This window comes from Stenotrophomonas sp. GD03819 (genome assembly GCF_029841665.1).
Lineage (GTDB): Bacteria > Pseudomonadota > Gammaproteobacteria > Xanthomonadales > Xanthomonadaceae > Stenotrophomonas > Stenotrophomonas geniculata.
Genome location: NZ_JAOCEW010000039.1, coordinates 1 through 41,917, shown reverse-complemented (window position 1 = coordinate 41,917; position 41,917 = coordinate 1). Strand labels below are relative to the sequence as shown.

Here is a 41,917-nt window from a genome sequence, read left to right as displayed (position 1 = left end):
TCGCCTGCGTTTCATCCCTGCGCCTGCAGCCATTCGCGGAATCGCTTCGCCGGTTCACGCTCGGCGCGCGAGCGCAATCGCGTCAGCCAGTAGCGCCCCAGCTCCAGCGTGGTGCTGAACGGCTGCAGCAGGCGACCTTCGGCCAGCTCCTGCTCGAACATGCGCAGCGGCAGCAGCGCCACGCCGGCGCCGCCGACCGCGGCCATCGCCACTGTCAATGACGAATCAAACACCGGCCCGCGGGCTTCCACGCCACTCACTCCTGCCGCCTGCAACCAGCGCGGCCATTCGTCGCTGCGGTAGGAGCGCAGCAGCGGCAGCGTGCCCAGGTCGCGCGGCTGTTTCAGCCGCCGCGCCAGTGCCGGCGCGCACAGCGGCGCGAACGGCGCGTCGAGGATCGCCGTGCAGGCCTGGCCCTGCCAATCGCCATCACCAAACCGGATGGCCAGGTCCAGGCCTTCGCCGGCCAGGTCGATGCGGTTGTTGTGGGTCTGCAGGCGCAGCTCGATGTCCGGGTGCGCGGCCTCGAATGCGGCCAGCCGTGGCAGCAGCCAGCCGGTGGCGAAGGTGCCGACCACGCCCAGCGTCAGCACTTCACGGGCCGGCCCGCCGGTATAGCGCGCAATGCTGGCGGAGATGCGCTCGAACGATTCGTTGAGCACCGGATACAGCGCCGCGCCTTCGTCGGTGAGCGCCACGCCGCGAGGCAGTCGGTGGAACAGGCGGATGCCGAGCCGGTCCTCCAGCCCACGGATCTGGTGGCTCAGCGCGGCCTGGCTGACACACAGCTCCAGCGCGGCACGGGTGAAGTTCTGGTGGCGGGCGGCGGCCTCGAAGGCGCGCAGCGCGTTCAGTGGCAGGGTGGGATGCAGCATCGTCGAGTCGTGAGCCTGGATGATGGCTGATCCTAACGCCTGGGCAGGGAAGGCCGCTAATCGCAGGAATTGATGCAATAGACATCAATAAATCTAATGGCTTGTGCTGAATTTTCGCGCTGGTCGTCCTGGCCGTGGGTTCCAATAATCGAACGGTCCCCAGGAGAACCCCCGCATGCTCGCCCGTCGCCGATTCCTGCAGTTCAGTGGTGCCGCTGTTGCTTCTTCGCTTGCCCTGCCGTTGCTGGCACGTGCAGCGGGCAAGGCCGCCGCCAACGCACCCACAGATGCCGCCATCAACGCCGCCGGTGATTTCGCCGCGCTGGAAAAGGCCTGCGCAGGACGCTTGGGCGTGACCCTGCTCGATACCGCAAGCAGTCGCCGCGTCGGCCATCGCCAGGACGAGCGCTTCCCGATGTGCAGCACCTTCAAGAGCATGCTGGCCGCGACCGTGCTCAGCCAGGCCGAGCGCGCACCCGCGCTGCTCGACCGGCGCGTACCGGTGCGCGAGGCCGACCTGCTCTCGCACGCACCGGTCACCCGCCGTCATGCCGGCAAGGATATGACCGTGCGCGACCTGTGCCGGGCCACGATCATCACCAGCGACAACACCGCCGCCAACCTGTTGTTCGGCGTGGTCGGTGGCCCGCCGGCGGTGACCGCGTTCCTGCGCGCCAGCGGTGATGCGGTCAGCCGCAGCGACCGGCTGGAGCCGGAAATGAACAGCTTCGCCGAAGGCGACCCGCGCGACACCACCACACCGGCGGCGATGGCTGGTTCGCTGCAGCGTGTGGTGCTGGGGAAAGCGCTGCAGCCGGCATCGCGGCAGCAGCTGGCCGACTGGCTGATCGACAACGAGACCGGCGACGCCTGCCTGCGCGCGGGCCTCGGCAAGCGCTGGCGCGTTGGCGACAAGACCGGCAGCAATGGCGAGGACGCGCGCAACGACATCGCCGTGTTGTGGCCGCGCGCGGGCGGCGCACCGTGGGTGCTGACCGCCTATCTGCAGGCCGGCGCGATCAGCAATGAGCAGCGCGCCCTGGTGCTGGCCCAGGTGGGCCGGATCGCCGATCGACTGATTGGATGAGGTAACCGGGGTCATTCAAACGTGGCTTGCCGGATCGGTTCGGCGCGCGCATCCTGCGCGCGTTCGAACCCCACGGAAGACCCCGATGAGCCATGAGTTGATCTACCTGCTGCTGATCTTCGCGCTGCTGGTGATCCCGCGCGCGCTGCAGCGCTTCAGCCTGCCCGCACCACTGACCTGCCTGCTGTTCGGCATCATCGGCATGCTCTGGCTGGGCGACCAGGCCCACGATGCGGTGATCGGCCTGCTGGCCACGCTGGGGATTTCCTCGCTGTTCCTGTTCGCCGGCCTGGAAGTGGACCTGCAGGCGCTGCGCCGTGGCATGTGGCCGCTGCTGGCGCATCTGGTGATCCGTACCGGCACGCTGTTCGGCGTAGGCTGGCTGGCCTGGCGCTACGCGGGATTGCCCTGGCAGGCTGCCGGCCTGCTGGCCCTGGCGCTGCTGACGCCCTCCACCGGTTTCATCATGGATTCGCTGTCGCGGCTGGGCCTGAGCGAGGACGAGCGGTTCTGGGTGACCAGCAAGGCCATCGCCGGCGAACTGCTGGCGCTGGCGGCGTTGTTCATCGTGCTGCAGGCGGGCGATCCGGGGCATATGGCGCTGTCCAGCCTGGCCCTGCTGGCGATGATGGTCGGCCTGCCGCTGCTGTTCATCGGCCTGGGCCGTTGGGTGGCGCCGCACGCGCCGGGCTCGGAATTCTCGCTGCTGGTGATGGTGGGCATGGTCGCGGCCTATATCACCTACCTGCTGGGCGTGTACTACCTGGTCGGCGCGTTCATCGCCGGGCTGGTCGCGCGCCTGCTGCACCAGCGCATGCCGTTGCTGGCCTCGCACGAGAACCTGCATGCGCTGCGCCTGTTCGCCTCGTTCTTCGTGCCGTTCTACTTCTTCAACGCCGGCACCAAGGTGCCCGCCGAAGCGCTCAGCTTCGAGGCCCTGGGGCTGGGCATCGTGATCACCCTGGTGGTGCTGCCGCTGCGCATCGGCGTGGTCTGGCTGCAGCGCCGGGTCATGTTCGGCGAGAGCTTCCGCAGCAGCCTGCGGGTCTCGCTGGCGTTGGCTCCGACCCTCATCTTCACCCTGGTGCTGGCGGCGATCATGCGCGAGCGCTTCCAGATTCCGGCGGTGCTGTTCGGCGCGCTGTTGCTGTATGCGGCGTTGACCACGCTGCTGCCGTCGCTGGTGTTCCGTACCCCGTTCGATGTCGATCCGGTCGAGCAGGAACCTGCGGGTGAAGGCGAAGCCGCGCCGGTGGCAGCCACAGAAACACTGCCGGCGGCATCTGCCCTCGATCGCTGAGCGGATGCTGCGCGTGCGGTTTGCGCACTTCGGCCATGGCCGTTAGGGTTGGGGTATGAAACTGCCTGCCGCCGTCACCGCTTCCGTCCTCCTGCTCAGCCTTGCTGCCTGTACGCAGCGCTCCGACACGGTCGCCCATGATCTGGCGACCGCACCGGCCGATGCCTTCATGGCCGCCATCGCCGCGCATTGCGGCCAGGCTTACGCCGGCAAGGTGGTGGAGGACACGCCGGCGCCGACAGGGAAGGACCCGTTCGCCGGGCAGCGCCTGGTGATGCATGTGCGCGGCTGCGCCGATCCGGCGCATGAGCTGCGCATCCCGTTCCACGTGGGGGATGACCACTCGCGTACGTGGGTGCTGATCCGCACGCCGAACGGGCTGCGCCTGAAGCACGACCATCGCCACGAAGACGGCAGCCCCGACGCGATCACCCTGTACGGTGGCGACAGCACGCCGCCGGGCACTGCCGAGCGCCAGCAGTTCCCGGCCGATGCCGATTCGGTGGCGATGTTCCGCCGCGCCGACATGCTGGCCTCCACGCACAACACCTGGGCGATGGAAATCGACCCCGACCAGACGTTCGTCTACGAGCTGACGCGCCCGGACGGCCGCCGCTTCCGCGTGCAGTTCGATCTGAGCAAGCCGGTCGACCTGCCGCCGCCGCCTTGGGGTGATGAGGCCGCGCAGCCAGCCCGGTAGCGCCGGGCCGTGCCCGGCGGGTTTTCTGCAGTTGACCGCGCCACTGCGCTCGCCGGGCATGGCCCGGCGCTACCCCTCACCGCGTGCCGAAACGTGCCCGGCAGCCGTTGCTCACCCACACCTGGCCACGCGAGTAGCCCCAGCTGCGGCCTTCCTGGCAGGCACTGCCGGACAGCTGCTGCTGCAGCACCGGACGGCCCTGGCGCTCATCCCAGTCGCAGGTCTGCGAGCGGTTGTTGTTGCTGCTGCAGGTCACCGTGTAATTGCTGTTTCCGCCGCCCCAGCCACCGCCGCCACCGCCCCAGCCACGGGCTTCGGCGAATTCGGCACGGCAACCGCCACTGACCCAGACTGCGCCATTGCGCACGCCCCAGGTACGCCCTTCGTTGCAGGGGCTGCCAGACAGCTGGCGGACCAGGCGGGCATTGCGCCAGCCGACCGGGCAGCTGCGCTCACGGTTGTTCTGGCTCTCGCAGCGGATGGTCTCGCCGGGCCGGCCGTTGTTGCCGCCCCAGCCACCGCCATTGCCGCCGCCCCAGCCACCGCGGGCCTCGACGAACTCCGCTCGGCAGCCGTTGGTGACCCAGATGCTGCCGTTACGGCTGCCCCAGGTTCGTCCTTCATCACAGTCCGAGCCGGACAGCTGGCGCACCAGCTGCGCATTGCGCCAGCCGGTGTTGCAGACCCGTTCGCGGTTGTTCTGGCTTTCGCAGCGGACCACGCCGCTCTGCGCATGCGCGGAAGGGGCGGGCAGGGCAAGGGTACCCAGGGCACCCAGGCTGAGGGTTGCGGCCAGGCTGGCCAGGGACAGCGGTTTCATGGCGGCATCCCATACGGTGGCAGGTGCCCGACTATAGGGAGGGGGGCGATCAAGCCGGTGTGACTGGCCGGATTTGCCCCGGCCGGGGCCTCGGCCGCAGAATACGAGGCTTTCCGGCCCCCATCCGGTGCCGGCGTTCTCCAGCGGAGCTTCCCCCATGCGTACCCACTTCTGCGGCCTGGTCGATGAGACCCTGATTGGCCAGACTGTCACCCTCGCCGGCTGGACCGACGTGGCCCGTAACCAGGGCGGCGTCTGCTTCATCGATCTTCGAGATCATGAAGGCATCGTGCAGGTGACCGTGGAAGTCGACAACGCCGACGTGTTTGCCGTGGCCGCGTCGCTGGGCTATGAGGACGTGCTGCAGGTGGAAGGCGTGGTGCGTGCCCGCCACGCGGTGAACGACAAGATGCGCACCGGCAAGGTGGAAGTGATCGCCACTGCCATCACCGTGCTGAACAAGGCCGCGCCGCTGCCGTTCCACGCCCACGAGAACCCGGGCGAAGAAACCCGCCTGAAGTACCGCTACCTGGACCTGCGCCGCCCGGAAATGCAGCGCATGCAGCGCACCCGCATCAAGCTGGTGCAGGCCCTGCGCCGCCACCTGGACGAGAAGGGCTTCCAGGACATCGAGACCCCGATCCTGACCAAGGCCACCCCGGAAGGCGCCCGCGACTTCCTGGTGCCGGCGCGCATGCACCCGGGCGAGTTCTACGCCCTGCCGCAGAGCCCGCAGCTGTTCAAGCAGATCCTGATGGTGGCCGGCTTCGACCGTTACTACCAGATCGCGCGCTGCTTCCGCGACGAAGCCCTGCGTGCCGACCGCCAGCTGGAATTCACCCAGCTGGACATGGAATTCGCCTTCGTCCGCGAGCGCGACGTGCAGGACTTCGTCGAAGACATGATCCGCGCCATCTTCAAGGAAGTGGTGGACGTGCAGCTGGACGCCAGCTTCCCGCGCATGACCTGGGCCGAGGCGATGCGTCGCTACGGTTCGGACAAGCCGGACCTGCGCATCGCGCTGGAACTGGTGGACGTGGCCGAGCTGGTCAAGGACAGCGAATTTGCCGTGTTCACCGGCCCGGCCAACGATGCCGAAGGCCGCGTTGCCGCGCTGCGCATCCCGGGCGGTGCGGCGCTCAGCCGCAAGCAGATCGACGAGTACGCCGCGCATGCCGCCAAGTACGGTGCCAAGGGTCTGGCCTACATCAAGATCGCCGACAACGGCGAAGTCAGCTCGCCGATCCAGAAGTTCTTCAGCGAGGAATCCTTCGCTGCGCTGGTCGCGCACGTCGGCGCAGGCAACGGCGACATCGTGTTCTTCGGTGCCGGTGGCTACAACAAGGTCTCCGACTTCATGGGCGCGCTGCGCCTGAAGGCCGGCAAGGACTTCGGCCTGGTCGCCGACGGCTGGGCACCGCTGTGGGTCACCGACTTCCCGATGTTCGAGTGGGACGAGGAAGAACAGCGCTACGTCGCGCTGCATCACCCCTTCACCGCACCGGCCGTGGACGATATCGCCGACCTGCGCGCCAACGCCCGTACCGCCGTCTCGCGCGGCTACGACATGGTGCTCAACGGCAATGAGATCGGCGGTGGTTCGATCCGTATCCACCGTCCGGACATGCAGAGCGCGGTGTTCGAGCTGCTCGGCATCGGTGCCGAAGAAGCCCGCGCCAAGTTCGGCTTCCTGCTCGACGCGCTGAACTACGGCGCGCCGCCGCACGGTGGCATCGCCTTCGGCATCGACCGCATCGCCGCGCTGATGGCCGGCACCGAGTCGATCCGCGACGTCATCCCGTTCCCGAAGACCACCGGTGCACAGGATCTGATGACCGACGCGCCGTCGCCGATCGTCGACGCGCAGCTGGCCGAAGTGCACATCCAGGTTCGCCCCAAGACCAACTGATCAGGAGATCCAGGCAATGACCGAGTTCGCGTTTTCGCTGGAGTGGGAAAAGCTGGGCAATGAAGGCGCTGAGGCCAATCTGGTCACCGAGCGTGCACGCGTGTTCGGCGGTTGGTTGGTTCGTGTGGGTACCAACCCGGCGGCGATGGCCCTGACCTTCGTCGCCGACGGCGAAGGCCGTTGGGACGGTGAAGACTTCGGCGTCGAGGATTACGAGGACGACGAAGAGGAAGAGTACGACGAGGACGAGGACGAGGAAGGCGAGGAAGAAGAGGACGAGGACGAAGAGGAATACGAGGAAGAGGACGAGGAAGAGGACGAGGAAGAAGAAGCGGAGTCGCCTGAAAAGGCTTGACCCGCCCTTCGCCCTGACGTCAACTTCCTGCATGTATTCGATCCGCCGCGCCACTGTGGACGACGCGCCGACCCTGTCGGCGCTGGCTGCCCGCACGTTCACCGAAACCTTCGGCCATCTGTATCCGCCGCAGGACCTGCAGGCCTTCCTTGAGGAGGCCTACACGGTCGAGCGCCAGCGCGTGATCCTGGCCCACCCGGATTACGCGGTGTGGCTGCTGGAGCTGGACGGGAAGGCGGTCGGTCATGCCGCCGCCGGCCCCTGCGGCCTGCCGCATCCCGAGGTGAAACCCGGTGACGGCGAACTCAAGCGCCTGTACCTGATCAAGGCCCAGCAGAACTGTGGCTGGGGCAGCCGCCTGCTGGAAACCGCGCTGGCCTGGCTGGAGCACGAAGGCCCGCGCACGCTGTGGCTGGGCGTGTGGTCGGAGAACTTCGGCGCACAGCGCTTCTACGCCCGCTATGGATTCGAGAAGGCGGGCGAATATCTGTTCCCGGTCGGCGACACCCACGATCTTGAATTCATCCTGCGCCGCACACCGCGCGCAGCCTGACGTTCACCGCCGCTTGCTGCGCGCGCGTGTTCAATCACCGTACGTTCCCGCCCCGCTGACCGCCAGGCTGTTTGCATGACTCCCCCCGTATTGCTGCTGCATGGCATCTGGAACGCCCGTGCCTGGGTCGGGCCGCTGGCCTGGCGCCTGCGCGCACGTGGTTTCCAGGTGCACGCGTTCGGCTATTCCTCGGTATTCGGTGGTCCCGACGTGGCCGTGCCGCAGCTGCTGGAGCGGCTGACCGATGCCGGCCCGTTGTCGCTGGTCGGACACAGCCTGGGGGGATTGCTGGCGCTGGAGGCCTTGCGCCGCCAGCCGCAGCTGGATGTGCAGCGCGTGGTCTGCCTGGGCTCGCCGCTGCGCGGCAGTGGCACTGCGCGTTCGTTGTCCGAGCACGGCTGGGGCCTCGCGTTGGGGCGCAGCAGCGACCTGCTGCTGGATGGCCTGCCGGACTGGCAGGGCAGGGCCGAGGTTGGCCTGATCGCCGGTTCGGTGCCGCATGGGCTGGGCAGCTTGCTGGGGGCCATCGACGATGCCTCGGACGGCACCGTGGCCCTGGCTGAGACGCGCCTGCCGGGTCTGGCCGACCATTGCGTGGTCCGCACCAGCCACAGTGGCCTGGTGGTGTCGCCCGACGCCGCACGGCAGACCGCCCATTTCCTGCGCCACGGCCAGTTCGACCACAGCCGCGACGCGGCGGCAGCATAGGGGCAGGGGAGGCAGGGCCGCCCTGTGGAGCCGAGCCCATGCTCGGCTGCATTCCGTCGGGCCCATTGAGCCGAGCATGGGCTCGGCTCTACAACAATACGGGCCTAGACACGGTTGCAGCGCCCGATCAGGTAGAATCCGCGCCTTGATCCTGAAGCAGCCAGACGGTAGCACCCATGGGTAGAGGCCCCTCCATCGAAGCCCGCAAGAACGCGTCCGACGCGAAGCGCGGCAAGATTTTCACCAAGATCATCCGTGAGATCGGCGTTGCCGCGCGCGGCGGTGGAGGCGACCCCAACAACAACCCGCGCCTGCGCGTGGCGATGGACAAGGGCCTGGCCGTGAACATGTCCAAGGACGTGATCGAGCGCGCCATCAAGAAGGCCACCGGTGAACTGGAAGGCGTCGATTACGAGGAAATCCGCTACGAGGGCTATGCCCCGGGCGGCGTGGCCGTGATCGTCGACTGCCTGACCGACAACCGCGTGCGCACCGTGGCCGATGTCCGCCATGCGTTCAGCAAGTGCGGCGGCAACATGGGCACCGAAGGCTCGGTGGCCTTCATGTTCAAGCGCCTGGGCGTGCTCAGCTTCGCCCCGGGCGTCGACGAGGAAGCCATCACCGAGGCGGCCATCGAGGCCGGCGCCGATGACATCGTGGTCTACCCGGACGACGGCTCGATCGACGTGGTCACCAGCCCTGACGCGTTCAACGCGGTGAAGGATGCGATGGTCGCCGCCGGCCATGTCGCCGACCACGCCGAAATCACCTTCCGCGCGGACAATGACATCAAGGTGGAAGGCGACGTCGCCCTGCAGGTCAAGAAGCTGCTGGACATGCTGGAAGACCTGGACGACGTGCAGGACGTGTACTCCAACGCCGAACTCGGCGCCGACGCCTACGCCTGAGCCGTCTTCGACGGCCTGGGCGCGGGCCGTTGAACGGTCACCGCGGACAGTCATGAGCCCATACGCCTGCCAGCGCCTCCCGTTCCGCCCCGCCAGGAGTGCCGCATGACCCGCATCCTCGGCATCGACCCCGGTTCGCAGCGGACCGGGGTCGGCATCATTGATGTCGACGCCACCGGAAAGGTCAGCCACGTGCATCACCAGCCGCTGGTGCTGCTGGGCGCCGACGATTTCCCGCAGCGCATGAAGCTGCTGGTGCTGGGCCTGGCCGACCTGTGCCGCGAGTACCAGCCGCAGGAAGTGGCCATCGAACGCGTGTTCATGGCCCGCAACCCCGATTCAGCACTGAAGCTGGGCCAGGCCCGTGGCGCGGCGATCTCCGCCGTGGTGCTGCGCGACCTGCCGGTGCATGAATATGCCGCCAGCGAGATCAAGCTGGCGGTGGTCGGTCGTGGTGGCGCCGAAAAGCAACAGGTTCAACACATGGTCGGGCTCATGCTCAACCTGAAAACCAAGCTGCAGGCCGACGCGGCCGACGCGTTGGCGGTGGCGATCACCCATGCCCACGTAAGGGCAACGGCAAACCGCCTGGGGCTCAGTGCCCGCCAGGCGTGGGGCCGCAAATGAGGAGCTGCACGCAATGATCGGTCGACTGCGCGGCATCGTCGCCTACAAGGCGCCGCCGTGGCTGGTGGTGGACGTGAACGGAGTGGGCTACGAGCTGGAGGCGCCGATGAGCACCTTCTATGACCTGCCCGAGCTCGGCCGCGAGGTCACCCTGTACACCCATTACGCGCAGAAGGAAGACAGCGTCTCGCTGTACGGCTTCCTGCGCGAGGGCGAGCGGCGCCTGTTCCGCGACGTGCAGAAGGTCAGTGGTATCGGCGCGAAGATCGCGCTGGCCGTGCTGTCCGGCGTCACCGTCGAGGAGTTCGCGCGCATGGTCCAGGCCGGTGACATCACCGCGCTGACCCGCATTCCGGGCATCGGCAAGAAGACCGCCGAGCGCATGGTGCTGGAGCTGCGTGACCGCGCCGCCCAGTTCGGCGCCGGCGGCGCACTGCCCACCGGCAGTGGCCCGGCCCCGGCCGACCCGCTGTCCGATGCCACCGTGGCGCTGCAGCAGCTGGGCTACAAGCCGGCCGAAGCCGCCCGCATGGCCCGCGACGCTTTCAACGAAGGCGATGAAGTGGCCACCGTGATCCGCAAGGCGCTGCAGTCGGCGCTGCGCTGACCTGCCTTTCTTTCCCCCAACCCACCGCCTGAGCTTCGCCAGGAGTCCCATGTCCAGCAGTCAAACCCCGCACGCCGCCGCCCCAGGCGGCCACGGTCACGCTCCTCCAGCCGGAGGCATGGCGCTGATCATCGGTGCGATCGGCGTGGTCTTCGGCGATATCGGTACCAGCCCGCTGTACACCCTGAAGGAGGCGTTCTCGCCGCACTACGGGCTCAACAGCGACCACGACACCGTGCTGGGCGTGCTGTCGCTGGCCTTCTGGGCACTGAACATCGTGGTCACGCTGAAGTACGTGACCATCATCATGCGCGCCGACAACGACGGCGAGGGCGGCATCATGGCGCTGATGGCGCTGACCCAGCGCACGCTGCGCAACGGTTCGCGCTCGGCTTATGTGGTGGGCATCCTCGGCATTTTCGGTGCCTCGCTGTTCTTCGGCGACGGCGTGATCACGCCGGCGATTTCGGTGCTGGGCGCCGTCGAAGGCCTGGAGGTGGCCGCGCCCGGCCTGCATGCCTTCATCGTGCCGATCACGGTGGTGGTGCTGCTGATGGTGTTTGCGGCGCAGCGCTTCGGTACCGAGAAGATTGGCAAGGCCTTCGGCCCCATCACGTCGGTCTGGTTCATTTCGCTGGCCGCGATCGGTATCTACAACATCGTCGACGCGCCGGAAGTGCTGAAGGCCTTCAACCCCTGGTGGGCGATCCGCTTCTTCATGGAGCACAGCTGGCACGGCATCTTCATCCTCGGCGCGGTGGTGCTGGCAGTGACTGGTGGCGAGGCGCTGTACGCCGACATGGGCCACTTCGGTGCCAAGCCGATCCGCCACGCCTGGTATTTCTTCGTCCTGCCGTGCCTGGTGCTGAACTACCTGGGGCAGGGCGCACTGGTGCTCAACCATCCAGAGGCGCTGAAGAACCCCTTCTTCGAGGCGGTGCCGCCGTGGGCGCTGTATCCGATGATCATCCTGGCCACCATGGCCGCGGTGATCGCCTCGCAGTCGGTCATCACCGGTGCGTTCTCGGTCTCGCGCCAGGCCATGCAGCTGGGCTACATCCCGCGCATGCGCATCAAGCACACCTCGCACGACACCATCGGCCAGATCTACATCCCGGGCATCAACTGGGGCATCGCGGTAATGGTGATCGGCCTGGTGCTGGCCTTCCGCAGCTCGTCCAACCTGGCGGTGGCCTACGGCATCTCGGTGTCGGCCACCATGCTGATCGACACTCTGCTGCTGGCCCTGGTCGCCCGCTCGCTGTGGCCGAAGGCACGCAAGTGGATCCTGCCGCTGTGCGTGGTGTTCTTCATCATCGACCTCGGCTTCGTCATCGCCAACGGTGCCAAGCTGCTGCAGGGCGCTTGGTTCCCGGTGGTGCTGGGCATCTTCCTGTTCACCATGATGCGCACCTGGCGCCGTGGCCGCGAGCTGCTGCGCGATGAGATCCGCAAGGACGGCATCCGCCTGGATACCTTCCTGCCGGGCCTGATGCTGGCACCGCCGGTACGCGTGCCGGGCACTGCGGTATTCCTCACCGCCGACCCGACCGTGGCTCCGCATGCGCTGATGCACAACCTCAAGCACAACAAGGTGCTGCACGAGCGCAACGTGTTCCTGCACGTGGAAACCCTGCCGATTCCGTATGCGATGGAAGGGCAGCGGCTGAAGATCGAATCGGTAGGCGACGAGTTCTATCGCGTCTACGTGCGCTTCGGCTTCATGGAGACCCCGGACGTGCCGCTGGCGCTGATGCGCTCGTGCGACCACGGCGGGATCTACTTCGACCCGATGGACACCACCTTCTTCGCCAGCCGCGAGACCATCGTGGCCACCGCCAATCGCGGCATGCCGATCTGGCGCGACAAGCTGTTCGCGTTGATGCACAGGAATGCTGCTCCTGCGACCGGCTTCTTCCGGATTCCGGGTAACCGGCTGGTGGAACTCGGCGCGCAGGTGGAGATTTAATCTCCACCGTCGATCCATCCAACCTACCGTGTCGACCAAGGTCGACACCCGCCAGGAGCAGGCAGAGCAGGCCACGCCATCCAGACAGACTGCGGCGATCTGTCGAAGGCGGGGGTGGGTCCGGTTGAGGGGGTGTGAGTCGCATGGGCCCGAGGCATGCCTCGGGCGGGTTGGGCAGGACGTCCAACCCCGGTCTTGCCGTGCGCGCAGGATTGCGCACACGAGCAAGCGGCGACCAAGCCCCCATGGATGGGTTTACGGCGTCCCCCGCAACCGGACCCACCCCGCCAATCCCCAGGAAGACCGCTTCGGCTGTTGCTCTGGATGTTGACGTTGCCTCTGCGGGTGCCGGGCGCAGCCCGGCCGAAACCCGTACTTTTGCCGCATAATCAGCACATGACCGACGACCGCATCATCGGCGCCGGCGCCACCCGCGAGGATGACGCCGCCGACGCCAGCATCCGCCCCAAGCGCCTTGCCGACTACCTCGGCCAGGTGCCGGTGCGCGAGCAGATGGAGATCTACATCCAGGCGGCCAAGGGGCGTGGCGACGCGCTCGACCACGTACTGATCTTCGGGCCGCCGGGCCTGGGCAAGACCACCCTCAGCCACGTCATCGCCAACGAACTGGGCGTGGCCCTGCGCGTGACCTCCGGCCCGGTGATCGAGAAGGCCGGCGACCTCGCCGCGCTGCTGACCAACCTGCAGCCGCACGATGTGCTTTTCATCGACGAGATCCATCGCCTGTCGCCGGTGGTCGAGGAAGTGCTGTACCCGGCGATGGAAGATTTCCAGATCGACATCATGATCGGCGAAGGCCCCGCCGCCCGCTCGATCAAGATCGACCTGCCGCCGTTCACCCTGATCGGTGCCACCACCCGTGCCGGCCTGCTGACCGCGCCGCTGCGCGACCGCTTCGGCATCGTCCAGCGCCTGGAGTTCTACAGCGTCGAGGAGCTGACCCGCATCGTCCGCCGTTCGGCGGCCATCCTGGCCATCGACTGCACCGCGGATGGGGCAGGGGAGATCGCGCGCCGCGCGCGTGGTACCCCGCGTATCGCCAACCGCCTGCTGCGCCGCGTGCGCGACTACGCGCAGGTGAAGGCCGGCGGCCACATCGACGAGGCCGTGGCCCAGGCTGCGATGAAGATGCTCAAGGTCGACCCGGAGGGCTTCGACGAGCTTGACCGGCGCCTGCTGAAGACCATGGTCGACTACTTCGATGGCGGCCCGGTCGGCATCGAATCGCTGGCGGCAGCGCTGTCCGAAGAGCGCGGCACGCTGGAAGACGTGGTAGAACCGTACCTCATCCAGCAGGGCTTCCTGGTGCGTACCGCGCGCGGCCGCATGGCCACCCACAAGGCCTACCGGCACATGGGCCTGAAGCCGAAGAACCCGCCGCAGGACCTGTTCGCGGAGGTTCCCGATGTCGGTTGAGCCCCGATTCAGTTGGCCGACACGCATTTACTGGGAAGATACCGACGCAGGTGGCGTGGTTTACCACGCCCGCTACGTGGCCTTCATGGAACGGGCCCGGACCGAATGGATGCGTGCGCTGGGCTACGGCCAGGAGCGCATGCGCGCCGAGCATGGGATGGTCTTCGCGGTGCGCTCGATGCAGATGGATTTCATCAGGCCGGCACGGCTGGATGACACCCTGCAGGTGAGTGCCCGCCTGGTCCAGCTGAAGAAGGCCAGCATGGTCTTCGACCAGCAGATCCTGCGCGACGGCGAACTGCTGCTGTCGGCGCAGGTCCGCATCGCCGCACTGGAAGCGGCCAGTTTCCGCCCGCGTGGCATGGACGAGGCCGTCCTTGCCGTGCTGCAACCCCACCTCCACCCCGAATCCGAACACTGAGGAACAACGGATGATCGCAACGCTCCTGGCCCTGCAGGCCACGGTCACCGAGGCACTGCCGGCCGACGTCAGCAACGCCGCGACACAGACCCTTGCCCAGGCCACCACCGGCGGCGGCATCAACTACCTCGAACTGATGGCCAAGGCCAGCCTGCCGGTGAAGATCATCGTGCTGCTGCTGCTGGTCGGCTCGTTCGTCAGCTGGGTGATCATTTTCCGCAAGGCCCGCGTGTTCAAGCAGGCCACCCGCGAAGCCGACGAGTTCGAGAACCGCTTCTGGTCCGGTGCGGACCTGGGCAAGCTGTACAGCTCGGCCACCGATCGCAGCCGCAATGTCGGCGGCCTGGAAGCCATCTTCGAAGCCGGTTTCCGCGAGTACACCCGCCTGCGCGACAAGCGTCGCCTGGATGGCCGCGCGCAGCTGGAAGGCGCGCAGCGTGCCATGCGCACCACCTACACCCGCGAAGTGGACCAGCTCGAGCGCAACCTGGAGCTGCTGGCCAACATCGGCTCGACCGCGCCGTACGTGGGCCTGGTCGGCACCGTGTTCGGCATCATGGTGACCATGCACGACATGATCAGCAGCGGTGCGCAGGCCGGCATCGCCGCCGTCGCGCCAGGCATCTCCGAAGCCCTGTTCGCCACCGCGATCGGCCTGTTCGTGGCGATTCCGGCAGTGTGGGCCTACAACCGCTTCACCACCCGCGTAGAGCGCATGTCGGTGCGGTTCGAGACCTTTGCCGAAGAGTTCAGCTCCATCCTGCAGCGCCAGAGCGCTGGCGACGAGTAAGCGCCTGACCCGGGAGTCCAAGCCATGTCCGCTGCCATCGGTCGCCGCAAGCGCCGCAAGCTGAAATCGGAAATCAACGTCGTTCCCTACATCGACGTCATGCTGGTGCTGCTGATCATCTTCATGGTCACCGCGCCGCTGCTCACGCTGAGCTTCGACGTCGACCTGCCGCAATCCAACGCCAAGGCGCTGGAGAGCAAGCAGGACCCGGTGATCGTCTCGGTGCGCCAGGACGGCCAGCTCAGCCTGAAGCTGCCCGACGCCAAGGAACCGACCGCTGTGTCGGCCGAGGAACTGGAAGGCCGCCTGGCCGGCATCGCCGCCCAGGACAAGGGCGTGCGCGTGATCGTCGCCGCCGACCGTGCCGTGGCCTATGAAAAGGTCATCGCTGCGATGGATGTGATCAAGCGCGCCAAGGTAGACAAGGTAGGCCTGGCCACCGATGCACGCTGACGCCCTGCCACCTCCACAGCAGCGCGAACCCGGCTGGGGCCTGCCCCTGGCGCTGGCGTTGCTGGTGCACCTGCTGGTCGCGCTGGTCTTCATCGTGGCCTGGTTCTGGTCGCCCGAGCGCAACACCGACGCCGCCGCAGGCGATCCCTCGGTCGAGGCCAGCCTGGCGCTGTCCGCGTCCGAGGCCTCCGCCGCACGCCAGGCCCTGCGCCAGTCGGAGAAGCTGGAGGACCTGCCGCCGCCGGTGGCCGAACCGATCCCCGTACCGGAAGACACCATTCCGCCGCCGCAGCCGATTCCCGAACCGCGCCCGCAGGACGCTCCCACGCCCCAGCAGCAACAGGCGCAGGAGCGCGTCGCACAGCCGGACACCAAGGACCAGGAAGCAGTGAGCGCGCTGGCCATCTCGCAGGAGAAGGCCAAGCAGGAGCAGGAAGCCAAGCGCCGCCAGGAGCAGATCGACCTGACCGAACGCAAGCGCCAGGAAGAAGCGGAGCAGAAGCTGCGCCTGGCCAAGCAGCAGGAAGAAGACGCGAAGAAGAAGCTGGCCGAGCAGGAACGCGTGGCCGCTGACAAGGCCGAGGCCGAGAAGCAGAAGAAGATCGCCGAGATCCGTGCCCGCCGCGAGCAGGCCGAGAAGGAAGCCAAGCTGGCCGAGCAGAAGCTGCGCCAGGTGGCCGCCGCGCGCAACGCGGCCGGCAGTGCCGCCGCCGGTGCCAGCGGTGCGTCCCAGCCGGCCGCCGGCGGGGGTGGCAACAGCGACGATCTTTCGGCCAAGTACGCCGCCGCGATCCAGGCCAAGGTGCTGTCGCAGTGGGTGCGCCCGGATACGGTGCCGCTGGGCCAGCGCTGCCAGATCACCATCACCCAGATTCCGGGTGGCACGGTGATGCAGGCGAAGGTCAGCCCGAACTGCCCGTACGACGAGGCCGGCAAGCGTTCGATCGAGGCCGCCGTGCTCAATGCGCAGCCGCTGCCGTACCGCGGCTTCGAGTCGGTATTCGCGCGCACGCTCAACTTCACCTTTACCGCCCAGGATCGCTGAGGCGGGCAGGGCAGGGTGGCTTCCGGGCCACCTGCGCCCACGGATGTCGCGCTCGCCTCTGGCAGGTCTGGTTTCGGCCGGGCAGAGTGTGGGCTGCTGTCGAACACCGCCCCACAGGGCGGCGTTACCGGGGCAGGCGAGTGCGATGTTAGCCACGACGTTAACGGTGCGTGAGAGGACGGGCTGGAACTGACCCGGAATTCACGTACCCTTGGTTCATGATTGCGAAGCGGTTCACTCCCGCTTTGCTATCCCTCGTTCCGGTTTCCCCCTATTGAGCGCTCCATGAAAAAGATGCCTCGCTGGCTTGCCGTGTTTGCGGCCCTGTTGCTGCCCTTTGCTGCCGTCGCGCAGCAGAAGGGGCTGGATATCGACATCATCGGCGGCAATGCCTCCGCGCTGCCGATCACCATCGTGCCGATGCCCTACCAGGGTTCGGCGGCTGCACCGCAGACCGACGTCGCTGGCGTGGTCCGTGCCGACCTGGAGCGTTCGGGCCAGTTCCGCACGCTGCCGGAAGCGCAGATCGTCGAGAAGCCGGTGCGCGGCGGCGACATCCAGTTCGCCACCTGGCGCGCGCTGAAGCAGAACTACATCGTGGTCGGCCGCGTGCTCGACGCCGGTGCCGGTGCCTACCGCGTCGAGTACGAACTGTTCGACGTGCCCAAGGGCGAGCGCCTGCTGGGCCTGGCGATGACCGCCCGTGGCAATGCCATGCGCGACGTCGCCCACCAGATGGCCGACGCCATCTACGAGAAGATCACCGGTGTGCGCGGCGCCTTCTGGACCCGCATCGCCTACGTGACCGCCAGCGGCAAGGGTGATGCCATGCGCTACGCGCTGATGGTGGCCGATTCCGACGGCTTCAACCCGCAGACCATCGTGCGCTCGGCCGAGCCGCTGCTGTCGCCGTCGTGGAGCCCGGATGGCAGCAAGCTGGCCTACGTCAGCTTCGAGCGTGGCAATTCGGCCATCTACATCCAGAACATCGGCACCGGTGCGCGCGAGCTGGTCACCAGCTTCCGTGGCATCAACAGCGCTCCGGCGTTCTCGCCGGACGGCCGCAAGCTGGCCCTGACCCTGTCGCGTTCGGGCAACCCGGAAATCTACGTGATGGACCTGGGCAGCAAGCAGCTGACCCAGCTGACCAACCACTTCGCCATCGATACCGAGCCGACCTGGGCGCCGGACGGCAGCGCGGTGTACTTCACCTCCGACCGCGGCGGCCGTCCGCAGGTCTACAAGGTCGGTGCGGGCGGCGGCAGCGCCGAGCGCGTGACCTTCCAGGGCAACTACAACGCCAAGCCCTCGGTGTCCTACGATGGCAAGAAGATCGCCGTCGCCCAGGGCTCGGGCAACAGCTACAAGATCGCGATGATGGACAGCTCGCTGGGTTCGCCCCGCTGGAGCACGCTGTCCCCGGGTTCGCTGGATGAATCGCCCAGCTTTGCGCCCAACGCAAGCATGGTGCTGTACGCCGCCCGCGAAGGTGGCCGTGGTGTGTTGTATGCCGTTTCGGCCGATGCGCGGGTTCGCCAGCGCCTGGTCCTGGCCGATGGTGATGTGCGCGAGCCGGCATGGTCCCCATACCGTACCCAGCGCTAAAAGAGTGTTAATATTTTCGCTGTCTTGAACCCCTCATCGGCCTAGGAGCCACAAAGGTATCGCCATGAACAAGTCCACCCGCGTTCTGCTTGTTTCCCTGCTGTCTGTGGCCGTCCTGGCCGGTTGCTCGAAGAAGGTGAAGGAAGAGCCGGCAGCCCCGGTTGACACCGGCACCTCGACCACCACCCCGACCGGTCCGTCGACCTCCGGCCTGTACGGCCCGGGCGACCTGGACACCGACGCTTGCCTGCGCCAGCGCGTTGTCTACTTCGACCTGGACAAGGAAGACGTGAAGCCGGAATTCCAGGCCATCATGGCTTGCCACGCCAAGTACCTGCGTGACCGTCCGTCCTCGCGCATCACCCTGCAGGGCCACACCGACGAGCGCGGTTCGCGCGCGTACAACCAGGCCCTGGGTGAGCGTCGTGGCAACGGCGTCAACTCGGCCCTGCAGGCCAACGGTGGCTCGGCTTCGCAGCTGACCGTCGTGTCCTACGGTGAAGAGCGTCCGGTCTGCACCGAGTCGAACGAGTCCTGCTGGTCGCAGAACCGTCGCGTCGAAATCGTCTACACCGCGCAGTAATCCATGCGCATTGGCATCAAACTGATGCTGGTCGTTGCGGCAGCCCTCGTGGCTGCCGCACCGGCGCATGCACAGCGACAGAGCCTGGCCGACCGCGTTGGCGCGATCGAGCAGCAGATGTACAACAACAGTGCCAACCAGGACCTGTTGAACCAGATCAATCAGCTGCGGCAGCAGGTCACCAGCCTGCAGGCCTCGATCGAGCAGTTGCAGCACGACAACGCCCAGCTCAAGCAGTCCGCCCAGGACCAGTACCTGGATCTGGACAGCCGCCTGAACCGGTTGGAAGGGGGCAATGCCGCCCCGGCCCTGCCGCCCGTTCCGGCGAGCGCGCCGAAGGCCGCACCGGCTCCGGCAAAACCCGCAGCGGCGGCCACTTCCGAGCGGCCGCCTTCCGTCCATGGTGATGCCGGCAGCCTTGCCGCCACCGGCGACGAGCGCACCTCCTACAACGTCGCCTTCGATTCGCTGAAGGCCGGCAAGTACGATGACTCGGCGCAGCTGTTCCTGAGCTTCCTGCAGTTGTATCCGAACGGCGTCTACGCGCCGAACGCGCTGTACTGGCTGGGCGAGAGCTACTACGCCACCCGCAATTTCCCGATGGCCGAGACCCAGTTCCGCGAACTGCTCTCGCGCTATCCGACCCACGACAAGGCCGCTGGCGGCCTGCTCAAGGTCGGCCTCTCGCAATACGGCGAGGGCAAGGTCGACCAGGCCCAGCAGACGCTGGAGACCGTCGTGGCGCAGTACCCTGGCTCGGACGCCGCGCGCACCGCGCAGGACCGTCTGCAGTCCATCCGCCTCGGCAAGCAGATCCGCTGATCCGCTGACCGGGCGTACAATGGGTGCCCTGTAGAGCCGAGCCCATGCTCGGCTGCTTTCGTTTCCGGACCGGCAAACCCGTCCGGTTGCTGTTGTAGAGCCGAGCCATGCTCGGCTGCTTTCGTTACCGGCCACGGTAGCCCACCCGCCACGTGTCCCACCAAGAACTCCCCGCCATGACCGCCGTTACCCCGTCCAGCGCCGCCGCCATGCCCAGTGAGATCGTGCAGTCGCCCCTGCCACGCCTGAAGATCACCGAGATCTTCACCTCGCTGCAGGGCGAAGCCGATACCGCCGGCTGGCCGACCGTGTTCGTGCGCCTGACCGGCTGCCCGCTGCGCTGCCAGTACTGCGATACGGCCTATGCCTTCCATGGCGGCACCTGGTGGGACATCGACGACATCGTGGCCGAGGTGCTGGCCCAGGGCGTGCGCCACGTCTGCGTGACGGGCGGCGAGCCGCTGGCGCAGAAGCGCTGCCTGGTGCTGCTGCAGAAGCTCTGCGATGCCGGCATGGACGTTTCCCTGGAAACCTCCGGCGCGCTGGACGTCAGCGCAGTGGACCCGCGCGTATCGCGCGTGGTCGACATCAAGACCCCGGGCTCGGCCGAAGTGGCGCGCAACCGGTGGGAAAACCTGCCGCTGCTGACCGCCCGCGACCAGATCAAGTTCGTCATCTGCAGCCGCGAGGATTACGACTGGGCCAAGTCCCTGCTGGCCGAGCACGATCTGGTCAAGCGCTGCACGGTGTTCTTCTCGCCCAGCAAGGGCGAGATCACCGCGCGGCAGCTGGCCGACTGGATCGTTGAAGACCGGTTGCCGGTGCGCTTCCAGATGCAGTTGCATAAAATCCTGTGGAACGACGAGCCGGGCCGATGAGCCTGCGCAGCGTTCCCTGATGTAGCTCCGGCGCGGGACAGCGTGCTGGCTTTCCCCTCCCAACCGGATGTTTTTCCCATGAAGAAGGCAGTCGTGCTTCTCTCCGGCGGCATGGATTCAGCCGCCGTCATCGCCATGGCCCAGGAACAGGGCTTCGCCGTGCATGCCCTGAGCGTGCGCTATGGCCAGCGCCACACCTCCGAACTGGATGCCGCCGCCCGCGTGGCCAAGGCCCAGGGCGTGGTCGCGCACAAGACCGTGGACGTGGACCTGCGCAGCATCGGCGGCTCGGCACTGACCGACGACATCGACGTACCCGAGGCCGGTGGCGCCGGCATCCCGGTCACCTACGTGCCGGCGCGCAACACCATCATGCTGTCGCTGGCGCTGGGCTGGGCCGAAGTGCTCGGTGCCAATGACATCTTCTGCGGCGTCAACGCCGTGGACTACTCCGGCTACCCGGACTGCCGCCCCGAGTTCGTGGCTGCATTCCAGGCACTGGCCAACCTGGCCACCAAGTCGGGCGTGGAAGGTGCGGGCATCAAGGTGCACGCGCCGCTGCAGTTCCTCAGCAAGGGCCAGATCGTCAGCGAAGGCGTGCGCCTGGGCGTGGACTTCGGCCTGACCGTGTCCTGCTACAACGCCGACGCCAACGGCGCCGCCTGCGGCCACTGCGACGCCTGCCGCCTGCGCGCGCAGGGCTTCACCGAGGCCGGCGTGGCCGACCCCACGCTGTACGCCTGATCGCTCGGTAGAGCCGGCCGCTGGCCGGCTTCCCTGTGGGTGCGAACCCGATGGACCTGGTGTGTGCCAACCGCTCCCTCGGTGGGTGCGAACCTTGGTTCGCACACCCTGGCCCGCAAGGCATGGCCAGGCGCTACCGCTGCTGCAACCATCCCGACGCGTCAATAAACGCCCGCACTGCCTTCGGATCGGCATAGTCCAACTCAATCATCCGCGCGATACCGGCCTTCTCGTCGGCCTGCTGGCGCATGTACTCCTGCGCGATACGGTACCCAGCGTAGTACCCCACATCACTCACCCCGAATGGATTGCGGGCGCTGTTGTAGAGCCAGTTGTCGAGGTTACCCCCGTCCATCTCGGCAATGAAACGCGTGCGGATGTCCGCCTCATGCGCGGGCCCGTAGCTGTACAGCGGAAGCGCCGGCCGACGCCCACTCAGCCGTTCGGCCACGTACTCGGCAACACCCTCGCGCACCGCGTACTGGGCCAGGCTGCCGGTGGTCTCGCGCTGCTGCGTGTGCACGTACTCGTGCAGGTTGTTCTGCGCGTTGTTCGCGCCCGGCCGGCTGTCGTAGAAGATCCGCAGGCGGTCGCGCATCTTCTCCGGCAGTTCGCTCACGTCCACGCGCTCATCGCCCAGCGCCATCTCGGCACCGATCAGCACCTTGTCACCCAGCGTGGTGCCGCCGGTGCGCAGCACACCGACTGCGTAGGTGATGGTGGCCGGACGCAAAGCCGGGTAGAGCGCCCGGAATTTGGAAAGATCCCGTTCCAGTGTGGCGCTGGCCTGCTGCGCGTTGGCGGTCAACGGCCGAACCGACGTCCAGAAGCGCGGCCACGCGCGCATGGCCTCGGCGTATTCGCGGGCGTTATAGTTGCGGACCTGCATCAGCGCATGCAGGCCGGGGCTGCCTGGATCGATGTAGCGCTCCTGCACGAGTGCGGCCTGGCGTTCAACGTCGGGCTCGGCGCGCACCGCGTCATAGGTGGCCCAGAAGCGGCCGATGTCGTCGGTGACGACCTGGGGCGGGGCGGCCAGTGCCGCGCAGGGCAGCAGCAGGGCGGCAACGAGGCAGAGGGGCAGGCGCATCCGTGGCTCCGGGGAAGGATCACAGATGGGATGCGACGGCGGCCCGGAAGGTTTAAGCCGGCGGTCCAGATCGGGTAGTGCCGGCCGCTGGCTGGCAACCTCGACGCACCAGGGTTTCACCCGGCCCGGCAAAGTAGGGTAGAATGCCCACCCCGCCGAAAGGCTGGGGCAGTGCAATGGGCCGTTAGCTCAGTCGGTAGAGCAGAAGACTTTTAATCTTTTGGTCGAAGGTTCGAATCCTTCACGGCCCACCATTGCGATACAAGGGTTTCGGATCAATCCGGAACCCTTTTTCTTTTCCGCAATCGCCGATCGTTTCCGCAAGATCACTTCGTCGGGGCGAATGTCCGCCGCCGCGTCTGCCTTGTCAGTGCCGGCCTCAGCCCGCAGATCCCGGAACTGGGATGCCGCCTTGGCAACGCCTGCAAGTGCGTGCGCTGCATCGAATCGTCTTCGCAGCTGGCCCTTGCTCAGCAGCTGGCCGCACTCATCCAGCAGCGCCGTGTGAACGATCACCGCACCCTTCTGCTTGCCGTGCCGTTTGAACGTCAGCGGCCGGTTCGCCAGCGGCTTCAACCCGCTGAGTCCCAAGTCACGCAGCAGGGGCAGAATTGGAGGTTCTCCGGACATGCTCGGCAATGCGCTGATGACCAGCATGGACGGCTGGGACTCGCGGTGGTCACCGGATAACGTGGGCGTAGGAATCCGCGAGGTTCGTAGCTGGCAGGTTCGTGCTTATTCATGTGACCGGACACTAAGCTACGGTCTCACGGCGGCTGAACGAGGCGACGTGTCAGATTGCGCCCATGTGCCACTCCGCCCTGATCACGGTCACATGCCAGAAGCTGTGCACTGGCATGCGCGACGGAATGTTGATGCATGAAAAGTAAGTTTGAAACGTGATACGGCGCTGGATGTTCGGATGCGCGATCAATTCATTCGATGTAGCATCGGTTTGTCACTTTAGAGAGAAGTAGGCTTGGTGGTCTACTTCGGAAGTGACAGAGATCGCATTTTTGCCAAGGAGAAGGTCGTGTTGAAGGGCTGTTTTGCTGGGTTTCTTGCGCTGGTGGGGTTCATTTCTTTTGCTCCCGCTGTCGAGGCGAAAGCTGTTCGGTGCGATACGTGCACCAAGGACCTTGATTTCCGCAATGAAGCAGTAAGGCTGGGTGCGGGAACACACCTTGTGTACAACGTTTCCGCCAATTTGATCCAGCAGTACTACATCGGATATGACAGCACTGGTGGTGGTGGTGGTGGCGTTGTTCCCCGTGCTGCAGGTCCTGTAGTGCAGCGTCAGACGCCACCCTCTGGAGCTGTCGAGGAGGTTAGGCGTGGGCATCAGGTGATGGTTGAGGGCGGCGGTACTCTGCGGCCGACTTATATCGTCCCAGTTGATGTCTTGGGTCTTAATCCAAGTGCGTCTGCCAAGACCGCCTACGATTACGTCGGCGATCACAACTTGCGTGCGATGGTGGAGTCGGCAGCTGGAAGTACCGGCGTGATCACAAAAATAGTTGGTGCCAACGTTTTGACAGCGATGTCTGATCTTCTCCAACACGTGACCAACTACACGGGACTTCGCGACCAAGCCCGACTGTTGATGCGGATCGTGTTCAAAGATGGATCCTACGTTACGGTTATTGTGAATCTTGAGTATCAGAACGGCCAGAGCGAAGTCGGTAGTGAGCGTACTGCTGCAGGTCAGTTGATTCCTTCTGACATCCAGCAGGTGCAAGGGGAGTGGACGGATTACAATGGAGAGAACCTGGGGCAGATGGTCACGTACCTGCACGGCCTTGGTGCAACGATGACTTCGTCTGGTCCATCATCTGGCTCCGTGCAAGCTATTACTTGTAGCGGTGCCGGCGCTGCCAAGACCTGTCATGTCCAGTATATGATTCGCTGAAATTCTCGTTAGCGCTGTAGTTTCTCTTGGTCACTGGAATAGCCCCTGCACAGCGGGGCTATTCCATTACGAGGTGAGCATTGGTCATTCCGGGGCGATGGCGGTTTTGCCCTTCTGCGCCTGAGCAGCGGCGTGCCGGCCCAGAGTCGACCCTGGTATCTGGGCAAATCGACGATTTCGTCAGATCGCCGATGCAGCCCTTAACAATTCCTTCGCCTGGCGGCACAGGCAGGTCGGCGACGTGATCGCGGTCTTCGCGACGATCGGCCGTATGCTGCCGGCCATGACGCTTCTCCCAACTTCCACTGGACGATCAGGTTCGCCAGCCGGCCGGATGGCCCGCTGAACGTGATCGACTCCCAAAGCGTGCGGGTCGTGGCTATGGCCCCGTGGGTAAACAACGAAACCTGGATTGCCGCGCTGGACCGGCACAGGCATGGCCCGGGCGGACCGTTCCGCTGGCGCAGCAGCTATGAGCGGGGACGGGCCGGCGTCGAACTATGGGTGGCTATGCGCGAGGATAGACTGCGGGAGGACGTGGCCAGGATCCAAGCCTGGCGGGAGAAGGTCAGGGGAAACCGGCTGGCCAAGACCGACCTTGATCCGCCTTTCGGGCAGATGGAGTGGGCCTTGTTGAGGTCGCTGGAGGGGTTGGAAATCCGTTCCGCAAATTCCCTCGCCCTATGTGGCTCAAGGAATTCAAATGTCAGTTTCGAAGATTGAGGCGGAACGACATAGCGCATTGAAGGTAATGCGATTGTCCAATGGCTTCTAATCTTTTGGTCGAAGGTTCGAATCCTTCACGGCCCACCATTGCATCCAATGACCCAGGTCATTCAGAAAGGCATCGCAATGCGGTGCCTTTTTTGTTGCCTGGTCCAGGGCCTCTACTTCGTCCGCATTCCCTTGGCTTTCGCGGCCGCCGCGTCGGCAGCTTCTTGTGCGGCCGTCGCTGCCGCGTTCGCGGAACGCACGGCTTCCGCTTGAGCCGCGTCAAAGTCAGCCCGGCGCTGCGCGCTGATCCGGCGTTCCAGTTCTGAATATGCGACGTAGCTCTCCGGATGCTTCGCGACGCAGGCCTGCTGCAGCAGCGGGATCGCGTGGTCGGACAATCCCGGTTGGAGGTGGGCGAGCAGGCAGTCCGCATACGCTGCGGATGCTGCCGGAGTGCTGCTGGCCTGAGGCGAGGCGGCGGCAAGGGCGGTGGCGATCAATACGCTCAACATGGGAACCTCCTTGTGGATATGAGCGTGGCGGTGACCAGTCCGTGAGCCATGGTGCGCGTTGCATGACCATCACCGACTCCATGGTGCTCCAGTTCCGGTCGATCGGCAAAGTGCCGCGAACGACAGTGCCTCCGGCGGTCTATGCTCAGCGCTTTCCCAATATGGACCGCCCCATGCGTCTGATCGTGCTGTCGCTGTTGTTGTCCGCTGTCTCCGCCGCGCCGCTGATGGCCGCCGAAACCGCGCCGCCCGCTGCCGCCTTGCCTCTGGTCATCGGCGAGACCTTCACCATCGAATCGAAGGCGCTGGGCGAAACCCGCCGCATCAACGTCTACCGCCCGCAGCCATGGGGTCTGGACCCGAAAACGCCGCTGCCGATGCTCTACATGCCCGACGGCGGCATCGGCGAGGACTTCCTGCATGTGGCTGGGCTGGTGCAGGTGCTGACCGGCAACGGCAGCATGCGCCCGTTCCTGCTGGTCGGCATCGAGAACACCGAGCGCCGCCGCGACATGACCGGCCCCAGCAAGGACCCGCAGGACCAGAAGATCGCGCCACGCATTGGTGGCTCGGCGGCCTACCGCACGTTCCTGCGCGATGAACTGATGCCGCAGGTGCGCCAGCGCTACCCGACCACCGACGAACGCGCGTTGATCGGCGAGTCGCTGGCTGGCCTGTTCGTGGTCGAAACGCTGCTGCAGGAGCCGACGCTGTTCAACAGCTACATCGCGCTGGACCCCAGCCTGTGGTGGAACCGTGGCGCAATGCTGGCCGGCGCGGCCAAACAACTGCCGGCGGAGACGCGTGCGCTGCCGCGCGTATTCCTGGCCAGCAGTGGGCAGCCGGAGCTGGCCGCATCCACTGCACGACTGGCCGAGTTGCTGCAGCAGGCTTCACCGTCGCCGCTGGTGAAGTACCTGCCGTTGCCGGAAGAAACCCACGCTACGATCTATCATCCGGCCGCATTGCAGGCGCTGCGCACACTGTTCCCGGCGCCGCCGGCCTCGCCCTGACCGCACTGGCAGCGGGTTGCGCACCATGCAAGGATGCGGCAGCGGCGCCATCCGGTGCGCCGCCCGCAATGGGAGCGTGTGGATGCAGCGTGTGCGTGGATGGAGTGTGGCGGCCTGCCTGGCCGTGAGCGGCTGTGCGATGTCGGTGGCGCCGCCGGCAGCGCAGAGTGAAGCGAAGGAGAGCCCGGCCGCCGCTGTGTCGGGCGTGGTGCTGCCGGATACCGAAGCGCTGCGCGTGCACGATCCGATCGGCCGCGATTATCCGGTCTGGGTGGCGTTGCCGGCCGACTACGCCGCACATCCGGAAAAGCACTATCCGGTGCTGTACGTGACCGACGCGCTGTACAGCTTCCCGCTGGTGCGCAGCGTGCGCAACCTGGTGGGCCAGAAGGGTGTCAACCTGGAGGATTTCATCCTGGTCGGGCTACCGCCGCAGGAAGGGCTGACCTCCAAGCAGAGCCGCTCGCGCGACTACACGCCCAGCGACCCGGCGCGTACCGATCCGCGTGATTACAGCGATGACGTGAGCTACGGCGGCGCGGCGCACTATCGCGATTTCCTCGCCGAGCGGGTGCTGCCGATGATCGATGCGCGCTACCGCACTGATCCGGCGCGGCGCGCCTATGCGGGTCATTCCTATGGTGGCCTGTTCGGCGCCTATGTGCTGACCACGCGCCCGGACATGTTCCGCACCTACATCCTCTCCAGCCCATCACTGTGGTTCGACGACCACCGGGTGCCGCGCATGCAGGCCGAGGCCAAGGCGCCGGCGCAGCCGACCTCGGTGGTGCTGTCGGTGGGCAGCTTTGAAACGGTCAAGCCCGAACCGCGTTATTTCACCCGCAACGACATGCTGCGCCACAACGCAGAATTCGCCGAGCAGCTGCGCAGCAGCGGGCGATCGTTGAAGGTGGAGAACATGGTGATCGATGACGAGGATCACTTCACGGTCTACCCGGACATGATCACCCGAGCGCTGCTGAAGGTGTTCCCGGGTAGCGGGCCGTACAGCAGCGGTTGATCGCAGGTTCAATCCACGCATGGCGTGGATCTACCGGGGTTGTTGACGTGGGTCCACGCCGACGAGAAACGGAATCAGTAGATCCACGCCATGCGTGGATGATCCCCTCAGGCCGCGCTGGCCCGCGGCGGCGGCATCAGTGCGGCATCCGCTGCGTGGCGGAAGCACAGGCGGATGGCATCGAGCAGCTCGCTCATGCTGTATGGCTTGGGCAGGAAGTGGATGCCGGCGCGCAGCTGCGGCAGCACGCGATGCTGATCCATGCCGGAGGTGACCAGGATCGGCAGCTGCGGCAGGTGCTCGCGCACGCGGTTGGCGGTTTCGATGCCGCTGATGCCGCCCAGGCAGACGTCGGTGAACAGCAGGTCGAACGGTTCACCGGCGTTGAGCAGGCCCAGCGCGGCCTCGGCGCTGCTGACAGCGGTGACCTGGCAGGCCTGGCTTTCCAGGGCGAGACGGCTCAGTTCCTGGGTTTCCTCGGCGTCCTCGATGAGCAGGACGCGCGGTTCCACAAAGCGCTTGGACAGCAACATGACGCGGCAACTCCGGACAACAGGGGGAGCGAAAGGCGCGCAAGTATGCGCAAGCCGGTAGTGATCCCGGCGTGCACGGCAAGCTAAGTGGGCGTTACAACCGCGTCTGGCGCCGGCGATGCACGTGCCAGGCCAGGATCGCGACCGCGAACAGGGCGGTGCCGATGCGCAGGCCGGTGGCCTGCCAGCCCAGTGCAACGGCGTCATCAAGGCTGAACACGTTCCAGGCCAGGTTCATCGACACGTGCAGGACCAAGCCGCACCACAAGGTGTCACCGTCGAGGTGGTCGAGCCAGGCGAAGATGAAGCCGCCCAGGGCGATCACCGCCCCGACGAACAGCGCGAGGCCGCCGCCGTCGAACCCGCCGAAGCCCAGCCAGTGCACCATGCCGAACAACAGCGCCTGCGGCAGTGCGAGCCATGGCCAAGGGGCGCGCACGATCTTCACCAGCAGCACGAAGCCGAGGCCGCGGAACAGCACTTCCTCGGCCAGTGGGAACAGCGCTGCCAGCATGGTGGCATCCAGTACGGTCAGTGCCTTGTTCGGTGTACCAAGCAGCGCCAGGCCCAGCCAGCAGGGCAGGCTGGCCAGCAGTACCCACATCGGGCCGCTCCAGCCGTTGCCGCGCAGCCCCAGGCTGGCCATCAGGCCCATCCCGCGTGGCCGCAGCAGCGCGGCCAGCAGGAGTGCCACGAGCACGGCCAGCGCGTTGTCGAGCAGGCTGCCGCCGTAAGCAATGGGCAAGGCGGGAATCGGCGTGCCTGCGGCGGCTGCGATGTCGCGCAGATTCAGGCCAACGCCAACGCCGAGCAGCACCAGCAGCAGGCGCGCGGCGCTGGGCAGGCGGGACAGGACGGTCATGCTCGCACTCCCTGCGGAACCAGCATGCAGTGTGGAAGGGACCGGGCACGCTGGCACGCGCCGGAAGTCCCTGTGCCTTCGGTCATGTGTTGCCGCACAGTCATCACAGGGCAGGTAGAGTCGAAACCAGACCGAGAGGAGCAATGCCGATGCTGTGCCCCGTGTGCAAGACCCAGACCCTGCAGATGGCCGAACGCCATGGCATCGAAATCGACTATTGCCCTGGCTGCCGCGGTGTCTGGCTGGATCGTGGCGAGCTGGACAAGATCATCGAGCGCGCGGGTGCGGGTAGTGCGGTACCGCCGCCCGCCCCGGCGCAGTCGCAGCCGGCCGCCGCGCCGCCGCCGGTGATGCACCGTGACACCCGCCATCTGGGCCAGCGCTACGAGGACAACCGTGGCCAGCAGTACGGTCGCGGCTACAAGAAAAAGAAGAAGGACAGCTTCCTGTCGGAGCTGTTCGACTTCTAGCCGCTTCGCTCTTTGTAGCGTCTAGCCATGCTCGACGCTACAGGGGCCGCATGATCACGGCCGGCGCAGGATGAACTCGCGGTCGTGGGTATCGCCGACGATGAAGTCGTACTCGCCCACTTTGCTGCAGCCATAGCGCGCGTAGAAACGCTGCGCGCCGAAGTTTTCTTCCCATACGCCCACCCACAGGGTGCGGCGCTGCGGCTGGTCCAGCCAGGCCATGAACGCGTCCATCATGCGTGCACCATGGCCGCCGTTCTGGTGTGCAGCCAGAATGTAGAACCGCTTCAGTTCGATGTCGCCCTCGCATGCATCCGTGTGCGGCAGGGTGTTGGCACCGGCGGCCAGATAGCCGACCACGGCGTCACCGTCCGTCAGCAGCCAGATGGCACTGCGTGGGTCAGACAGTTCGATGCGCTGCGGTTCGCTGCTGTAGTGATCCTGCAGGAAATCGTGCAGGTCCTGCGGCGGATACGAGTCGCCCCAGGTCTCGGTGTAGGTGGCGATGGCGATTGCCGAAAGCGTGTCGACGTCGGCGAGGGTGGCGCGGCGGATCTGCAACGACATGGCGGTGCCTGCATTGGAACGTGGCGCAGTGTAGCCGGCCCCGGCGGCTGCCGGGGCTGGCCACTGCTCACGTAACGCTGCTCAGAACCACATGCGCACGCCAGCGACCCAACGTGTGTCGCGCGCGTGGTCACCGGCATAGTCGGCGGTGTCGCCGAAACTGCGTTCGTGGCTGATGCCGATGTACGGCGCGAAGCGGCGGCTGAACTCATAGCGCAGTCGCAGCCCGGCTTCGACCTTGTTCAGCCCACGGCCGATGCCGTACTCCGGTTCATCCTTGGCTGCCACCGTGGCTTCCAGCAGCGGCTGCAGGATCAAGCGGTTGGTCAGCAGCACGTCGTACTCGACTTCGGCCTTGGCCAGCACCTGGCCGCCGGAGCCCATGTACAGCGTGGCCGAGCTCTCGAACTTGTAGGGCGCAAGGCCCTGGATGCCGATCGCCGCCCACGTGCGGGAGTCGGCCGGTCGGAAGTCCTGGCGCACACCGACCAGCACGTCCCACCACGGCGACACGCTGCGGCCATACAGTGCTTCAAGCGACGATGATTCGGTGCGGCCACGGCTGCGTTCGCCATCGGTGCGCAGCCACAGGCGGTTGATGTTGCCGCCGATCCAGCCGGTGGCTTCCCAGGCCTGGCCGTTGCTGCTCTTGCCGTCCCAGTGTTCGAGGCGGTCAATCAGCAGCAGGCTGTTGATCTCCGGCGCGTGTTCCATCGCGCCATGCGCGATCGGTGGGAAGGCGGCAGCGCGGTCGGCGTCGGTCGGAACCGGGATCGGCTCGCGCGGTTCGGTGGGTGCGGGCGTGCCGTGACCCATCGCCGCGTGATCCATGCTGGAGTGCTCCATCGTGGAATGATCCATCGCGGAATGGTCCATCGTCGCCGGCTGCATCGCGGCGTGGTTCATCTTCGAGTGATCCATGGTCGAGTGGTCCATCTTCGAATGATCGACCGGTTCGGCAGGCGTCTTCGCGGACTTCGTGGCCTTCGCAGGCGCGTTCATCGCGCCCATGTCATGGCCCGCGTGCGACTGCGCGAACACCGGCAATGCGGCGGCCAGGCCCAAGGCCAGCAGGCTGGGGGAAAGCAGTGAGCGGCTCATTCTTCGATCCTCACTTCGCGCATCATGCCCGCTTCCATGTGGTACAGCAGATGGCAGTGATAGGCCCAGCGGCCGAGCGCGTCGGCGCGCACGCGGTAGCTGCGGCGTGTACCGGGTGGCATGTCGATGGTGTGCTTGCGCACCTGGAATTCGCCTTGTGCGTTTTCCAGATCGCTCCACACGCCGTGCAGATGGATCGGGTGCTGCATCATGGTGTCGTTGACCAGCACGATGCGCATGCGTTCGCCGTAGTTCAGCCGCAGCGGCTCGGCGCTGGCAAACGGGATGCCGTCGAACGACCAGGAGAATTTCTCCATGTGGCCGGTCAGGTGCAGCTCGATCTCGCGGCTCGGCTCGCGGCCATCGGGGTCCTCGAACAGGCTGCGCATCGCGCCGTAGGTGAGTACCTGGCGACCGTTGTCGCGCAGGCCGATGCCGGGATCGTCCAGCTTCGGTTCGGTGGCCGAGCTCTGCATGTCCACCAGCGGGTTGTTGCGCTCACTGGCCGGGTGCTTCGGTGCCCTGCTGGCGGTATCGCCGTCGTGGCCCATGCTGGCGCCGCAGCCGCCTTCCATGCCCTTCATCGCGGCCATGTCATGGCCACCATGGCCACCACTACCCATGTCGTGCCCCATGTCGCTCATCGTCAGCAACGGGCGTGGGTCGCGCGCGGGAATCGGTGCCTGCAGGCCATGGCGGACTGCCAGCGTTCCGGCGGCAAAGCCGGTACGGCCCATGTCCTGGCAGAAGATGGTGAACGCATCCTGCCCGGTCGGTTCCACCAGCACGTCGTAGGTTTCGGCCGGCGCGATGCGGAACTCGTCGATGCTGACCGGATGGATGTACTGGCCGTCGGCGGCGACCACGGTCATTTTCAGGCCGGGAATGCGCACGTCGAAGTAGGTCATCGAGGCGCCGTTGATGAAGCGCAGCAGCACTTTCTCGCCGCTGCGGAACAGCCCGGTCCAGTTGCCGGCCGGCGCGGTGCCATTCATCAGGTAGGTGTAGGTGTGCGCATTGATGTCGGAGATGTCGGTGGGCGTCATCCGCATCCGCCCCCACATGCCACGGTCGGACAACGCGGCCGACCAGCCGTCGCGCTTCACGTCACGCAGGAAGTCGGGCAGCGTGCGCTTGTAGTAGTTGTCGTGCTCGGCAAGCTTCTTCATGCGGCGGAACAGCGCGCCCGGGTCCATGTCGGTCCAGTCGGACAGCATGATCACGTGCTCGCGGTCGTGGTGGTACGGCGCCGGTTCGGCCGGATCGATGATCAGCGCACCGTACAGGCCGGCCTGCTCCTGGAACATCGAGTGGCTGTGGTACCAGTAGGTGCCGGACTGCTTGAGGTCGAAGTGGTAGTGGTAGGTCTCACCGGGGCCGATGCCGTTGAAGCTCAGCCCGGGCACGCCGTCCATGTTGGCTGGCAGCAGAATGCCGTGCCAGTGGATCGAGGTCGGATGGTGGTCCAGCGTGTTGCGCACGAACAGATCCACGGTCTGGCCTTCGCGCCAGCGCAGGATCGGGGCCGGCAGCGAGCCGTTGACGGTGATCGCCGGGCGGGTGCGGCCGGTGAAATTGGCCAGCGATTCGCCGATGGCCAATTCGATGCGGGTGTCGCTGAGCACGGCAGGGGCGCCGGCCAGGCGTGGGGCGGCCGTGGCGGCGGCGAGCGCGCGCTGCGGCACGCCGACAGCGGCGATGCCGGCAACCACGCCACCGGCGGCCAGGCCCTGCACGAACAGGCGGCGCGACGGCATGGGCACAGCGCCCGGACCGGGGGGAATGCGGGTATTCATGGTGGTGACTCCAGACACGTAAAGACGCCGGCAGGCCGCCGGCTACGGTGCGCAGGGCGCACGGTGCGTGTGGAATCAGCCGATGGGAGGGCGGGAGATCGGCGGCAGCGGCGGCGCCGGCCGGCCAGTGGCCGGCATCGGCTGCGGGGCCAGCGACAGCGCCGGTCCGGCCATGAACGGCAACGGCTGCACCACCAGCAGCGGGTGCTGGGCGCAGCTGCGCACGCAGTCCTTGATCTGGCAGTGGGCGTCGTGGGCGGGGGCCTTGGCCTGTGGGGCCTCGTCGGCCTGCATGGCGGCGTGGTGGTGGCAGTCGGCATCGCCGCCATCAAGGGCGGCTACCGCGTGGGCCATCCGGCCCATTTCCTCGTGACCACTGGCCATGGCCGCGTTCAGCCCGTTGAGCAACAGGCTGAGCATGAGCACGACACGGAGCAGGGTCGAGGCGAGGGACATGGCGCTAATCTAGCCGCAAGCGGCTGTGGATGCACTTCCGGCTGAATGGCCGGTTCAAGGTTGGACCTGCACCAGCGTAGAGCCGAGCCCGCGCTCGGCTGCTGTTCGCGCAGAGGCAGCCGGGCGTGGGCTCGGCTCTATCGGGGCGCCCGTGCGCCATTGGGGCCATGCCCGGCGGCCGCGCAGCGCGGCAACGCGATACCGTCAGCCCTCTTCACGCACGATCTCGACCAGGCGTGGGCCGTAGCGGCTCAGCTTGGTGCCGCCGATGCCGCCGACCCGGGCCAGTTCATCCAGGCTGGTCGGGCGTTGCTCGGCGATGTTGCGCAGGGTGCTGTCGTGGAAGATCACGAAGGCCGGCACGTTCTGTTCGCGGGCCAGTTCGGCACGCAGGCCGCGCAGAGCGTTGAACAGGGCCAGATCCTGCGGCAGTACCGACAATCCGGTGCGTTGTGCGCTGCGCTCGCGTCCGCTGGTGCTGCTGGCCGGGTCGCGGCGCATGCTGATCTGGCGGCGGCCGGTCAACACGTCACGGCTGGCATCGGTCAGGCGCAGGCCGCCGTGGCCCTCGCTGTCCACTTCCAGCAGGCTGGCGGCGACCAGCTGGCGGAACACGCTGCGCCAGGTGCGCGCATCCAGGTCGCGGCCGATCGCGTAGGTGCTCAGCTTGTCGTGGCCCTGCTGCCTCACTTTCTCGTTCTCGCTGCCTCGCAGCACGTCAATCAGATGGCCGACGCCGAAACGCTGGCCGCTGCGGTAGACACAGCTCAGCGCCTTCTGCGCTGGAATGGTCGCGTCCCACGAGGCTGGCGGCGTCAGGCAGTTGTCGCAGTTGCCGCAGGGCTGGGGATAGGTCTCGCCGAAACCGGCCAGCAGCACCTGGCGGCGGCACTGCATGGATTCGCAGTAGCCCAGCAGGTGGTCGAGCTTGCCCCGCTCCAGCTGCTTGCGTTCTTCGCCGGCCTCGGACTGCTCGATCATCTGCTTGAGCAGCACCACGTCGCCCAGGCCGTAGCACAGCCAGGCTTCGGCGGCTTCGCCATCACGGCCGGCGCGCCCGGTTTCCTGGTAGTAGCCTTCCATCGACTTCGGCAGGTCGGTATGCGCCACGAAGCGCACGTCCGGCTTGTCGATGCCCATGCCGAAGGCGATGGTGGCGCACATCACGATGCCATCCTCGCGCAGGAAACGGCGCTGGTTGTCAGCGCGCACTTCCGGCGGCAGGCCGGCATGGTAGGGCAGGGCGTTGAAGCCCTGGCCGCACAGGAATTCGGCAGTCTCCTCGACCTTGCGCCGCGACATGCAGTAGACGATGCCGGCCTCGCCACGGTGACCGCGCAGGAAGTCGGTCAGCTGCTTGCGGGCGTTGTCCTTCTGCACCACGGTGTAGCGGATGTTGGGGCGGTCGAAGGAGCTGACGAAGTGGCGTGCTTCCTGAAGGTCCAGGCGTTCGGCGATCTCGCGCTGGGTCGGCGGATCGGCGGTGGCGGTCAGCGCGATCCGGGGGATCTGCGGCCAACGCTCGTGCAGCACGGTCAGCTGGCGGTATTCCGGGCGGAAGTCGTGGCCCCATTGCGACACGCAATGCGCTTCGTCGATGGCGAACAGGGCGATCCGGCTGCGTGACAGCAGCGACAGGAAGCGGCCGGTCAGCAGCCGCTCCGGGGCGACATAAAGCATGTCCAGCTCGCCAGCGAGCAGTTCGCGTTCGACGCGGCCGGCCGTTTCAGCGTCCAGGGTCGAGTTCAGGAATTCGGCGCGCACGCCGAGCTGGCGCAGGGCTTCGACCTGGTCCTGCATCAGCGCGATCAGCGGCGAGATGACGATGCCACATCCGTCACGCAGCAGGGCCGGCACCTGGTAGCAGAGCGACTTGCCACCGCCGGTGGGCATCAGCACCAGGGCATCGTGACCGGCAGCCACATGCTCCACGATGTCCTGCTGGGGACCACGGAAATCGTCGTAACCAAAGACGCGTTGAAGCAGGTCGTGCGCGGGACGGGAAGCCATCCGGCTAGTTTACCCCGGCGGGGGAGTCGGCAGGGCTGCGCCCTGCACCCGCTGCAAGCCAGTGCAACGTCAAAGGCAACAGCCGGCTCTGGGGTGATTCGTGGTTTGGTGGGGCGGTGTCGGATTGCGGGGACGCCGCAAGTACGTCCCTGTAGGCTTGGCAGCCGCATCCATGCGGCTGACACCCCGCAATCAGACACCGCCCCACCTTCGACAGTTTCCCGCGGCCGTTGGTGGGTGTCGACCTTGGTCGACACATCTGTCAGATATCGACAAACAAAATGGGGTCAGATCCGTTTTCCTGCGGAAAACGGATCTGACCCCAATGGCTTTGCCGGCAGATCGCGGAAATCTGTCGAAGGCGGGGTGGGTCCGGTGGCAGGGGTGTCCGCGGCATGGATGCCGCGGCCAAGCCCCCAAGGACGGGTTCACGGCGTCCCCCGCGAACCCACCCCGCCCGGCCAAGCACGGCTTTTGCTTTACGCGACCAACCGCCCACCCACGAGGGGCTGCGCCGTTCGCCGGAATCTACGCCGAAGGCGCCGGCTTCTGCCGAAGCAGACTGACCGCCAGGCCGCCCACTACCAGCACACCCAGACCCAGCAACGCCCACAGCAACCACGACTTCCAATCGTGCTGCGGTTTCAGCGCCGCGTCGCCGGCCAGCGGCTCCGGGCTGCCTTCCAGGCGCGCCAGCGTCGGCTGCCACGACGGGTCGTTGCGCAACCGCAGTTCCTCGATCAGCACGCCAATCGGCGCCTCCGTGCGGCGCGCGGTCGAGCTGCCCACCGCCAACGCGTAGGGCGCCGCGCCCTGGCTCAGGAATACCAGTACTTCGGGCTGGTAACCCAGGCGCAGGGTCGGTGCGGTGGCCGTTTCGGCGGGGTTCGCCACCAGCTTCCAATAGCGATCCCGATGCACCCCGCCCAGCGGCTGCGCGGCCGATTGCTGCCGTTGGCCCTGCGCACCCTGCTGCAGCTGATAGGCAATCCACGGTGCACTGCGGCGCTGCCATTCCGCGCTCTGGTCATCGCGGCTGAACAATGTCCACTGCACCAGGCTGTTGTCGGTGCTGGCCACGTCGGCACGTGCCGCCGGGAAGCGGCCATCCATCTCGAAGGTGTATTCGCCCTTGCCCTTCGAGGTCGGTTCCAGCGACAACCATTCCCACGGCAGCGTCGCCGGTGCCGGCGGCAGCTCGGCCAGTACGCTGCGCAGCGTCGGCAGACGCGCATCGCCTTGCGCCAGCACGCGCAGATAGCGCGCTTCACCATCCACCTGCAGGCGGCGCTGCAGCAGGCGCTTGCCGGCGCGCTGCAGATCCACCAGCGGAATGTCGCGGCCAATCGCACGCCAGTGCTGCAGGTCGTCGCTGACGTCCAGCTGCACCTGAGCCTGCAACGGCTGGCCACTGTCAGCCCAATCCAGCACCAGCGCCGCCAGCGGCTGCTGGCCCAGCACACTGGCGTCGATCAGCCAGCCACCCTGCCCGCTCGCCGCCGCACCACCACTCACGCGGGCTTCCACGCGACGCACACGGCCATCGGTATCGCGCTCGGTCAGCAACTGCAGGTCGTTGCGCTGTGCTTCGGCCAGTGGCGGCAACGCGAACCACGGCAGCTCACGCTGCACCGGCGGCTGTGCCAGCGGCTGATCCGGCGCCAGCAATGCCGACGGCAGCGATTGGCCGGCGGCATTGAACACCTGCACATCGCCCAGGTCCGCACTGCCGGCGCGACGGTAGATCGCCGGTTCCAGCACAACACGGTAGGCACCCGATTGTGCGCTGGACAACGTAAGCGGCCACTGTTCGGCGTACTGGGTACGGTAATCGGCGGCCTGTGCGGTGACGGCGGCCAGCATGCCGAACATCGCCGGCAGCAGCGCCCTGCTCCACGTCTTCATTATTGTTTTTCCTCCACGGTCGGCGCCGCGCTCGGCGGTGCCGGTGCCAGATAACCCACGACCGTGCACAGCAGGCCGTAGGCGATGAACGATGCAATGCCCAGCAGGTTGCCCAGGTGCTGGCGATCAACAATGACCAGTTTGGCCAGTACCACACCCATCAGCACGGCACCGACCATCCACAACACGCGCTGGCCGCGGCGCGAACCCCATACCCAGGCGATCACGCCGAGCACACTCCACAGCACGGTCAGGCTGGTCTGCGCCAGGCTGGAACGCATCATCGACGAACTCCACGACAGGCCGCCCCACTGATGCACGCCGTGCAGCACCAGGCTGGTCAGCGCGACGAAGGTGGCCAATGCCAACAGCGGCAGCCGGATCTTCACCAGTGCCTGCGGCGCCTGCCCGCTGTACAGCCAGCGCGCCAGCAGCGCCAGGCTCAACCACTGCCCCAGCTCGGCCGGGTTCAACACCGGCAGCCACAGCAGCGGCGCTGCGTCACCCGGCAGCAACTGGCCGAACAGCCAGCCTGCGGACAGCAGGCCGAACAGCACGCACTGCAACGGCAGGCGCACGCTGTCGAAGGCAGCCCCCAACGGCCAGCGCAGTGCATCCCAGCGCCACAACGACAGCGCCGCCATCAGCAGCCACGGCAGCGCGAACAACAGCAGCGTCCAGCCCTGTGCCAGCCCGGCCTCGCCGCCGCCCCACAGGGCCAGCAACGAAAGCAGCGACGGCCACAGCAGCCACCACAGGAACTGCGCGATGCGTGCCACGGTGTTGCCGCCCTGGCGCAGGCACAGCAACGTACGTACGCCCAGCGCCGCGAACACCGCCCAGGCCAGTGCGCCATAGCCGGCGAACGGCTGCTGGTGCGCATCGCTCTGCATCAGCGCAAGCGGGAAGCCCAGGGCCAGCATCGCCAGGGCGGTTACGCCCAGCGCGCGTGCCGGCTGGCGGCGCTGCATTTCAGCCGCCAGCCAGGCCGTGGCCGCGACCAGCACCAGCAACGCATCGGCCTGCGTGCGGTGCGGGAAGAAGCGGAAGATCTCGTGCACCAGGCCGCCCAGCCACCACAGCAGGCCCCACAGGTAGTAGACCAGTGCGATCTCATGGCGCTCCCTGCGCTGGTAACTCCACGCCGACGCGAAGCCGGCAATGGCCAGCAGCAACGCGCCGATGGCGGTCGGGTTGAGCAGGAAGCGTGCGTCTTCGAGCCAGTGGTCGGCGCCGGCCACAAAGGCGAACGCAGCACCGATCTGCAGCAACGCGCCGGACACCTGCGGCAGCCAGCGTTTCTGGCGCAGGCCCAGCCAGGCCAGGCCCGCACCTTCCAGCGCGAACACCGCGCCGGTGGCACGCGCAGACAATGCCAGCGGCACCGCCAGCGTGGCGAAGCCCACCGCCAGCACCGCATGCGACTGCGCCAGCACGGTGTAAGACGCGCGCGCGATCAGTGCCCGCGCCAGTACGGCGTAGATCGCCGCCAGGCCCAGCGCGCACAGCGCCAGCGTCATCGGCTGCTCGTGCAGCATGCCCGCCTGCATCGAGAAGGCGACCAAGGGCGTGCCGAACACCAGGCTGCCGTCGACCAGGTCACGTCGCCCGGCGGGCTGCCGGCGCGCGTACAGCAGCGGGATCAACAGGTAGAAGGCGAAGAACAGCAGCAGGAACGGCTCGGTGCTGCTGAACTTGTCCGGCGCGTACTGCAACACGCCCCAGAACGTACCGATGCCGAAGGTAAAAGCGAAGCCAAGCAGGTTCAGCGCACGCCACGGACGGAACCAGGCGATGGCGAAGATGCCAGCGTTGAGCACCGCGTAGTAGCTGAACAGCCCCACGTGGTTGCCACTGCCGGTGGACAGCCACAGCGGTGCCATGAAGCCGGCGAGGATGCCCAGCACCGCCAACGTGCGCGAGTTCTGCACCACCGCCAGCACGCACAGGCCGGCCACCAGCGCGATCGAACTGGCGAAGGCAAACCCGGGGTTGAGCAGCTCGAACCGTTTGAATGCGGCGAAGATGGTCAGCAGCAACACGCCAATGGCACCGCCCTGCAGCGCCAGTGCGAACAGGCGCCGGCGCTCGCGCTGGTGCCAGCCGAACGCCAACAGGCCCAGCGCACCCACGGTGACACCGGCCAGGCGCAGCTCGATCGGCAGCACCAGCCAGCCCTGGTCGCTGACGTACTTCAACAGCGCGGCAACACCGGCCAGCAGCACCAGCATGCCGATCTTGACCGGCACGTTGCCCTCGGTGAACCAGCGCTTGACCGCGCCGATGCCGCGCTCGATGAAGTTGGGCAGCGCCGGTTCGGAAGGCAACGGCGGCTGCAACGGCGCGTGTGGCACCGGCGGCGGTGCGACCGGGCGCGGCACCTCCGTTGCTGCAGGCACCACTTCGCGCACCGGCGGCGGCGTTGGCTGGGACGGAGGCGGTGCGGCAGCCGCCACCGGCCGCAGGAACGGCGGATCGGCGCCGGCCGCAGGCATGGGCGCAGCCCGTTCTGGCGCAGGCTCGGCTGCAACCGGCCGGACGGCCGGCGCGGCGGCCAGGGCACCTTCCAGCGCGGCCACACGGCGGCGCAGGCCGGCAATCATCACCAGCGCCACCACCAGCAGCAGCGGGATGGCCAGCAGGACCAGTACCACCAGGGCGATCAATGCTTCCATTGCATGCTTCCATTGCAATCCCGCGCCCCAGCGGCAGCGGTCGACCGGCCAATGCTACGACAGGGCTGCCCCCATAAACGACGAACCCCGGCCAGGCCGGGGTCCGCGTGCGATCTTCGCCGGCCTTACTTGGCGGCGACGACCTTGGCCATTTCCAGGCACTTGTTCGAGTAGCCCCACTCGTTGTCGTACCAGGTGACCAGCTTGACGAAGGTGCCGTCCAGGGCGATGCCGGCCTCGGCGTCGAACACCGAGGTGCAGGTCTCGCCGCGGAAATCGGTGGCCACCACCTTGTCTTCGGTGTAGCCCAGGATGCCCTTCAGCGGGCCTTCGCTCTGTGCCTTCACTTCGGCGCAGATCTCGGCGTAGGTGGCTTCCTTTTCCAGCTCGACGGTCAGGTCGACCACCGACACGTCCGAGGTCGGGACGCGGAAGCTCATGCCGGTCAGCTTCTTGTTCAGTTCCGGAATGACCACGCCGACGGCCTTGGCCGCACCGGTGGACGACGGAATGATGTTTTCCAGGATGCCACGGCCACCGCGCCAGTCCTTGTTGGACGGGCCATCGACGGTCTTCTGGGTGGCAGTAGCCGCATGCACGGTGGTCATCAGGCCACGCTTGATGCCCCACTTGTCATTGATGACCTTGGCCAGCGGGGCCAGGCAGTTGGTGGTGCACGAAGCATTGGAGACGATCGCCTGGCCGGCGTAGGTCTTGTCGTTCACGCCGTAGACGAACATCGGCGTATCGTCCTTCGACGGGGCCGACATGATGACCTTCCTGGCGCCGGCATCGATGTGCTTCTGCGCGGTTTCCTTGGTCAGGAACAGGCCGGTGGACTCGATCACCACGTCCACGTCCACTTCGTTCCACTTCAGGTTGGCCGGGTCGCGTTCCTGGGTCAGGCGGATCTTCTTGCCGTTGACCAGCAGGTCGTTGCCCTGCACCGCCACGTCGGCCTTGAAACGACCGTGCACGGAGTCGTACTTGAGCATGTACGCCAGATAGTCCGGCTCCAGCAGATCGTTGATGGCCACGATTTCGATGTCGTCGCCGAAGTTCAGCACCGCCGAGCGCAGGACGTTACGCCCGATGCGACCGAAACCGTTGATACCAACCTTGATTGCCATGTTCTCAAGCTCCTGCGGCCGCGACGGGTGCGGCGGGATGGATAGGGCCCACAAGTCTAGCAAACCGGGGCTGGCCACCGCGGGCCAGCCCCGGCGGGCGGCGGGCCGGCAGACAGGATTTGATCCGGATCAAAGCGTTAGCGCGATGTGAGGCCGAAACTGGCCACATCCACCCAGCAACGAGATCACCCCCATGCGCAAGACCTCCCCCCTGATCGTGGCCAGCCTGGCCGCCGCCCTGTCGCTCGCCGCCGCCCCGGCCATGGCCCAGTCCAAGGGCGACTGGACCCTTTCCGCCGGCGTGCACCAGGTGGCCCCGAAGTCGAACAACGGCTGGCTGGCCAACCACACGCTGAAGGTCGACGTCGACAACGACGTCAAGCCGACCATCACCGGTGAGTACTTCATCGCCGACAACCTGGGCATCGAAGTGCTGGCCGCGCTGCCCTTCAAGCACGACATCAACATCAATGGCCTGGGCCGCGTGGGCAGCACCAAGCAGCTGCCGCCGGTGGTGACCGTTCAGTACCACTTCAACAGCAAGGGCAAGGTGTCGCCGTTCATCGGTGCCGGCGTGAACTACACGACCTTCTTCAGCGAAGACACCACCGGTGCGCTGAAGGACAGCCGCCTGAAGCTGCAGGATTCGTGGGGCCTGGCCGCGCATGCGGGCGTGGACTTCGCGATCGGCGAGAAGGGCGCGCTGCGCGTGGACATGCGCTGGATCGACATCGACAGCAAGGTGAAGTTGAACGGCGAGAAGATCGGCACGGTCAACATCGATCCGCTGGTCTATGGCGCTTCGTACGTCTTCAAGTTCTAAAGCGGTGTGTTGAGCGCGGGGGCTTCGCCCCCGCTCCCCCGCTGCACGCGAAACCCTCGCAGCATGTTGCCCCGGTGATTGCCGGGGCTTTTTTTGTTCCAGGGACTGAAGCAGTTCCGGAGCTGGGGCGAGGC

Annotated in this window: 41 protein-coding genes and 1 tRNA gene; 28 read left to right on the top strand and 14 right to left on the bottom strand. The window is 66.6% G+C overall.

Features of this window, described 5'->3' with window-relative positions:
- Nucleotides 1–11: 11 nt before the first annotated feature.
- A complete protein-coding gene (gene ampR, locus N5D45_RS19150) occupies nucleotides 12–875 on the bottom strand; it encodes a LysR family transcriptional regulator AmpR (RefSeq protein ID WP_010481573.1) in 864 nt (287 codons plus the stop codon).
- Nucleotides 876–1,050: 175 nt separating this feature from the next.
- Here ampR and blaL2 point away from each other — a divergent pair, with 175 nt between their 5' ends.
- The 3 genes from blaL2 (at nucleotide 1,051) to N5D45_RS19135 (ending at nucleotide 3,962) form a co-directional block, all read left to right on the top strand.
- Entirely contained in the window at nucleotides 1,051–1,962 is a 912-nt protein-coding gene (blaL2, locus tag N5D45_RS19145; RefSeq protein WP_049454668.1) for a L2 family extended-spectrum class A beta-lactamase, read from the top strand.
- An 85-nt stretch (nucleotides 1,963–2,047) separates the two neighbouring features.
- Nucleotides 2,048–3,262 carry a cation:proton antiporter gene (locus N5D45_RS19140; RefSeq protein ID WP_010481576.1) on the top strand — a complete coding sequence of 405 codons (1,215 nt, stop codon included), beginning with the start codon at nucleotides 2,048–2,050 and terminating at the stop codon, nucleotides 3,260–3,262.
- A gap of 55 nt (nucleotides 3,263–3,317) precedes the next feature.
- Complete coding sequence (locus N5D45_RS19135; RefSeq protein WP_019337537.1) at nucleotides 3,318–3,962, top strand: hypothetical protein; 645 nt, start codon at nucleotides 3,318–3,320, stop codon at nucleotides 3,960–3,962.
- A 76-nt stretch (nucleotides 3,963–4,038) separates the two neighbouring features.
- Here N5D45_RS19135 and N5D45_RS19130 read toward each other — a convergent pair whose 3' ends face one another.
- Nucleotides 4,039–4,782 carry a DUF3011 domain-containing protein gene (locus N5D45_RS19130; protein WP_164194018.1) on the bottom strand — a complete coding sequence of 248 codons (744 nt, stop codon included), beginning with the start codon at nucleotides 4,780–4,782 and terminating at the stop codon, nucleotides 4,039–4,041.
- Nucleotides 4,783–4,939: 157 nt separating this feature from the next.
- Here N5D45_RS19130 and aspS point away from each other — a divergent pair, with 157 nt between their 5' ends.
- From aspS to queC, 18 genes are all read left to right on the top strand, one after another.
- Complete coding sequence (gene aspS, locus N5D45_RS19125; RefSeq protein WP_010481582.1) at nucleotides 4,940–6,691, top strand: aspartate--tRNA ligase; 1,752 nt, start codon at nucleotides 4,940–4,942, stop codon at nucleotides 6,689–6,691.
- 16 nt (nucleotides 6,692–6,707) lie between these two features.
- Nucleotides 6,708–7,046, top strand: coding sequence for a DNA primase (locus N5D45_RS19120; protein ID WP_279939470.1), 339 nt, complete (start codon nucleotides 6,708–6,710; stop codon nucleotides 7,044–7,046).
- A gap of 31 nt (nucleotides 7,047–7,077) precedes the next feature.
- On the top strand, nucleotides 7,078–7,599 hold the full coding sequence (locus N5D45_RS19115; RefSeq protein ID WP_010481585.1) for a GNAT family N-acetyltransferase: 522 nt from the start codon (nucleotides 7,078–7,080) through the stop codon (nucleotides 7,597–7,599).
- 75 nt (nucleotides 7,600–7,674) lie between these two features.
- Nucleotides 7,675–8,307: an alpha/beta fold hydrolase gene (locus tag N5D45_RS19110; RefSeq protein ID WP_029379762.1), complete on the top strand. Its 633-nt coding sequence runs from the start codon at nucleotides 7,675–7,677 to the stop codon at nucleotides 8,305–8,307.
- A gap of 176 nt (nucleotides 8,308–8,483) precedes the next feature.
- On the top strand, nucleotides 8,484–9,215 hold the full coding sequence (locus N5D45_RS19105; RefSeq protein ID WP_260363518.1) for a YebC/PmpR family DNA-binding transcriptional regulator: 732 nt from the start codon (nucleotides 8,484–8,486) through the stop codon (nucleotides 9,213–9,215).
- Nucleotides 9,216–9,320: 105 nt separating this feature from the next.
- Nucleotides 9,321–9,842, top strand: a complete 522-nt coding sequence (gene ruvC / locus N5D45_RS19100) for a crossover junction endodeoxyribonuclease RuvC (RefSeq protein ID WP_010481590.1) — start codon at nucleotides 9,321–9,323, stop codon at nucleotides 9,840–9,842.
- A 13-nt stretch (nucleotides 9,843–9,855) separates the two neighbouring features.
- A complete protein-coding gene (gene ruvA / locus N5D45_RS19095) occupies nucleotides 9,856–10,449 on the top strand; it encodes a Holliday junction branch migration protein RuvA (protein ID WP_010481591.1) in 594 nt (197 codons plus the stop codon).
- A 118-nt stretch (nucleotides 10,450–10,567) separates the two neighbouring features.
- The gene (locus N5D45_RS19090) at nucleotides 10,568–12,418 is read left to right on the top strand and encodes a potassium transporter Kup (RefSeq protein WP_005418516.1); all 1,851 of its coding nucleotides are present in this window, start codon (nucleotides 10,568–10,570) and stop codon (nucleotides 12,416–12,418) included.
- Between the two features lie 396 nt (nucleotides 12,419–12,814).
- Nucleotides 12,815–13,855 (top strand): Holliday junction branch migration DNA helicase RuvB, encoded by a 1,041-nt coding sequence (gene ruvB, locus N5D45_RS19085; protein ID WP_010481595.1) that lies wholly within the window; start codon nucleotides 12,815–12,817, stop codon nucleotides 13,853–13,855.
- Nucleotides 13,845–14,276 carry a tol-pal system-associated acyl-CoA thioesterase gene (gene ybgC, locus N5D45_RS19080; protein WP_010481597.1) on the top strand — a complete coding sequence of 144 codons (432 nt, stop codon included), beginning with the start codon at nucleotides 13,845–13,847 and terminating at the stop codon, nucleotides 14,274–14,276. Before ruvB ends, ybgC begins: the two co-directional genes overlap by 11 nt.
- 10 nt (nucleotides 14,277–14,286) lie before the next feature.
- Nucleotides 14,287–15,066: a protein TolQ gene (gene tolQ, locus N5D45_RS19075; RefSeq protein WP_006438802.1), complete on the top strand. Its 780-nt coding sequence runs from the start codon at nucleotides 14,287–14,289 to the stop codon at nucleotides 15,064–15,066.
- A 24-nt stretch (nucleotides 15,067–15,090) separates the two neighbouring features.
- Complete coding sequence (tolR, locus tag N5D45_RS19070; RefSeq protein WP_005410751.1) at nucleotides 15,091–15,519, top strand: protein TolR; 429 nt, start codon at nucleotides 15,091–15,093, stop codon at nucleotides 15,517–15,519.
- Nucleotides 15,509–16,564, top strand: a complete 1,056-nt coding sequence (gene tolA, locus N5D45_RS19065) for a cell envelope integrity protein TolA (RefSeq protein WP_279939468.1) — start codon at nucleotides 15,509–15,511, stop codon at nucleotides 16,562–16,564. Before tolR ends, tolA begins: the two co-directional genes overlap by 11 nt.
- 285 nt (nucleotides 16,565–16,849) lie before the next feature.
- Nucleotides 16,850–18,169, top strand: a complete 1,320-nt coding sequence (gene tolB / locus N5D45_RS19060) for a Tol-Pal system beta propeller repeat protein TolB (protein ID WP_049411092.1) — start codon at nucleotides 16,850–16,852, stop codon at nucleotides 18,167–18,169.
- A gap of 64 nt (nucleotides 18,170–18,233) precedes the next feature.
- Complete coding sequence (pal, locus tag N5D45_RS19055) at nucleotides 18,234–18,752, top strand: peptidoglycan-associated lipoprotein Pal (RefSeq protein ID WP_005410748.1); 519 nt, start codon at nucleotides 18,234–18,236, stop codon at nucleotides 18,750–18,752.
- A 3-nt stretch (nucleotides 18,753–18,755) separates the two neighbouring features.
- Nucleotides 18,756–19,574, top strand: a complete 819-nt coding sequence (gene ybgF, locus N5D45_RS19050; protein WP_010481611.1) for a tol-pal system protein YbgF — start codon at nucleotides 18,756–18,758, stop codon at nucleotides 19,572–19,574.
- A 176-nt stretch (nucleotides 19,575–19,750) separates the two neighbouring features.
- Nucleotides 19,751–20,452 (top strand): 7-carboxy-7-deazaguanine synthase QueE, encoded by a 702-nt coding sequence (gene queE, locus N5D45_RS19045; RefSeq protein WP_164194250.1) that lies wholly within the window; start codon nucleotides 19,751–19,753, stop codon nucleotides 20,450–20,452.
- A gap of 78 nt (nucleotides 20,453–20,530) precedes the next feature.
- Nucleotides 20,531–21,196 (top strand): 7-cyano-7-deazaguanine synthase QueC, encoded by a 666-nt coding sequence (gene queC / locus N5D45_RS19040; RefSeq protein WP_107231785.1) that lies wholly within the window; start codon nucleotides 20,531–20,533, stop codon nucleotides 21,194–21,196.
- Between the two features lie 133 nt (nucleotides 21,197–21,329).
- Here the strand turns inward: queC and N5D45_RS19035 are convergent, their stop codons facing one another.
- Nucleotides 21,330–22,286, bottom strand: a complete 957-nt coding sequence (locus N5D45_RS19035) for a DUF2268 domain-containing putative Zn-dependent protease (RefSeq protein ID WP_279939467.1) — start codon at nucleotides 22,284–22,286, stop codon at nucleotides 21,330–21,332.
- Nucleotides 22,287–22,464: 178 nt separating this feature from the next.
- Here N5D45_RS19035 and N5D45_RS19030 point away from each other — a divergent pair.
- The 3 genes from N5D45_RS19030 (at nucleotide 22,465) to N5D45_RS19020 (ending at nucleotide 24,918) form a co-directional block, all read left to right on the top strand.
- Nucleotides 22,465–22,540 (top strand) — tRNA-Lys (locus tag N5D45_RS19030).
- 728 nt (nucleotides 22,541–23,268) lie between these two features.
- Nucleotides 23,269–24,195 carry a hypothetical protein gene (locus N5D45_RS19025; protein ID WP_279939471.1) on the top strand — a complete coding sequence of 309 codons (927 nt, stop codon included), beginning with the start codon at nucleotides 23,269–23,271 and terminating at the stop codon, nucleotides 24,193–24,195.
- A gap of 348 nt (nucleotides 24,196–24,543) precedes the next feature.
- Complete coding sequence (locus N5D45_RS19020; protein ID WP_134959308.1) at nucleotides 24,544–24,918, top strand: hypothetical protein; 375 nt, start codon at nucleotides 24,544–24,546, stop codon at nucleotides 24,916–24,918.
- A 164-nt stretch (nucleotides 24,919–25,082) separates the two neighbouring features.
- Here the strand turns inward: N5D45_RS19020 and N5D45_RS19015 are convergent, their stop codons facing one another.
- Entirely contained in the window at nucleotides 25,083–25,421 is a 339-nt protein-coding gene (locus N5D45_RS19015) for a hypothetical protein (RefSeq protein ID WP_057503038.1), read from the bottom strand.
- Nucleotides 25,422–25,594: 173 nt separating this feature from the next.
- Between N5D45_RS19015 and N5D45_RS19010 the strand changes: the two genes are divergently transcribed.
- Entirely contained in the window at nucleotides 25,595–26,434 is an 840-nt protein-coding gene (locus tag N5D45_RS19010; protein ID WP_197656804.1) for an alpha/beta hydrolase-fold protein, read from the top strand.
- 82 nt (nucleotides 26,435–26,516) lie between these two features.
- Nucleotides 26,517–27,455, top strand: coding sequence for an alpha/beta hydrolase-fold protein (locus N5D45_RS19005; RefSeq protein ID WP_071306458.1), 939 nt, complete (start codon nucleotides 26,517–26,519; stop codon nucleotides 27,453–27,455).
- Between the two features lie 107 nt (nucleotides 27,456–27,562).
- On the opposite strand, the gene N5D45_RS19000 is transcribed toward N5D45_RS19005, so the two are convergent.
- Both N5D45_RS19000 and N5D45_RS18995 read right to left on the bottom strand, forming a co-directional pair.
- Nucleotides 27,563–27,988, bottom strand: a complete 426-nt coding sequence (locus N5D45_RS19000) for a response regulator (protein ID WP_019337551.1) — start codon at nucleotides 27,986–27,988, stop codon at nucleotides 27,563–27,565.
- Nucleotides 27,989–28,082: 94 nt separating this feature from the next.
- The gene (locus tag N5D45_RS18995; protein ID WP_134959312.1) at nucleotides 28,083–28,850 is read right to left on the bottom strand and encodes a CPBP family glutamic-type intramembrane protease; all 768 of its coding nucleotides are present in this window, start codon (nucleotides 28,848–28,850) and stop codon (nucleotides 28,083–28,085) included.
- Between the two features lie 149 nt (nucleotides 28,851–28,999).
- Between N5D45_RS18995 and N5D45_RS18990 the strand changes: the two genes are divergently transcribed.
- Entirely contained in the window at nucleotides 29,000–29,320 is a 321-nt protein-coding gene (locus N5D45_RS18990; protein WP_057503042.1) for a zf-TFIIB domain-containing protein, read from the top strand.
- Between the two features lie 54 nt (nucleotides 29,321–29,374).
- Here the strand turns inward: N5D45_RS18990 and N5D45_RS18985 are convergent, their stop codons facing one another.
- The 8 genes from N5D45_RS18985 to gap all read right to left on the bottom strand — a co-directional run bounded on the left by N5D45_RS18985 (nucleotide 29,375) and on the right by gap (nucleotide 40,960).
- Nucleotides 29,375–29,887 (bottom strand): GNAT family N-acetyltransferase, encoded by a 513-nt coding sequence (locus N5D45_RS18985; protein ID WP_071306460.1) that lies wholly within the window; start codon nucleotides 29,885–29,887, stop codon nucleotides 29,375–29,377.
- An 81-nt stretch (nucleotides 29,888–29,968) separates the two neighbouring features.
- Nucleotides 29,969–30,988 carry a copper resistance protein B gene (locus N5D45_RS18980; protein WP_057503044.1) on the bottom strand — a complete coding sequence of 340 codons (1,020 nt, stop codon included), beginning with the start codon at nucleotides 30,986–30,988 and terminating at the stop codon, nucleotides 29,969–29,971.
- Nucleotides 30,985–32,784 carry a copper resistance system multicopper oxidase gene (locus tag N5D45_RS18975; protein ID WP_164194240.1) on the bottom strand — a complete coding sequence of 600 codons (1,800 nt, stop codon included), beginning with the start codon at nucleotides 32,782–32,784 and terminating at the stop codon, nucleotides 30,985–30,987. The genes N5D45_RS18980 and N5D45_RS18975 overlap by 4 nt, the downstream gene beginning before the upstream one ends.
- A gap of 75 nt (nucleotides 32,785–32,859) precedes the next feature.
- Nucleotides 32,860–33,240 (bottom strand): CopL family metal-binding regulatory protein, encoded by a 381-nt coding sequence (locus tag N5D45_RS18970; RefSeq protein WP_197656807.1) that lies wholly within the window; start codon nucleotides 33,238–33,240, stop codon nucleotides 32,860–32,862.
- 204 nt (nucleotides 33,241–33,444) lie between these two features.
- A complete protein-coding gene (gene recQ, locus N5D45_RS18965; protein WP_197656808.1) occupies nucleotides 33,445–35,250 on the bottom strand; it encodes a DNA helicase RecQ in 1,806 nt (601 codons plus the stop codon).
- Nucleotides 35,251–35,778: 528 nt separating this feature from the next.
- Entirely contained in the window at nucleotides 35,779–37,155 is a 1,377-nt protein-coding gene (locus N5D45_RS18960) for a DUF3999 domain-containing protein (protein WP_010484085.1), read from the bottom strand.
- The gene (locus N5D45_RS18955; RefSeq protein ID WP_228354736.1) at nucleotides 37,155–39,830 is read right to left on the bottom strand and encodes a DUF2339 domain-containing protein; all 2,676 of its coding nucleotides are present in this window, start codon (nucleotides 39,828–39,830) and stop codon (nucleotides 37,155–37,157) included. Before N5D45_RS18955 ends, N5D45_RS18960 begins: the two co-directional genes overlap by 1 nt.
- Nucleotides 39,831–39,955: 125 nt before the next feature.
- A complete protein-coding gene (gene gap / locus N5D45_RS18950) occupies nucleotides 39,956–40,960 on the bottom strand; it encodes a type I glyceraldehyde-3-phosphate dehydrogenase (protein ID WP_010484083.1) in 1,005 nt (334 codons plus the stop codon).
- A 193-nt stretch (nucleotides 40,961–41,153) separates the two neighbouring features.
- On the opposite strand from gap, the gene N5D45_RS18945 reads away from it, so the two are divergent.
- On the top strand, nucleotides 41,154–41,783 hold the full coding sequence (locus N5D45_RS18945) for an OmpW family outer membrane protein (RefSeq protein WP_019338734.1): 630 nt from the start codon (nucleotides 41,154–41,156) through the stop codon (nucleotides 41,781–41,783).
- The last annotated feature ends 134 nt before the right edge of the window (nucleotides 41,784–41,917 follow it).

Bases quoted from the DNA above. Each gene is read 5' to 3' on its own strand.
- N5D45_RS19140 (WP_010481576.1), top strand. From the start codon at position 2,048: ATGAGCCATGAGTTGATCTACCTGCTGCTGATCTTCGCGCTGCTGGTG.
- N5D45_RS18970 (WP_197656807.1), bottom strand. From the start codon at position 33,240: ATGTCCCTCGCCTCGACCCTGCTCCGTGTCGTGCTCATGCTCAGCCTG.
- N5D45_RS18960 (WP_010484085.1), bottom strand. From the start codon at position 37,155: ATGAAGACGTGGAGCAGGGCGCTGCTGCCGGCGATGTTCGGCATGCTG.
- N5D45_RS18955 (WP_228354736.1), bottom strand. From the start codon at position 39,830: ATGGAAGCATTGATCGCCCTGGTGGTACTGGTCCTGCTGGCCATCCCG.
- N5D45_RS18985 (WP_071306460.1), bottom strand. From the start codon at position 29,887: ATGTCGTTGCAGATCCGCCGCGCCACCCTCGCCGACGTCGACACGCTT.
- N5D45_RS19115 (WP_010481585.1), top strand. From the start codon at position 7,078: ATGTATTCGATCCGCCGCGCCACTGTGGACGACGCGCCGACCCTGTCG.
- tolA (WP_279939468.1), top strand. From the start codon at position 15,509: ATGCACGCTGACGCCCTGCCACCTCCACAGCAGCGCGAACCCGGCTGG.
- queC (WP_107231785.1), top strand. From the start codon at position 20,531: ATGAAGAAGGCAGTCGTGCTTCTCTCCGGCGGCATGGATTCAGCCGCC.
- N5D45_RS19005 (WP_071306458.1), top strand. From the start codon at position 26,517: ATGCAGCGTGTGCGTGGATGGAGTGTGGCGGCCTGCCTGGCCGTGAGC.
- N5D45_RS19015 (WP_057503038.1), bottom strand. From the start codon at position 25,421: ATGTTGAGCGTATTGATCGCCACCGCCCTTGCCGCCGCCTCGCCTCAG.
- queE (WP_164194250.1), top strand. From the start codon at position 19,751: ATGACCGCCGTTACCCCGTCCAGCGCCGCCGCCATGCCCAGTGAGATC.
- N5D45_RS18975 (WP_164194240.1), bottom strand. From the start codon at position 32,784: ATGAATACCCGCATTCCCCCCGGTCCGGGCGCTGTGCCCATGCCGTCG.
- N5D45_RS19035 (WP_279939467.1), bottom strand. From the start codon at position 22,286: ATGCGCCTGCCCCTCTGCCTCGTTGCCGCCCTGCTGCTGCCCTGCGCG.
- ruvC (WP_010481590.1), top strand. From the start codon at position 9,321: ATGACCCGCATCCTCGGCATCGACCCCGGTTCGCAGCGGACCGGGGTC.
- N5D45_RS18995 (WP_134959312.1), bottom strand. From the start codon at position 28,850: ATGACCGTCCTGTCCCGCCTGCCCAGCGCCGCGCGCCTGCTGCTGGTG.
- N5D45_RS19120 (WP_279939470.1), top strand. From the start codon at position 6,708: ATGACCGAGTTCGCGTTTTCGCTGGAGTGGGAAAAGCTGGGCAATGAA.
- N5D45_RS19130 (WP_164194018.1), bottom strand. From the start codon at position 4,782: ATGAAACCGCTGTCCCTGGCCAGCCTGGCCGCAACCCTCAGCCTGGGT.
- N5D45_RS18945 (WP_019338734.1), top strand. From the start codon at position 41,154: ATGCGCAAGACCTCCCCCCTGATCGTGGCCAGCCTGGCCGCCGCCCTG.
- N5D45_RS19135 (WP_019337537.1), top strand. From the start codon at position 3,318: ATGAAACTGCCTGCCGCCGTCACCGCTTCCGTCCTCCTGCTCAGCCTT.
- recQ (WP_197656808.1), bottom strand. From the start codon at position 35,250: ATGGCTTCCCGTCCCGCGCACGACCTGCTTCAACGCGTCTTTGGTTAC.
- N5D45_RS19105 (WP_260363518.1), top strand. From the start codon at position 8,484: ATGGGTAGAGGCCCCTCCATCGAAGCCCGCAAGAACGCGTCCGACGCG.
- ybgC (WP_010481597.1), top strand. From the start codon at position 13,845: ATGTCGGTTGAGCCCCGATTCAGTTGGCCGACACGCATTTACTGGGAA.
- ybgF (WP_010481611.1), top strand. From the start codon at position 18,756: ATGCGCATTGGCATCAAACTGATGCTGGTCGTTGCGGCAGCCCTCGTG.
- blaL2 (WP_049454668.1), top strand. From the start codon at position 1,051: ATGCTCGCCCGTCGCCGATTCCTGCAGTTCAGTGGTGCCGCTGTTGCT.
- ruvB (WP_010481595.1), top strand. From the start codon at position 12,815: ATGACCGACGACCGCATCATCGGCGCCGGCGCCACCCGCGAGGATGAC.
- ruvA (WP_010481591.1), top strand. From the start codon at position 9,856: ATGATCGGTCGACTGCGCGGCATCGTCGCCTACAAGGCGCCGCCGTGG.
- gap (WP_010484083.1), bottom strand. From the start codon at position 40,960: ATGGCAATCAAGGTTGGTATCAACGGTTTCGGTCGCATCGGGCGTAAC.
- tolB (WP_049411092.1), top strand. From the start codon at position 16,850: ATGAAAAAGATGCCTCGCTGGCTTGCCGTGTTTGCGGCCCTGTTGCTG.
- N5D45_RS19010 (WP_197656804.1), top strand. From the start codon at position 25,595: ATGCGTCTGATCGTGCTGTCGCTGTTGTTGTCCGCTGTCTCCGCCGCG.
- tolR (WP_005410751.1), top strand. From the start codon at position 15,091: ATGTCCGCTGCCATCGGTCGCCGCAAGCGCCGCAAGCTGAAATCGGAA.
- N5D45_RS19110 (WP_029379762.1), top strand. From the start codon at position 7,675: ATGACTCCCCCCGTATTGCTGCTGCATGGCATCTGGAACGCCCGTGCC.
- tolQ (WP_006438802.1), top strand. From the start codon at position 14,287: ATGATCGCAACGCTCCTGGCCCTGCAGGCCACGGTCACCGAGGCACTG.
- N5D45_RS18980 (WP_057503044.1), bottom strand. From the start codon at position 30,988: ATGAGCCGCTCACTGCTTTCCCCCAGCCTGCTGGCCTTGGGCCTGGCC.
- ampR (WP_010481573.1), bottom strand. From the start codon at position 875: ATGCTGCATCCCACCCTGCCACTGAACGCGCTGCGCGCCTTCGAGGCC.
- N5D45_RS18990 (WP_057503042.1), top strand. From the start codon at position 29,000: ATGCTGTGCCCCGTGTGCAAGACCCAGACCCTGCAGATGGCCGAACGC.
- pal (WP_005410748.1), top strand. From the start codon at position 18,234: ATGAACAAGTCCACCCGCGTTCTGCTTGTTTCCCTGCTGTCTGTGGCC.
- N5D45_RS19090 (WP_005418516.1), top strand. From the start codon at position 10,568: ATGGCGCTGATCATCGGTGCGATCGGCGTGGTCTTCGGCGATATCGGT.
- N5D45_RS19000 (WP_019337551.1), bottom strand. From the start codon at position 27,988: ATGTTGCTGTCCAAGCGCTTTGTGGAACCGCGCGTCCTGCTCATCGAG.
- aspS (WP_010481582.1), top strand. From the start codon at position 4,940: ATGCGTACCCACTTCTGCGGCCTGGTCGATGAGACCCTGATTGGCCAG.